Here is a 44,788-nt window from a genome sequence, read left to right as displayed (position 1 = left end):
TACGACATCGGCGGCCTTGGCCATCTTGCTTATTACCTCAGTTATCACGGTTTGAAGCAGGCGAGACGCACCTGCAGGCTATCGACCTCAGCGAGGTGCGCTGACGTCTGTTTGTCCACTGGCCAGTAACGCGCCTCGGACGAAACCCTCGGCAAGTCGTCGCTCGACGAAATCCCGGACATAGGCTGCTCCCGCATCACGGCCGCGTGGCACTGCGACTGCTTGGCGGATAGCGGTGAAGGCTCCCTGCATCACCCGATAATTCGGATTCTTGGCTGCGATTTGTTCCAGCGGTTGTCTGACCCCGGCGGCAGCATCCAGGCCTTGGTCAATGAATAGGTCTACTGCGCCTGCAGACGTGTCAGCTCGGTGTAGCTCTGCATGCTGCAACGTACGTGACAGGTACAGGTCGTAAGCAGCGCCGTTGCCTACCGCAAGCCGAATACCAGGTTGATCCAGGTCCTCGATTTTGGAATAGGGCGACTCGGCCTTTACCAGATAGGTCCCTTCGATAAGTACGTAGGGTTCACTGAAGCTGATCTGGGCGGCGCGGACAGGCTCGATAGCCAGGAAGGCCAACGTCCACGCGTTGTCTTCAAGTGCAGCGAATACCTTCCCGGCCGCGTCGTATGTGCGCAATTCGAGACCTACGCCCAGCTCTTCGGCCAGCGATTTAGCAAGTGCAACAGAAACACCATGCGGTTCTCCGTCAGCGCCTGGCTGAGCCAGCACTGGGTTACCGAAGTTGATCGCCGCACGCAGAATGCCGTTGGGCGCCAGGTCCTTGAGAACCTGCTGGGCAATAGGGCTCATACCTTCTCCTGGGTTAGAAAATTGGGAATGTGTAGGACACGATCAGGCGGTTTTCATCCGCGCCACGTGCAAAGCTCGATCGATAGCTCGCGTTACGCCACCGGACCGATACGTTCTTCAGGGCACCGGATTGCACCACATACTGCAGTTCAGTGTTGCGCTCCCATTCATGGCCCTCACCGGTGATGGTCGCTGCGTCGGCCTGGTCGCCTCGCAGGTAGCGGGTCATGAAGGTCAAGCCAGGAATGCCGAGAGCCGCGAAGTTGTAGTCGTAGCGCAGTTGCCAAGACCGTTCACCGGGCTCGGCGAAGTCGTTGAGCTGGACGAAGTTGACCAGGTAAGGATCAGTTCCATCGAGATAGGGCATGGAGGTAGAACCGTTCATCTTTTGAAGTCCCAGACCAAGCGCATGTCCGCCCAAGCTGTAGGTGAACATGCCGGAAATTGCTCTGCTATCGATACGTCCGCCCAAAGCTCGACCGTCATCGTCGCTATCCATGTAGCGAAAATCAGCTTTGATCTTCCCGGGGCCCACTGGAATCGAATAGTTCGCCCCCACGAAGTGTTGGTGGTAGACCTGTTCCAGCTCTGCATATTGATAGGTCAGTAGCAGGTCTTTTGTGAGCTGGTAATCCAAGCCGCCCAGCCAGAAGGCGTCACCTTCGGCATTGCCTGTGAAACGGCGGTTTTTGTTGTTTAGTGTGATCGGTACGCGGTCTGTCGAGTCGCGATCGGTTTGGCGCTCGAAGCGGGCACCGATGAAGGACAGCGAATCGAATTCTTTGCTGGTGAGCAGGCCGCCCTCAAAGGTCTGGGGAAGGAGGCGGCCAGTGTTGGCCTGAACAGTGGGCAGCTTGGGGATCAGAGTGCCGTATTTAAGCTCTGTCTCGGATAGGCGCATCTTGCCAGTCAGGCCCAGGCGGCTGAACTCGTCGGCTGCGCGACCATCATCATGGGTCGGCAGCAGGCCGGTACCGGTTCGATCGGGACTTGAGTCCAGCTTCAGGCCGAGCATGCCCAGAGCATCGACCCCAAAACCGACTGGCCCTGGTGTGTATCCGGACTTCGCATCGAGAATGAAACCATGGGCCCATTCTTCGCGCTTTGACTGGCCAGCACCGTCACGGAAATCGCGGTTGATGTAGAAGTTCGTCGTTTGCAAGGTGACCTTGCTGTCGTCGATAAAGCCATCCCCATAGGCCGTAGCTGCGGCCAGGCAAGGAGTAACGGCAAGAAGCTTGCAACCAATCTTATTTTTGTTATGCATGTGTTGCTCCATCAATTGGAACGTGGGGTATAGGCGTGCCTCCCGGCACGCCAGGATCAGGAAAAACTGAGGTTCAAGCGGTGCGGAAAATCATGCAGACCGGGCTCCCGGTCTCGATCTGATGCTCCAGCAAGCCCAGTTCGCCTTTCGGGCTAATGGAGAATGTCTTGATGTTGTCGCTGTCTTCGTTAGCGACGAACAAGAAGCGACCGTTAGGGGACGCGGTCATGAACCGAGGCTTCTTGCCCTGGCTAGGTACATTGCCGATCGGGTTGATCTTCCCGGTAGGCTGATCCACCGAATAAATGGTCACGCTGTCATGCCCGCGATTGGAAGAGAACAAATGTACTCCATCCGGTGCCATGACCAGCGCTGCTGCACGGCTGTCCCCTACAAAGTCCTGAGGGAGGGCTGGAACCATCTGGAATGGAACCAGGGAGCCGTCATTCTGGTTGTAGCGGTAGCTGGTGATCGTGCTGTCCAGTTCGTTCACGACGTAAGCAAATGACCCGGTCGGAGAGAACACCACATGTCGAGGTCCGGCCCCCTCGCGTGTCTTGATTTCATGCGCTAGTTCAGGCTTCAGTGCGGTCCCGTTCTGCTTCAAATCGAACACAAAGACTTTATCCAGTCCTTTGTCCGGGACCACCAGGAAGCGGCCCGATGGATCGCGTGGGATCATGTGCGGGTGGGAGCTCGCCTGCTCGATCTTGTGCGGGCCAGGGTTGCCCGGAAGGTCGTATTTGCTGATGACGGGTTGCAGGTGGCCGGTCTTATCGAACGGCAGCATGACAATGCTGCCGGTGGCATAGTTGGCCACAGCGAGGAATTTGTTGCTCTTGTCCACGGTGAGGTGGACGGGGTTGTTCCCTTCGCAACTAACCGAGCTCACCTTCGTGAGCGTTCCGCTGGCTGGCTCAATTTGGAATGAGCTGACAGTGGACTGGTCGCCATGCACGCAGAACAGCAGGCTCTGGGTTTGGTCGAGGCACAGGAAGGATGGATTGGTCAGATCGCCGACGGTTTGAACCAATTCGGAGCGACCTGTCTGCGGATCATGTCGATAAACCGTGATGCCTGCACCGCGGGCGTTACGCTCGCGAGTAGTTCTGGAGCCCACATAGACAATTTGGGTTTTGTTCGAGTTGGCAGGCTGCATAGAGTTCTTCTCAGGTCCTGATTTGGCATCTGCCGCTCCCGCGCCGAGGCCCAGAATGGTTGCCGCAGCGACGATGGAAGTAGAAGAGAGCAGCGTGCGTCGAGTAATGGCGGGTAAGAACGGTGATGGGCACATAGCAAAATCTCATCGTTGTTTTTGTTGTGATGAGTACCGCCGACCTTCGAAGGTCGGCGGTAGCTGAGCAATCAGTACTTCGACGGTACGAGCACCCAGCCTTCCATCAGACGACGGGCGCTTCGGCTCATGACGGCCTTGTCCACAATCCAGTTGCCATCGACTTGGGTGGTCTGCGCGCCTACGGCAACGGTGCCGGCGGTGTGGCCCATGTTGACTTGGCGTTCACCGATATCGCCGACGATACGGTTGACCAGCGTGCCTTCCAGAGCGGCCGCCACGGCAACGGCTACAGCGCCAGTGCCGGTGATTGCGTGGTGCAATTTGCCCATGGAAAGGATGCGGGCGATCACATCGATCTCGCCGGCTTCGACTGTCTTGCCACCGGCAGCGCCGTAGGTTTGCGGCGGAGCTACCAGGCAGAGCTTCGGCGTGTGAGGGCGAAGGCGCGTTGCTTCTTCAGCGGTAGCCGCCAGACCCATGGCCACGGTGCAGTGTGCGCGGATGGTTTCCAGCGACTGCAGCAGTTCGGCGTTGCCGTTGACCTGATCTTGGGTCTCGGTCCCGGTCAGGCCAACGCGCTGGGCATCGACGAAGATCGTCGGGTTGCCTGCGTTGAGCAATGTTGCCGGCAAGCCTGGGAAGCCAGGGATATCCAGTTCATCCACAACATTGCCGGTTGGCAGAATGCTGCCGCCCGAACCGCCAGGCTGAAGGAATTCCACGACGATTTCGGCAGCAGGGAAGGCGACGCCATCCAGCACGAAATCACCTTCTTCAACGACCTCGCCATCCTTCATCGGGACATGGGCGATGATGCGTTTCTGAATATTGGCCTGCCAGATGCGGATGGTGGCGATGCCGTCACGAGGAGCATCGACGAGCCGTTGGCGAATGGCGAATGGGCCAACGGCTGCGCTCAGGTTGCCGCAGTTACCGGACCAGTCGACCACCGGGTTTTCGATTGCCGGGGCGCCGAACAAGTAATCAACATCGCAATCGGTACGACCCGATTTACCGATGATGACGACCTTGCTGGAGCTGGAGGTGGCAGCACCCATGCCGTCGATCTGCTTGCCATAAGGATCTGGGCTGCCGATGACGCGAAGCATCAGTGCATCACGCTCGGGGCCTGCAGCCGGAACATCTTGCTCCAGGAAAAAGACGCCCTTACTGGTGCCACCGCGCATGAATACGGCAGGGATTCGAACTTGAGTCATTACACTGCTCCTTCCAGTTGCTTAGCTTGTGCAGCCTTGTCCATGCTCTCCACCAGCAGCTGCGGCAGCAGGCCGCCGCGGCGGAAGTAGCGCACGTCTTCATGCGTATCCAGGCGGCTGGTGACGGTTACGTTTTCAGTGGTGCCATCTGCACGCTCAATGACGAGTTGCAGCTTGTCGCCAGGCGCGAAGGTGTCGTCGATGCCTTCTACCGAGAACTTCTCGTGACCGGTCAGGCCCAGCGTCTTGCGAGTTACACCTTCTGGGAACTGCAGCGGGAGGATGCCCAGGCCAGCCAGGTTGGTGCGGTGGATGCGCTCGAAGCTCTCGGCCACGACAACGCGTACGCCCAGCAGGCGAGGGCCTTTGGCTGCCCAGTCACGCGACGAACCGCTGCCGTACTCCTTGCCTGCCACTACGATCAGAGGCTGCTTGCGATCGGCATAGGCTTGGGCGGCTTCGAACACGGTGCTCACGCGGTTTTCCGGCAGCAGCAGCGTCCAAGGGCCTTCGCGGCCGTCAGTCATCAGCTCGTTCTTCAGGCGGGGGCTTGCGAAGGTGGCGCGCTGCGCGGCTTCGTGGTTGCCGCGACGAGTGCCGTAGGAGTTGAAGTCATCAACACCAATGCCATGGCCTTTGAGGTACGAACCTGCGTCGCTGTCCGGCAGGATGGCGCCCGACGGCGAGATGTGGTCAGTAGTAATGTTGTCCGACAGCATCACTAGAACGCGCATGTCTTTCAGGTCGCGTTGAGGGTCGGTAGCAGTCAGCTCATCGCTCCAGTACGGCGGCTTGCGGATGTAAGTGCTGCTCTGGTCCCAAGCGTACTGATCGGTAACGCCGGCGCGCAGGTCAGAGGCGATGACGCCCGCTTCGCGAGGTACCGAGCTGTAGGCCTTGTCGAACAGGTCGGCCGACAGTGCTTTCTTCTCGATCTCGTCCAGCTCTTGATCCGAAGGCCACAGCTCGCTGAGGTAAACCGGCTTGCCTTCGGCGTCGGTGCCGAGCGCATCCACTTGCGGGTCGATGCGGTAGGTGCCAGCGATCGCGTACGCCACGATCAGGGGAGGGGACATGATGAACACTTCACGAGCCAGCGGGTGTACGCGACCTTCGAAGTTGCGGTTACCGGAGGTAGCGGCAACGGTCTCCAGCTTACGAGTGCGGATTTCGTCCTCGATCTCTTTGCTCAGCAGAGGGCCGGACATGCCGTTGCAGGTGGTGCAGCCGTAGCCAACAACGTTGAAGCCCATGTTGTCGAGGTCCACGTTCAGACCTGCACGGTCCAGGTAGTCGGCGACCACCTTGGAGCCGGGTGCGAAGGAAGTCTTGACCCATGGAGCACGACGCAGACCGCGCTTGAGTGCATTGCGGGCGACCAGGGCCGCAGCGATCACACCACGAGGGTTGGAGGTGTTGGTGCAGCTGGTGATAGCGGCAATTACGACCGAGCCGTTATCCAGGCCGGTAGGGATGTCTTTTGCTGCTTCGCCTTTACCCAGCAGGATGCGCTGGTGAGGTTGTTTCGGGCCGGCAATCGCACGACCAACGGTGCTCAGGTCGAGGGTGACGACACGGTCGTACTCGACCGACTCCAGGCTGTCATGCCACAGACCTTGATGCTTGGCATAAGCCTCCGTCAGCTCGGCAATCTCACCGCCGCGACCGCTGAGTCGCAGGTAGTGCAGGGTGCGATCGTCGATCGCGAACATTGCTGCGGTAGCGCCGAACTCAGGAGCCATGTTGGACAGGGTGCCACGGTCCGCCAAGGATAGGGCGGCAACGCCTGGGCCATGGAATTCCAACACGCTGCCGATTACGCCGGCTTTGCGCAGGCTTTCGGTCAAGGCAAGTGCGATATCGGTAGCAACGTAGCCAGATGGCGGAACGCCTTCCAGCCGGACGCCGACGATTTCTGGAACCCGCATCATCAGGGCTTTGCCCAGCATTGCGGCTTCTGCCTCGATACCACCAACACCCCAGCCCAGTACACCGATGCCATTGATCATGGTGGTGTGGCTGTCAGTGCCGACTAGCGTGTCAGGGAAGGCCCACAGATCACCTTCGGTTTCGCGTGTACCGATGACGGTGGTCAGGCGCTCCAGGTTTATCTGGTGAAGGATGCCGTTACCGGAAGGCACGATCGACAGATTGTTGAAGGCCTTGTTGCACCAGTCGAGGAATGCAAAGCGTTCGGCATTGCGCTCGCGCTCGATGGCTTCGTTATCGGCCAATGCGCTGGCATCACCCCATCGCTCTACGTTCAGCGAGTGGTCCACGACGAGGTGAGTAGGGGTGACTGGGTTTACCTGGCGTGGATCACCGCCTGCTTTTGCTACTGCGTCACGCAGGCCGGCCAGGTCGACCAGGGCAGGGGTGCCGAGCAGGTCCTGAAGCACCACGCGAGCGGGGCGGAAGGGGATGTCGCTGTTTTTAGAGCGAGTGCAAATTACTTTCAGCGCCTCGTTCGGCTCTGCCTCGGTACGCAGGACGTTCTCAGCGAGGATCCGGAGGCTCATTGGCAGGCGGGCGAAGTCGCCGCCTATCGCTTTTACAGCTTCCGATACGTTGCAGACGCGGTACTCGCGACCGTTTACGGCCAGGGTTTGGCCAATGTGCTTGCTCATGCCGGGGACCTCACAGGCGTGTTTTTTGTGAGGTGATATTGCACTTTGTCTAAACTTGAGTCAATTTATCTCCAGCAGAAAAACATCGCTCGAGCGCCGAATGGTCACCTTGAAGCCTGAAGAACGGCCATTTATCTGCCTGCCAGCCTTTCCCGCACAAAGACAAAAACGAGGAAATTCAAGATGAAATGCAATCAGACCTACCGTAAATCCGCCCGGCACCAGTCCGCTCAGTCCCTTTCGTTCCGCTAAAGCTTGGCTTCGCGGCACTAAAACAATAAGGAGAGAGCCATGCTGCTGACCGTGCTCGGTTTTTCGATGGTCACCTGTTTCATGTACCTGATCATGACCAAGCGGCTTACCGCCCTGGTTGCCTTGATCGTGGTACCGATCGTGTTTGCCCTGATTGGTGGCTTCTATGCCGGCCTGGGCGGAATGATGCTCGACGGCATCAAAACGTTGGCGCCGACTGGTGTCATGCTGACCTTCTCGATTCTTTACTTCGGCATCATGATCGACGCGGGACTGTTCGATTCATTGGTGCGCTGCATCCTGAAGATCGTGAAGGGTGACCCGCTGAAGGTGTTGGTCGGAACCACGATTCTGACCATGCTTGTGTCCCTGGATGGCGACAGTTCCACTACCTACATGATCGTGGTCGCCGCATTCCTGCCGCTTTATCAGCGCCTGGGAATGAGCGTTCTGGGCCTGACCTGCGTGGTCAACATCGCCAACGGCATCATGAACATCTCCCCATGGGGCGGCCCTACTGCCCGCGCTGCGGCTGCGCTGCATGTCGACGCTATGGACATCTTCCTGCCGATGGTGCCGTCGATGCTGCTGGGCTGCGCTTGCTTGCTCTTCATCGCAATTCTGCTGGGTCGACGTGAGCGTGCGCGCCTGGGCGTGATTGCCGTGGATGATTTCCACAACGGCTCTATCGCGTTGGGTAATGGTTCGCACGAAGAGTGCGATCGCAATCGCCGCCCGCACATGTTCTGGCCCAACCTGCTGCTCACTGCAACGATGATTGGCGTGTTGATGGCGGGTATCGTGCCGATTCAGGTGCTGTTCATGGTCTGCTTCGCAATCGCGGTGATGATCAACTACCCGCACCTGGAGCAGCAGAAAGAACGTATCTCAGCTCACGCGGGCAACGTTCTCGCGGTGACTTCGGTCATTTTCGCCGCAGGCATCTTCACCGGCATTCTTTCAGGTACCGGGATGGTCGATGCGATGGCGAAAGGGCTGTTGGCAGTCATTCCTGATGCGTTTGGACCATACATGGCGGTGTTCACTGCCTTGGTCAGCATTCCATTCACCTTCTTCATGTCCAACGACGCCTTCTATTTCGGCATCTTGCCTGTGATCGCTCAGACCGCCGCTACCTATGGAATCTCGCACTTGGAGATCGCTCGGGCATCGGTGGTGGGTCAGCCTGTCCACTTGCTCAGTCCGCTGGTGCCTTCGCTCTACCTGCTGGTGGCGTTGGCGAAAGTCGATCTGGGTGACCACCAGCGCTTTGCGTTGAAGTGGGCGCTCCTGGTGAGCATGGCCATGTTGGTAGGTGGCGTGATGTTCGGAGCATTCCCGCTCTATCACTCAGCTTCGTGAGTCGGTGGCTGGCCGTCGGCTCTGCTGGCGGTCGGCTGCCGGTGCTTGTAGCCGGCGCAACCGCGCCTAGAAAAATAAAGGTGTAACCATGCCGTACCGTAGAGCCTGGATTGCTGTATTTCTGTTCTCTCTGGCGATGATCAATTACATGGACCGAATTGCCCTGTCCATCGCTGCCAAACCCATCGCCGAGGAATTCAATCTCAGTGCAGTCGGCATGGGATACCTCTTTTCCTCATTTATCTGGAGTTATGCGCTCTTCCTGATTCCTGTTGGTCTGCTGATCGACCGCTACGGCGCCAAGCGCATCGGTGGTTTCGGTATTCTCGTGTGGTCGGCAGCTACGGCGCTGACCGGGGCAGCGATGAACTTCGCTTCGCTGCTGGCTGCGCGGCTTGTTATGGGCGCCGGTGAATCGGTCAGCAACCCGGTCGGGGCTAAGGTGATTCGTGAGTGGATCCCGAGCCAGGAACGCGGCACCATCACCGCTGTTTTCAACAGCGGCTCGTACGCTGGGCCAGCGATTTGCTCGATCGTTCTTGCGATGCTGGTCGCCAGTGTAGGATGGCGCTGGTCCTTCGTGATTGCCGGCGGCATCGGTTTCGTCTGGCTGTTGGCTTGGTACCTTTTCTACGGCAAGCCTGAAGATGTGAAGTGGCTGAGCAACCAAGAGCGTAAAACCATCCTGGACTCGCGCTCCGGTGGTGGCAAAGCGGGTGGTGCTGCAGTCGCTCCGTATGGTCTTAAGCGCCTGCTGAAGATTCCGACCCTCTGGGGTCTTGCTCTGACCCAAGGCTGCAACGTTTACACCCAATACCTCTTCCTGACCTGGTTGCCGAGCTACCTTCAGCAAGAGCGTCATTTGACGCTGGAAAAAAGCGGTCTGGTGACTGCTATCCCTTATGCTGCCGCTGTTGTGCTCTGCATCGGCCTGGGCAAACTCAGTGACTGGTACCTGACTCGTGGCGGGGGTGTGAGCTCGGGTAAGCGCCGCAATGTAATTGCGATCTCGATGCTGATTGCGAGTTGCATCCTTTTGGTGCCATTCGCTGACTCTACTGCATCGCTGGTCTTGATTTCGTCGCTGACCTTGGCAGGTATTGCTTCGACCACTTCGCTGAATTTCTCCCTGCTCAATGATCTGCTGCCAAGTGCCGGGGATGTTGGTCGTGCGGTAGCGTTCATTGTTGTTGGCGGTAACCTCTTTGGTGTGGCGGCTCCTATCGTCACTGGCTACGTTGTCCAAGCCACAGGCTCGTATAACTGGGCCTTCATGATCGCAGGCATCCTACTGGTGGCTGGTGCGGTTATTGCACTGACTATGACTCGTAAGCCAATGGTCCCAGCTACAGTTGAGTCCGAACCCCATTTGGAAATGAGCCCGCAAAAGGCATAATGTAGGTGCTGTGGGGCTCGTCTCAATGGAAGAGCCCCACAATCCCATGCCCCAACTCGGAAAAGATATGAATCTGACGCCTCTTCAAGCCCGCGTAGCTCGCGATATCGTTGCCTATGTTCGCCAAGAACAACTGGCTGCGGGGCATCATGTCTCGGAGCTAGGACTGGCCAAGGCTCTGAAGACGTCTCGGACTCCTATCAAGATTGCTCTGAACTACCTCGCTGAGCGAGGAATGCTGAGTCAGGACCGTAATCGCGGTTTTTTCCTGGCCAAGCCCTATGATGATCTGGCTGAGATTGCCCAAGATCTGTCGGTCTCCATCGACGACCCGATCTATCAGCAGATCGCGGTGATGCGACTGAACGGACAGATTCCTGAGCAGTTTGCTGAAACGGACCTGATGCGTTTATTCAACATTTCACGCTATATGCTGCGTGGGGTGTTGAGCCGCATTCAACAAGAAGGCTGGATTGAGCAGCGTGCCGGCCAAGGCTGGCAATTCCTGCCGATGATCGACTCCGTCGAAGCCTATGAAGAAAGCTATTCCTTCCGAGCGATCATTGAGCCGGCAGGACTCCTCGCCCCAACGTTCATGGTCGACACAGAAGCCCTGGCTCGCTGTAAGAAACAGCAGCAGTTCATTGCAGATGGCGGATACCTGACCATGACGCCTCAGGAGCTATTCGAATCGAATGCTCAGTTTCACGAGACGCTTGCCAGTTTTTCCGGCAATAGATTTCACGTCCAGACGGTTCGTCGTCTCGACCAGCTTCGCCGGCTGGTAGAGTACCGTCAGGCTAGCAAGCGCGCACCTCGGCGAGAGCAGGCGGTTGAGCATCTCGCGATCCTTGCTTGCCTTGAAAAAGGTGATCGGCTGGCAGCAGCTGACCATATGCGTAAGCACCTGGAGCAAGCTCGCCGGCATAAAGTCGCAGCTGAGTTGTTTGAGGTAGTTGAGCTGCCTGTTGAGGCTGCTGTTGAGTCGGCCTGAGCTGACAGTCCGAACCGCTCGTTCTGTGCCGTTGTCTTTCCGCTTTAAATCGCGCATCGCTGACCTTTTGCGTCAGCGTGCGCCCATCCGCTCCGCACCTGTCGATATCCGGCAGAGTGACGTCACCAAGGGACCACTATGCGAACCCCCGCACCACTCAGGATTCTTTTTTCCTGCGCGTTGATTGCTTTCTCCTGCATCAGCCATGCAGCCCCCATCGAAGTGAATGATGGTCAGCACACAGTCAAACTGGCGGATGCGCCGAAGCGCGTGGTGGTCCTTGAATTTTCGTTTTTGGATAGCTTGGCTGCCGTAGGGGTTACTCCCGTCGGTGCCGCTGATGACGGCGATGCGCAGCGGGTGCTTCCCAAAGTTCGCGATGTCATTGGAACGTGGACGTCGGTTGGGCTGCGCTCGCAGCCAAGCATCGAGCAGATTGCATCGCTCAAGCCAGATTTGATCGTGGCTGACCTGAATCGACACGAAGCACTATATGACGACCTATCCCGTATCGCTCCGACTCTGATGTTGCCATCTCGGGGAGAGGATTACGAAGGAAGCCTGAAGTCAGCTCAGCTGATTGGTGTAGCGCTGGGCAAAGGCCCTGAGATGGAAAAGCGAATCGCTAAAAACCGTGCCCACCTTGCTGAGGTGGCAAAGCAGATTCCGTCCGGGGTTACCGTCCTGTTTGGTGTCGCTCGTGAAAGCAGCTTCTCTCTGCATGGCCCGGCGTCGTACGCCGGCAGCGTGCTGTCCACTATCGGTCTCACCGTTCCAGCTGTCCGCCAGGGTGCTGCACCTACGGAATTTGTAAGTTTGGAGCAGCTGCTGGCCCTGAACCCATCATGGCTTCTGGTGGGGCACTACCGTCACCCAAGCCTTGTTGATACCTGGAGCAAGCAGCCGCTGTGGAGTGTTCTCTCTGCGGTGCGTGATCAGCATGTGGTCGATGTTGACGGCGATACTTGGGCACGGAACCGCGGTGTGATGGCATCTGAGCAGATCGCGGACGAGGCGTTGGCTGCACTGAAAGGTCCCCAGGTCGCCCGTAGCCAATGAGTTACCGTAGTCTACTTGCCAGTGTGATGACCCTCCTCGTTGGGGCAGGGTTGTTTTGGTTTTCGCTGTTCACCTGGTCACCCTTCACGCTGACAGCCGTTGATGCCTGGAATGGTTTGGTGCATCAGGGGACCGTAGGTGGAAACATGGCCTACGTCGTCTCACAAATCCGTGTGCCTCGCACTCTCTGCGCAGCACTGGTGGGAGGGAGTCTCGGGCTTGCCGGGGCGCTGATGCAGGGCATCACGCGAAACAGTCTCGCCTCACCCTCGCTTTTCGGGGTGACCGCGGGTGCGGCTACCGGTCTGGCTTTGTTCTCTACCGGCTTGATTGCGCCTATGTTCCCGGGTGGTGCTTTGCTGATGACCTGCATTGGTGGCGCATTGGCCTGGGTTACCGTGTTTAGCCTTGGTGGTGCTTGGTCACAAAGCACGTCGCAAGGGCGCCTAGTACTGGCAGGAGTGGCCGTGGCGGCACTGTGCGCTGCGCTCACCCGGCTCACAGTCATTCTGGTCGAAGCCCAGGCGCAGAGCGTACTGAACTGGCTAGCGGGTTCGCTTGCAAACGTCACTGATGCGCAACTGAACATACTCTGGCCGTGCGCATTGGTGGGTACATTGTGGGCACTGATGCTCGCGCCTCGACTGAACATCATCAATCTAGGTGAAGATGCAGCTCGATCACTTGGAGTGAGCATCACTGCGCTGCGATTGCAGGTGTTTGCGATCAGTCTGCTACTGGTTGGGGCTAGTGTCTGCGCTGTGGGGCCGGTTGGGTTTGTGGGGCTGATTGCCCCCAACATTCTTCGCCAGTTCCTGGGCAACGATTATCGTTGGCTGGTACCGCTGAGTGCTGCCCTTGGTGCTGTGATCGTCTTGGCAGCTGATCTGGTGGGGCGCATGGTTGCTTTCCCGGCCGAAACACCCGCCGGAGCTGTCACTGCGATTGTTGGTGCGCCGTTCTTCCTGTTTCTCGCAAGGCGCAGCTTATGAGCGTGGGTCGCATTCGCCTGGCAGTTCTTGTCGGCTTGTTGGTGTTGGCGGCGTTCGCCAGCTTGAGCATCGGAACCACCTGGTTGAAGCCTGAGGCAGTTATTGAGCGGCTGGTCGCTCACGACGGCGCCGACTTTGAGGTGTGGAATCACCGTCTGCCTCGAACAATCCTTGCTGTCCTGGTCGGTGCAGCGTTCGGCTTGGCGGGCGCCATCGTCCAAGGTGTGATCCGTAATCCGCTCGCTTCGCCGGAGATCCTTGGTGTCACGCAGGGGGCTGGCTTGGCGCTTACCGTGGCGATCATTGGCTGGGCGCAAATTTCGCCTATCTGGTTCCCATTGATTGCATGCGCCGGCGGGGCTGCGGGAGCATTGCTGCTGATCGGCTATAACGCGGGCATCAGCTTTTCAGGCGTTCGCTTTGCGCTGTCAGGGGTGGCTATTGCGGTCACGTTGGCAAGCATTACCGAGTTTTTGATTCTGTCCCATCCTCTGGATATCAACACCGCTTTACTCGCGCTCACTGGCAGCATCTGGGGGCGGAACTGGCACCATGTGGCCCTAGCCACGCCGCTGCTGGTGTTGATCCCAGCGGGAATGCTGTTGGCGAAGTCCTTGAACCTCATCGCCTTGGGAGATGAGGCGGCGCATAGCCTGGGCGTGCGGATGGGACCTAATCGGGGGGTGGCAATCGGCTGCGCCGTGCTCCTGACAAGTGTAGGTGTGGGGATCATCGGCCCCGTTGGTTTCATCGGGCTCGTTGCGCCTCACATGGCCCGGCGACTCGTTGGTGGTCATCACCAACATCTGATTCCTGCAGCGATGTTGATCGGTGCAGTGCTGCTGGTTTCGGCCGATACGATCGGGCGAGCGTTGATTGCACCCAGCGAGATTCCCGCCGGCATCTTCACCGCAGTGATAGGTGCGCCTTATTTCCTGTGGCTGCTGTCACGGTTCAAGAGCTAACGACATGAGCATTATTCAGGCACACAGCGTCGACGTAGGGTATGGCACGTCACCGATTGTCAAAGGGCTGTCCTTCTCACCGCCGGCTGGAAAGGTCACTGCGTTGATCGGCCCAAACGGCTGTGGAAAGTCGACATTGCTTAAAGCCCTCGCAGGAATCATCCGGCCCTCGGCTGGGTCGGTGTCGGTCGATGGAAGTCCGTTGCCCCGATTGAAAAACCAAGAGCTCGCACGTCGAGTGTCTTTCCTGCCGCAGGTGTTGCCAATCCCTGAAGGGGTGAGTGTCCGTCAGCTCATTGCCTACGGCAGAAGTCCGCACAATTCTTTTTGGGGGCGGCTGAGTGGAGCGGACAAGGGGCATGTCGATCAAGCGATCAAGCGGATGGAGCTGGAGGCGCTCGCAGTCCGTCCACTTTCCGATCTGTCCGGCGGCCAGCGTCAGCGTGCCTGGTTAGCCATGGTGCTTGCTCAGGACACAGAAGTGGTGTTGCTGGACGAGCCTACGACCTACCTCGATATCTGCCATCAGGTTGAGCTGCTTGACCTCATGCAAGATCTGGCTAGGGAAGGGAAGACCGTCATTACGGTGCTCCACGACATCAATCAAGCGTGTCGGTACGCAGATCACATTGCGGTAATGCGCAAAGGAATCCTCGTGGCTAATGGTAGTCCCACCGAAGTTATGAGTGTCGACTTGGTAAGGGAGGTCTTTGAAGTGCAGGTTCAAATTGTAAGTGAACCTGTTTCAGGTACGCCTATGTGCGTAGTAGAGAGGAGTTCGAGGGGGTAATAAGGAAGTGGTTTGTCTGCATGATTCCTCTCTTGTTTTGCTTGTTGAGGATCATGGATGCAGACATACAGCTTAAATCATCCCGCCATGCAGTTAACATCTGGCGAGTGCGCCAAAGGCTTATCTGAAGCATTATACAATGTGACCTTGTACTCCTGGCCCAGGCTGCTTTCTACCAATGTATAGTGCTTGCCTGCTTTAAAGTCTTGGTAGGTGACGCTAGCGTTACAGGTAGCGCCGTTGCTGTCGCCTTCGCCCTCCACAAAGAGGGTAGCCCCCAGCGTATGCTTGCCTGCCGATACCTCAAAGAATCGACCATCATCGAGCCGCTTGCCATCCACGGTCTCGGCCATTACAGTCGTCGTGGGCTCCTCCTTAAGGCCTATCCAGGCCTCGTCCGCGCTGGCTTTTGGTATCTGGCCGGCGCAGCCGCCCAGTGTGCTCAAGACCCCGAGCAGTGGTACAACTAGCCGCCATTTTGTGCCTATTTTGATCCCCATACGATTTCCCTCAGATGCTGCTGTGATTGATTTTTCTATGATGGTCGGTGCAATCGCTGGCGGCAAGTGAAGACTCGCCATAGATTTCCTAAATTTACTTTAATGGAGGTTTAACAGTAAGTTTTTAAGAAGTCGTGGAAGACTGCGCCGATTCAAGTTTCGGAGACTCGGCATGCTCGGTCTAGTGAAAACTGCACTTCACAAGCCTTACACTTTCTTAGTGTTGGCGATAGTGATTTGCATAGTGGGTCCTTTGGCGGCGGTACGTACGCCAAGCGATGTTTTTCCAGACATTGGGATACCCGTCATTGCGGTTGTTTGGCAGTACGCAGGTCTTGCTCCGGATGCTATGTCGGGCAGGGTTGTCTATACCTATGAGCGTGCACTTAGTACTACCGTCAACGATATCGAACACATCGAATCGCAATCGCTGCCAGGTATGGGCATCGTAAAGATCTTCTTCCAGCCAAGCGTTGACATCCGAACTGCCAACGCCCAGGTCACCGCCGTTTCGCAGACCGTGCTCAAGCAGATGCCAGCTGGCATCACGCCGCCGCTGATCCTCAACTACAGCGCCTCCACCGTGCCGATCCTGCAGATGGCGTTCTCCAGCCCGACGCTGTCCGAGGCGCGCATCCGCGACCTGGTGCAGAACAGCATCCGCCTGCCGCTGACCTCGGTGCCCGGCCTGTCGATGCCGACCCCCATGGGCGGCAAGCAGCGCCAGATCACCCTCGATCTCGACCCCCAGGCCCTGGCCGCCAAAGGCCTGTCGGCCCAGGACGTGGCCAGTGCGCTGGCCGCGCAGAACCAGATCATCCCGGTGGGCACGGCGAAGATCGGCCGCAACGAATTCACCGTGCTGTTGAACAACAGCCCCAGCGCCATCGATGAACTCAACGACCTGCCGGTCAAGGTCGTTGACGGTGCACAAATCACCATCGGTCAAGTGGCCCACGTGCGTGACGGCGCGCCGCCACAGACCAACATCGTGCGGGTCGATGGCCGCCGAGCGGTGCTGATGCCGGCGTTGAAAAACGGCAACAACTCGACCCTGTCGATCGTCGACGGCATCCGCGGCATGCTGCCGCGCATAAACGAAACCCTGCCACCGGAACTGAAGACCTCGCTGCTCGGCGACGCCTCTACTGTGGTCAAGGAATCGGTCGGCAGCGTCGCCCGCGAGGGCGTCATCGCCGCGCTGCTGACCAGCGCCATGATCCTGCTGTTCCTCGGCAGCTGGCGCTCGACGCTGATCATCGCTGCCTCGATCCCGCTGGCGGTGCTGTCGGCGATCGCCTTGCTGGCGGTCAGCGGGCAGACCCTCAACGTGATGACCCTCGGCGGCCTGGCGCTGGCCGTGGGTATCCTGGTCGACGACGCGACGGTGACCATCGAAAACATCAATTGGCACCTCGAACAAGGCAAGACGGTCAGAACGGCGATCCTCGATGGTGCCAAACAGATCGTCGGCCCTGCGTTCGTGGCGCTGTTGTGCATCTGCGTTGTATTTGTTCCGATGTTCATGCTCCAGGGCATCGCCGGATACCTCTTCCGGCCCATGGCATTGGCAGTGATGTTCGCCATGGGGAGCTCTTTTATTCTGTCGCGCACTTTGGTGCCGACCCTGGCCATGTTCCTGCTCAAGCCGCACCGGGTGGAGCAGGGCGAGGGGCGGCACCCGGAGGATGCGTACCTCAACCACCACGAAGGCGATAAGTCGGCCAACCCGTTGGTGCGCCTTCAGGCTGGTTTCGAAGCAGGCTTTTCCCGACTACGCGATGGCTATCAGGGCTTGCTGGAACTGGCTCTGACCAACCGAAAGCGCTTCCTGCTCGGCTTCCTCGGTTGCGTGTTGGCCAGTTTCGCGCTGCTGCCAACATTAGGTCAGGACTTCTTCCCCGAAACCGATGCCGGGGCCATGGCTTTGCATGTGCGCTTGCCTTTGGGCACGCGCATTGAGGAAAGCGCTGCAGCGTTCGATCGCATCGAAAGCCGCATTCGCGAGGTGCTGCCGGCCGACCAGGTGGACTCGATCATCGACAACATCGGCCTGCCCATCAGCGGTATCGACATGGCCTACAACACCAGCGGCACGGTCGGCCCGCAGGATGGCGATATCCAGGTCTCGCTCAAACCCGGCCACGGCCCGACCGCCGACTACGTCAAACGCCTGCGCGAAGTGCTGCCGGACAGCTTCCCGGGCACCACCTTCGCCTTCCTGCCGGCGGACATCAGCAGCCAGATCCTCAACTTCGGCTCGCCGGCGCCGCTGGACGTGAAGGTCTCCGGGCCGAATGATGCCGCCAACCGGGCCTATGCCGCCGAGTTGATGCGCCGCCTGAAGCATATTCCCGGCATCGCCGACCTGCGCCTGCAGCAGTCGGAAAGCTACCCGTCGTTGCAGGTCAACGTCGACCGCAAGCGCGCTGCCGAGCTGGGCATCACCGAACGTGACGTCACCAGCAGCCTCGGCGCCTCGCTGGCCGGCACCTCGCAGACCGCGCCGACCTACTGGCTGAACCCTGCCAACGGCGTGTCCTATTCGGTGGTCGGCTCGACTCCGCAGTACCGCATGAGCAGTATCGCCCAGCTGGAGGCGCTGCCTATCACCGGCAGCAACGGCCACACCGCCGTCCTCGGCGGCATCGCCAGCCTGGCGCGCACCGACACCGCCGACGTGGTCAGCCACTACAACATCACCCCGACCTTGGACCTGTACGCCAACGTCCAGGGCCGTGACCTGGGCGGCATCGCGGCAGACATCCAGCACGTCATCGACGACACTGCGCAGTTACGCCCGAAAGGCGCGACCGTCAGCCTGCACGGCCAGATCACCGCGTTGCACGAAGCCTTTCACGGCCTGGGCCTCGGCCTGCTGGGCGCGGTGGTGCTGATCTACCTGCTGATCGTGGTCAACTTCCAGTCCTGGGTCGACCCGTTCGTGATCATCACCGCGCTGCCCGCCGCGCTGGCCGGCATCGTCTGGATGCTGTTCATCACCGGCACCACGCTGTCGGTGCCGGCGCTCACCGGGGCGATTCTTTGCATGGGCGTGGCCACCGCCAACTCGGTGCTGGTGGTCAGCTTCTGCCGCGAGCGCCTGGCCGAGCATGGCGATGCCATGAAGGCTGCCATGGAGGCCGGCTTTACCCGCTTCCGGCCGGTGCTGATGACGGCCCTGGCGATGATCATCGGCATGCTACCGCTGGCCCTGTCGCAGGAGCAGAACGCACCCCTTGGCCGCGCGGTGATCGGCGGCCTGATCGTCGCCACCTGCGCCACCTTGTTGTTCGTCCCCGTCGTGTTCAGCCTGGCCCACCGCCGCTCAACCCCTCACGCTGTCGTTGGAGAAAACCTGCATGCCTAGTCGCTCCGTAGCTGATCGTCGGCGCCTGAAGCTCATGGGAGGCGCCGGCCTGGGCCTGGCGGCCCTGGTCGTCGCGCTGGGGGTGTATGCCCGTCAGCACCAGGCTGCTGCAGTGCAGGCCTGGACTGAAAGCCGGGCGACACCGGCCGTGGTGACTTTCACCCCATCCATGAATGCTGCCGGCGAAACCCTGAGCCTGCCCGCGCACTTGCAGGCCTGGAACATGGCGCGGGTCAATGCCCGAGTCAGCGGTTACCTGAAAAGCTGGCAGGTGGACATCGGCACCACGGTCAAAGCCGGTCAGCCGCTGGCGGAAATCGACAGCCCCGAACTCGACCAGCAACTGGCTCAGGCAAAAGCGCAACTGGCGCAGCACCAGGCCAGTGCCTCGCTGGCACAGAGCACTGCCGAACGCTGGAAGCACCTGTTCGACAGTCATTCGGTGTCGCGCCAAGAGGTAGACGAGAAGGTCGCTGCCGCCGCCGTGGCAAGTGCCGATGCGGAAGCAGCGCAAGCCGAATATGCGCGCCTCAAGGACCTGGCGGCCTACAAGACCATCCGCGCCCCGTTCACCGGCACCATCACCGCCCGCAACGCGCAGATCGGCCAGCTGATCAAGGCCGACAGCGATAACGCCACTTCGCTGTTCGACATTGCCGACACCCGTCGCCTGCGTTTGTACGTACCGGTACCGCAGAACTACGCCAGCCAAATCTTGCCAGGCATGCAGGTGCATCTCTCGGTACCGGAGCGCCCCGGTCAAACCTACTCAGCCGAGTTGCTCGGGACCTCTACGGCGGTCGATCAAAGCTCTGGCACGCTGCTAGCGCAGTACGCAGTTGAGAACACCATTGGCGCCTTGCTGCCGGGTGACTATGCCAATGCCAACATCACTTTGCGCAGTGATGCCCAGGCCGTGAGTATTCCCGCCAGCGCTCTTATTTTCAGGGCCCAAGGGCCACAGGTAGCGGTACTTGACGCCCAGAGTAGGGCGCATCTGCGGAGTATCCATATCGCTCAGGACCTGGGAAGCAAGCTGATCGTTGATCGTGGGCTGAGCTTGAAAGACGAGGTGGTAGATAATCCGCCCGATGCTCTTCGGGACAATGATGCGGTGCACAGCGTGACCTCCGGAGGTGCACATGAGCCCTCTGTTTAAGTGTTCAGGCTTACTGCTGATCCTGGCCTTGCAGGGCTGTTCGCTGGCCCCTCATTACCAGGTGCCTCAGGCTGAATTGCCGGCTCATTATGGCGAGCGTGTAGGTGCCTGGCAGATGGTGGGCAAAGAACAGATATTGCCCGCGCAGTGGTGGACGTTATTCGAAGACAAGCGGCTGAATGAGCTTCAGGTGCAACTTGAGGCGTCGAATCCAGACCTCGCCGCTGCAGTGGCGCACTACGATGCGGCCGCAGCTTACGCGCAAGGCTTGCATGGCGGCCTTTGGCCGCAAGCGAGCGCGAGTATCGCCCCGCTACGACAGCGGCAGTCGGACCGTCGGCCGTTGCGTGGTGATACCCAGCCATCAATCTACAACAGTGATACCGCTGGGCTGAGCTTGAACTTCGACCTCGATCTCTGGGGGAAGCTTCGTAACCAGGTAGCCGCAGGTGACGCTCAAGCCCAGGCTTCTGGGGATGACTTGGCTGCGGCGCGGTTGAGCCTGCAGAAGCAACTGGCTGTGCTGTATGTTCGATTGCGAGGCTTGGATGTACAGCATCATCTTCTGGGTGATGCGCTGGCACATCGGACTCAGTTGCTCACGCTCATTCAAGATAGGTTCCAAGGAAATATAGCGAGCGAGTTGGATCTCGACCGAGCAACGGCGCGGCTGGCAGAGGCGAACGCGCAGGTGGATGAGGTCGTAGCCCAGCGCCGCCTGGCGGAACATGCGATAGCAGAGCTCGTGGGTAAATTGCCCAGCGAGTTCTCGCTTGCTGACGATCAGGCGCTCTTGGAGCCACCCCAGATACCGCACGATCTGCCGAGCAAGCTGCTGCAGAGTCGACCCGATATCGCAGCCGCCGAGCGACGTGTATATGCGGCCAACGCCAACATCGGTGTTGCCCGAGCGGCGTGGTATCCAGACTTCAGTCTAACGGGACTTGTCGGCGGACAAACCCAGGGCTCTGGAAGCTTGTTGGCTTCGGCTAACCGCTTCTGGGCGGTAGGCCCTGTACTGCAGTTGCCCATTTTTGATGGGGGAAAACGAGTCGCTGATGAGCAAAAAGCCTTGGCTGAGTTCGAGGAGGCTGCAGCGTCCTACCATGGCAAGGTGCTTCATGCTGTGCGGGAGGTTGAAGATAACCTGGCTCAGATCAGCGACCTTGCTCAACAAGCCAGGGACGTGAAAACCGCCGCAAGTGCCGCCGCAGCAGCAGAAAGCATTGCTATGAATAGCTACAAGCAGGGAGCAGTAAGCTTGCTCGACGTTATCACTGCCCAGTTGGATGCACTGCAGACGAAGCAGGATCTTCAACGGCTACAGACTAAGCAGGTAGAAGCATGCATTGGCTTGATGGTATCGCTTGGCGGCGGGTGGGCTCAGCAGCCAAGCTGATACTTAGTAAGTTCATTTGCGACATTGTCAGCGGGAGGAGGATCCACAATCTTTTTTCAGCCGTGGTACTGAACGAACTGGCCAGAAATCGTAATGCAGCGTACCGAAGCTTGATCGGCGAGGAGCCGGACGCTCTTCTGTACTTCCCGCCCTCAGAGCGTAGTTGCTGTTTGTGCCATCAATGCACGGAGCCAGCGATGACCTGCATCGCGCGCAGTTCTCTCGTGCCAAGCCAGCAGTTTGCTGAAGCCTGGGATATCAACGGGTGGATCAACGATCGCGAGCCCAGTCTGCCGAATTGCCAGGCGGTGAGGTACAACAGCGATCAGATCGCTTACCGACAGGATTTCTGGCAGAACCAAAAAGCTCGTGACCGATACCGTGACTCGCCTCGCCCTGCCAATTCTTCGTAAGGCCTCATCGGTCACCCCGCAGAATCCTCCGCCTGATGGGGAAACCAGGACATGGTCCAGTGCGCAGAATCGATCCAGAGAGAGCGTGCTCGATTTGGCATCGGGATGATCGGCGCGCATGACGCATACATAGCGCTCGTTGAAAAGAAACTCGGTGTGAAGACCCGGCACTGCCGCATCGGTGTCGACGAGCGCTATATCAACATCGCCTCGATCCATCTGTACGTGGAGCAATTGGTCATCGATCGGTAAAACCGAAATTTTGATATTTGGCGCTTGCTGACGAAGGGCGCTCAAGAACGGGACTACGATTGCCCGCAACGCGTAATCGGTCGAGGCTACTTTGATGATCATCTCTGCGGTCTGAGGATCGAATGAATCAGGTTGCAGCATGCCTTCGACATCCGCTAGCAACTGCTTAACAGGCCGAGCAAGCGCTTCAGCCCGAATGGTCGGCACGATACCTCGTTGAGCTCGGACAAAGAGGGGGTCATCGAAGCTTTCGCGCAGCCTGTTGAGCATGCCAGTGACGGCCGGCTGCGTGAGGGAGAGGCGCTCAGCTGCTCGCGTCACGCTACGTTCATCCAGAAGAGCATCCAATGCCCTGAGCAGATTGAGGTCCAGTTTCCTGATATCAGCAGCCATGATGGATTGAATAATTTTTCACGATTGGAGTTATTTCACTCTAGCATTCATGCTGATGTAAATCCATTGCATCCAGGAGTACGCATCATGAATGAAATCATCTGGCCTGAAGGTTATCTGCCTGGCTTCACAGAAAACTTCGCCTCCAATGAGATGATTGTCACAGGTCTGTCAGCTGAGGAAATCTGGCCGCTACTCAGCCAGGCTGCCAAGTGGCCGTCCTACTACAGCAACTCAGCGAATGTGGTTTTCCATGACCATGGCGGACCCGATTTGAAGGAGGATATGCGCTTCTACTTCGAGACGTTCGGTTTTCCCGTCGAAGCCCAGTGCAATGAGTACCTGCCTCCTTCGGCTACCAATCCTGGGCGCATCGCATGGCACGGATGGGCAGGTGAGGGCGACACACGGCTTGATGTGCATCACGCCTGGCTGGTTGAGAACCTGCCGCATGGCCGAGTCCGCATCCTCACGCAGGAGACGCAAAAGGGAAAACCTGCAATAGAGTTGGCCAACGCCGAGCCCAATCCTATGATCAACGGCCATCAAGATTGGCTAAAGGGGTTGATTAAAGCGGCGCGAGAGGCCAAGCAGGCCTCTCTCGGTGATGAGTCGGCTTGACGTTCAATCGTCTGCTCGACGCCTTCTGAAATTCACTGTGACTGAAGCATCGTTTCAGGATCGTGAAGGTACTATCAGTCGGTCGAGCTCCTCAAAGATTCGTTCAACGCCTTCAGCGATCACTTTTGCCCGTTCAGTTGCCACCACTCCGCCCGCACTCTGCACCAACAGGGGATCACACAAAGCTAGCCTTAGCCTGGTCAACATTGCATCCATGACAGCTTGCGGTACTCCGATCTGCATAGCTGCCGCTTCAACGTCTTGTTCTCCCAGGAGGGCCCGCAATGCACGGAGCAGGTTCAAGTCAAAATTGCGCATGTGTCATCCCCTCTCATCAAGCTGCAGATCATCAGCTCAATGGTCAATCCGTGCGGAATTTCTTCACCATGGAATGCAGCTCCACTGCTAGCTCTGCTAGAGCTTGTGAGGCTGCGGTGACCTGCTTCGCTCCCTCGGAGGTCTGAACAGAGACATTGCGTATGGTCAGAATATTCTGGTCTACCGCACGTGCAACACGAGCCTGCTCTTCGGTTGCAGTGGTGATCTGAAGGTTCTGACGGCTGATCTCACTGCTGTTTTCGACGATGCTTTCCAGTGCAGCACTTGCCTGCTCTGCTTTGACCAGTACCTCTTGGGAGCGGGCGTTGCTGAGCTGCATAGATTTGACCGCCTTCTCGGTGCCCAATTGGATACTCCCTATCATCTCCTCGATTTCTCTCGTTGATTGTGATGTGCGGTGTGCGAGCGCACGAACTTCGTCAGCGACAACTGCAAAGCCCCTGCCAGCATCACCCGCTCTGGCAGCCTCGATAGCAGCGTTAAGCGCTAGAAGATTGGTTTGCTCGGCAATTGTCCTAATGACCTCTAATACCTTTCCAATTCCCTGCGCTTGATCAGCAAGCCCTTCCACCTCTTGAACACTAGACAGTACCTCATTCGCCAGGTTGCCAAGTGATGCCAACGTTTCTTCCATTGAACGTTGCCCATTGACCGCATTTTGTTGCGAGGTTTGAGTGAGCTCCAAGGTAAAGGCCGCATTACGTGCAACCTGCTCGATGGCGACAGACATCTCGGTTACAGCGGTTGCAGCCTGTTCAATTTCCAGGTGCTGGCGATGAGTCTCGCGGCCGCCTTCTTCGGTGACCGCATTCAACTCTTCAGCCGCAGACGCCAGCTGGGTGGAAGTACCACCTATTTGCCTGAGGGTCGATAGCAGCACTCGCTGCATCGAGCTCAACGCTTCCAGAAGCCGAGTAGCTTCATCGTTACCTGATGGACTGATTGCATTGGTCAGATCACCAGAAGCCACGGTTTGAGCGCACTTGAGTGCTTCGTTTAGCGGCTGGATGATGCTGCGGGTCAGCAGCCATGCGATGACGATCGTCCCAAGCAGCACTAGCCCTATGACGGCTAATACTCCGATTTTGGCGTCTGCGTATGAGGCTGAAGACTTATCTGCTGCGGCTTTCGCCCCTTGATCAGCCTGGGTGATCAAAAGCTCAAAACTTTTGGTCATCTGGTCGTAGGCATCACGGATTGATGCCAGGTGGCTTCTTGCACCTGTTTTGTCGCCGGCTCGGGACACTTGCAGCAGTTCCTGATGCCTTGTGGCATATGCATCCAGGCTCTGGTTGAAGGCCTGGAGCTGCTCCCTCTCGCTGTCAGTACGCAACAGCTTGCTGTACTCGGCCATCTGCTCGCGGATTTGGGATAAGCGTAATGTTGCCTTCGCTTCGTAGCCGTTCATTTCCTCGGAGGAATTGGTGAGAATGTGCTGCATCGAACCCATGCGATAGCGGTTCAAGGAGGTATTGGCAGCGGCGAGGGCTCGTACGCGTTGAAGCCAGTTGTCCTGGATCTCCAGCGCTTGTGTGCGAACCTCACTGATTTGCTGCAGAGCGAAGAACCCCAAGAAGAAACTGAGGGCTGTGATGCATGAAAAACCCAAGGTAGCGCGCAGCGCAATCCCGATTGATCTCGTGCTCATGGCGTCCTTTTCCTAATCGTGACGAACACCTCCCCGATCGCTTGAGCCTGGGCTTAGCGAAGTATCGGGAAGGTGATGGGACTTACGGGGTGATCAGTGGTCGATCACGTCTTTTCGCAGCTTCACAGGATCTTGCTTGCGAGCGTGAGCTGTACGCATACGGATGTTGAGTGCTTCAACAGCCAGGGAGAATGCCATTGCAAAGTAGACGTATCCCTTCGGCACGTGAACATCGAAAGCCTCTGCAATGAGGACGGTACCCACAACGACCAAGAAGGAGAGGGCAAGCATTTTCAAGCTGGGATGACGGTCAATGAAACCGCTGATGGCCCCGGCGCACGCCATCATGACCAACACCGCGACAACAATCGCTGCCACCATCACCGGCACGTTGGAAACCATGCCAACTGCGGTAATTACCGAGTCCAGAGAGAAAACGATGTCGATTATTGCAATCTGGATGATCGTCCCGATGAAGCCGCCGGCCAAGCTTTTAGGGTTGCTTTCAGATTCTTCTTCCCCTTCGAGACTTTGATACATCTCGGTGCTGCTTTTCCAGAGCAGGAACAGCCCGCCAAAGAATAGGATCAGATCGCGCCCGGAAAATCCTTGACCGGCGATTTCGAAAAGGTCGTTGGTCAGCCGCATGATCCACGTGATCGACAGCAAAAGCATGATTCGCGTGACCATCGCCAGTGCAAGGCCGAAGAAGCGCGTGCGTGCTTGCATATGGGGAGGCATTCGACCGACTAGAATGGCGATCATGATGATGTTATCGATGCCGAGGACGATCTCCAGAGCAGTCAACGTGAAAAAGGCGATCCAGATTTCTGGGTTCGTCAGCCATTCCATAATGCACATTCTCTCGGGTGTTTCAGGGCTTGGAAAGGCCGCATAGCGGCCGGTTTATTATTGTCAGGCCAGTGCATGAGCTGGATCTGTGGGCGGCGAATCAGCCTGTCAGCTCTCCACGCGCCACTCTTCATCCGGCCTCGATACCGAAGTGATGCCGATCATCCGTGCGCAGAGGCTTCGATCGGGTACAAGCTGGAGTGATCGGAAGGATTGGGTAAGCAAAGCTATACCGGCATTTCAGATGCCCCGCGGTGGGTGGGGCAGGCCTGCTAATCGTGTGATCGGCTCAAGCAGTCAATACAAAATCAGATTGCATTTTGTTTTAAGTAAAGTCAATATGATTTGGATGATTCAAGGATGGCTGGTGATTCGATCTATGCACATGCTCTTATTGTGCATTTGGTGCAATTTAGGCTGAGCTTTGCCATGCTGCACGTCCTGGCAGGGCTTATCCAGAGGCTGTCGCAAAGATGCGCAACCTGAATCGCCTGTCCTGCTGGTTTGTTCGGCCGTGTCACCGCGTCAAGATTTGCTCCTATGTGTTTCCTCCTCTCCCGCGACAAGGGAATGCGTGACTGCATTCATTGGCCAAAAGCTTCCTTGATCGCGGTTTTTTTCAGTCCCTCCACAGAAACCTTGGTCGCACATAGACTTGGGCTCGAAGGCAATTGTTGAATGCACGATAGGCGGGGAAGGTCGCTAGCTCTCGTCTTCTCGCCCGGGATAACGCGTACTGCCTGATTTGAGCCACAACTTTAGGATGGGCTCGGCACAAGCCATGACGACTACCAGTCGCATGATTTGCATCGCTGTCACCATACCCGCACCCAGATGCAGAGCCTCTGCGGTGAGATACATTTCAGTGCTGCTTCCCGGCATCATGCCCAGCGCCACTGTCGGCTGGGCAAAATCAGAGATCGCGCCAAAAACCCAGGCGAACAAAAATGTGCCAGCGATCATGCTGAGGGTGAATATGAGGACCTTCAGCAGGTACAGAGGTGCTTCTCGGAAAAAACTTCGGTCGATGAAACTGCCAAGTGAGCAGCCAATCATCAGCTGCGCGAAGTGACTAATTTCCGCAGGGAGCGCCATGTGCAAATCGAAGCTGGCAGTTATCAAGCCGCAAAGTGTGAGCGGCCCGAACATCCATGGGTTTGCCCATCCCATCCGTTTCCAGGCCCGAGCTGCCACTACGCCTGCTGCGAGCATGGGAACTAGCCAGTGCCAGTCCGTCGGCATGTGAGCTTGAACTGCATTCGGCGAAACGTCCGCCATGTAAAACATTGCCGCCGGAACGGTCAGGATAATGACGACCATTCGTACGCTGTGGGCGGCGGCGATCTGGCCCACATTCGCCCGGTAGCGAATGCCGATCTGGATCATTTCTGAAAAGTTCGCAGGCATGAAGGCTAGGTATGCAGTAGTTCGATCCATACCAAAACGGCTCATTAGCCCGATGCCTAGCAGCGCAAGGAGTAACGTCAAAAACGCGGCAATCAGCATGAGCGGGAAGTGCCCCACGATCTGCATCACCATGCTTTCGGTCAAGTGCAGGCCGATAGAGGTAGCAATCAGCCACTGGCCGGTTTGGCGTCCATGAGGGACTTCAATCACCAGCCAGCCTGCACATCTCACGAGGATTACAGCCAGCATGGAGCCGATGATCCAGGGCAATGGCCAGTTGGCTAATTGAGCGAGGATCGCACCTGTGATGCCTACAAATGGCGTAGGCCACCATTTTTTCCAGGTCGTGAACATGCGCGAGTAACCCCTGATTTGAGCGTCAGTCTGCATTGTTGCGTTTATGTTATCGCAAAGGCAATATGTAATTGAAAGGGGTCGTGTGGGGCGCTTTCACGCAACGATCGCGCCCGGCTCCAGCTTGTGTTTATTCTTGCTTATCTTGAAATGTAGAATCCTCGGATGACCCTCGATCTCACCTCAAGTCAGCGCAAAGCGTTGCGAGAAATCATCAGCTACGTCAGGCGCGAACGCCTTGCGCCAGGTGCACATTTGCCTGAGTGGACGTTGGCCAAGCTCATCGGGACTTCACGCTCCCCAGTCAAGGTTGCCCTGGAATGTCTAGTAGATGCAGGGTTGATGCGCTTTGATCGCAATCGTGGCTATCGACTCGAAGGTGAGTTCGACCCGTTGCCTGTAACGCTCAAGGCGTACCTGCAAGAGGTAGATGACCCTCTTTATTTGAAGTTGGCGGAAGCGCGCTTCGATGGACTCGTAGCTGACTCGGTTACCGAGGCTGATTTAACCCGTCTGCTTGATGCGTCTCGTGGAGAGGTGGCTAAGGTCCTCAATCGGGTACAGAGCGAGGGCTGGGTGGAGAAGGAAGTCGGCTATGGCTGGCGTTTCCTGCCGATGATCGACTCACTCGACGCGTATGATGATATGTATAGTCTGCGCCTTGCGATTGAGCCCGCGGGTATTTTGAGTCCGAAGTTCAGACCTGACTTGAGCCAGCTGCAGGCGTTAAGGCATGAGCAACAGGCGATTCTCGATGGTGGTTATGAGACCATCAGTGGCATCGAGCGTTTCGAGTCCAATGCCCGTTTCCATCAGACGATCGCTCAGTGGTCAGGTAACCTTTTCGCCCTCCAGACGATTCGTCGTCTCGATCAGCTGCGTCGACTTGCAGAGTACCGTCAGTCGCGCCAAGACCTCCCGCGTCAGGCATTGGCTCGCGAGCACCTGGATATCCTCAGCGCTATTGAAGTTGGTGATAACCTTCTGGCTGCCAGCTTGATGCGCCAACATATCGAGGCCGCGAGGCGGAAAAAAGCGATATCTGCTGTGTTTCAGCACCCGCTTAAGGCCGATTGAGCGCATACCCAATTTTTCTTTCGAACCGCCGCAAGGCGGTTTTTTTTCGCGAAGGGAAAACTATTATTGCGTTTTCGCGTTGACATCTACAATTTTTACAGCCTACTCTGATTGCGCTTTAGGTAGAAAATAAGCAATCGGTTGAGGGCTTGGTGCTGTCGAGGTGGTGGATGTCACTCGGTGCACAGGTCTTAGAACCTGCCAACTGCAATGGGGACCCCGTTGGGCCGAGTCTCCGAATGCACAGCCTGTCGAGATAGAGCATGAATGCAAATCACCCGTTCAGCAGTCTTCGTACCTTTGAAACCCCGGATCGCCGCCAGCACGCTTTCCACGACCTGACGACCCTTGAAGAGGTGGGATTTCAGGGAATCAATCGCCTCCCAGTGGTGATTCGGATTTTGTTGGAGTCGGTGCTGCGCAATCGAGACGACAAGAAAATCTTGATGAGCCACGTCACGGAATTGGCGAGTTGGAAGCCCAATGCGGCGCGTGAGAAGGAAATTCCCTTTGTTGTCGGTCGCGTCCTTCTGCAGGACTTCACCGGTATACCTCTGCTGACCGATTTGGCAGCCATGCGCAGCCAGGCTGCTGCACGTGGCGTTGACCCTAAAGCGATCGAGCCTCTCGTGCCCGTTCACATGGTGGTGGACCACTCAGTTCAGACAGAGCATTCCAATGTGCCAAATGCTCTACGCAAAAACATGGAAGTCGAATTTCATCGCAACCGTGAGCGATACGAGTTGATGAAGTGGGGCATGCAGGCGTTCGATACCTTCAAGGTGATACCGCCGGGGATCGGCATTTGCCACCAGATCAACCTGGAATATCTCGCCCAAGGCGTGATCGAGAAAGACGGACTGATCTACCCAGACACCTTGGTCGGCACCGACAGCCATACCACGATGATCAATGGGATCGGGGTACTTGGCTGGGGCGTTGGGGGAATCGAAGCAGAAGCCGGCATGCTCGGTCAGCCGGTGTACATGCTCATGCCTGATGTCGTAGGGGTTGAGTTGAAAGGTCAGCTACGCCCCGGCGTGACGGCCACAGATGCAGTTCTGCAGATCACGCAGACCCTTCGCGCCGCCAAGGTCGTCGGCAAGCTGGTGGAATTCTTCGGTAATGGCGCCGCCTCCCTCACCGCCACTGACCGCGCCACTATCGCCAATATGGCACCCGAGTATGGGGCAACTACCGGTTTCTTCCCTGTCGATGAGAAGACTCTCGACTACTACGCCCAGACCGGACGTAGCGAAGAGCAAGTGGAGTTGATCCGCGCTTACTTCAAAGCACAGGGACTGTTCGGCTCGCCAGCCAGGGGGGCTATAGACTATTCCGAGGTAATCGAGATCGACCTCGAAAGTATCATCCCCTGCGTTTCGGGTCCCAAACGGCCACAGGATCGCGTCGAGCTTGGTGACCTTAGTCGACGCTTCGACGAAGTGATGCTCCAGGATGCAAAGAGCGGTGGTTATGCCAAGCACGCCGATCAACTCGAAAGACGCTTCCCGGTTGACGAGCATGGCTACGATATCGGGAATGGCGACGTACTGGTCGCTGCAATCACGTCCTGCACCAACACATCAAACCCGGAGCTACTGATTGCCGCTGGCCTTCTCGCGCGCAACGCGATCCGCCGCGGACTAAAAGTGAAACCTTGGGTTAAAACCCTGTTCACACCTGGCTCCCGTGTGGTCACCGCCTATTTGAGAGATGCCGGCCTCATTGAGCCCTTGAGTGAGCTCGGTTTCGATATTGCGGCCTACGGATGTGGTGCCTGCGTGGGCAATATCGGGCCGCTCGACCCGGCCCTGGAAAAAATTGTGGTGGGCCAGGACCTGGTATGCAGCGCTGTGCTTTCGGGCAATCGCAACTTCGAAGCGCGCATCCACGGTAACCTGCGCGCTAACTTCCTCGCCAGTCCCCCGCTGGTGATTGCCTTTGCTTTAGCGGGTAGCAGCCGCTGCGATCTATCCACTGAACCTCTTGGGTACGATGTTGAAGGCCGCCCGGTCATGCTCAGCGACCTCTGGCCAAACAACGATGAGGTCAAAGCGCTTTCGGTCAAGGCTGCGAACCCCAAACTCTACAATGAGTGGTACGCCGATCTGACCCGTGACCATGATCTGTGGAACAGCATCGCTGCCGCTACCGGTGATATCTATGATTGGCCAGCTTCCACTTATGCGGCTGAGCCCGATTTCTTCGACACGCGGGACGTGGGCAAGCCGATCCTTAATGCTCGGGCTTTGGCAATTCTGGGCGATTCCATCACGACTGACCATATCAGCCCTGCAGGCAGTATCGCCAAAGATTCAAGCGCCGGCCGTTGGCTCGCGGAGCAGGGCGTCGACATTCAGGACTTCAATACTTATGGAGCCCGCCGCGGGCATCATGAAGTGATGGTGCGTGGCACCTTCGCCAACGTGCGGCTAAAGAATCTGATGTTGCCGGCCAAACTAAACGGTGCCGCGGATGAGGGGCCTTTCACTCTGCTGCAACCCTGCGGCACACGTACCGACCTGTTCGAGGCATCTCGGATGTACCTCAACGATGGTGTTCCGGCAGTAATCTTTGCCGGCGATGAATACGGTACTGGATCGAGCCGTGATTGGGCGGCCAAGGGTACCCGTCTGCTTGGGGTGCGGGCCGTGATCGCCAAGAGCTTCGAGCGTATTCACCGCAACAATCTTGCAGGCTTAGGCGTATTGCCGCTCCAGTTCCAGCCGGGTGAGGATGCGCGTAGCCTGGGCTTGGATGGCACAGAATCCTTCGATTTTCTAGGAGTCGATGGCGGTGTAGAGCCTGGTCAAAACGTGATTATGCGCATCACTCGCCGAAATGGATCTGTTCTAGATGTGACATTGCGGGCGCGCATTGATACTGCGATTGAGGCGGTTTATTTCCAAAGTGGCGGCATTCTGCCTTTTGTGCTTGAGCAGTTGATTGAGCAAACGCAAGAAAGGCAGCAGTTGGATTCAGTAACCCTGGTCGTGTGAAAGTGCATCTGTAGTGATAGCGCCCGGCGGGCCGACAGGCCTACCTCTAGAGTGCTGTTTAGTAAGTCCGTCTCAATATGAAATATATTGTTACAGATAGATGTGGTTTCATTGAATTTTGGTCCTGCCTCAGCGCAAGCTGAGGCATTCATGATTGTTCTCCAATGGAGAACGGACCCTTGCGCAAAGCTCAATTCTCAATTGCCGTGTAGTCGGTAATATGGGGTGCTATTGACTATTTAATTAGTAGATGGTCGAGCATTTTCACGTTGTTGCTCGAATAAAAATAATTATTTGTAATAAGAGAGAACGATATGAAAAAGCGGATTGCGTTTGTCACTGGCGGCATGGGCGGTATCGGTACCGCGATATGCCAGCGCCTGTTCTCGGATGGGTTTTTGGTAGTTGCGGGGTGCGGTCCCGATTCGGCTATACGTGCCGAGTGGCTGGAGCAACAACAGGGCCTTGGCTTTGAATTTGTCGCTTCCGAAGGCAATGTTGCCGATTGGGCATCTACGGTTGAAGCCTTCGCCAAAGTGAAGCGTGATGTCGGGCAGGTTGATGTGCTGGTCAATAACGCAGGAACAGCGTGCAATGTGCGCTTTAGCGATATGGGGCCCTCGGATTGGCGGACGGTAATAGACACCAATTTGAACTCGCTGTTTAACGTCACCAAACAGGTAGTCGACGGTATGACGTCCCAGGGCTGGGGGCGCATTATCAATATTTCATCAGTCAATGCACAGTTAGGTCATGTAGGCCAAGTAAACTACGCAACAGCTAAGTCATCCATTAGAGGTTTTACCCGAGCCTTGGCTAGGGAAGTAGCCTCTCGTGGTGTGACAGTCAATACGGTATCGCCGGGTTATATTGGAACTCAGCGGCTCAAAGCAATTACACGAAGCGAGCTCATGGATCGCGTAATTCAAGATATCCCTGCCCGACGACTTGGCACGCCGGAAGAAATTGCTTCCATCTGCGCTTGGCTGGCTTCTGAAGAGTCAGCCTATGCGAATGGAGCGGATTTCTCTCTCAATGGCGGTTTGCATATGAGTTAAAGGCTAGTTGTAAATAATGAATGTCGCAAAGCCTTTGAGCCAAGCGGCAACCTTGAGGCGCGATGGCGCTATTGTACAAAAATAAAATCGATTTAAATCAAGGTGTCTCATATGCTTTCATTTCTCGGTTATGCCATGATCGCGACCTTTATGGCCTTGATCATGACCAAGCGCCTTTCGCCTTTGGTTGCGTTGACTACAGTTCCTATTGCGTTTGCATTGATGGGCGGGTTTGGTCCAGAGATGGGTGACATGATTATCGAGGGGCTGCGAAAGGTGGCCCCTACGGCAATCATGGTCATGTTTGCGATCATGTACTTTGGAGTGATGTTTGATACTGGTCTTTTTGATCCGATTATCAGGACTTTTCTGAAGCTTATCAAAGGCGATCCGCTGAAAGCGGTGGTGTATGCCACTTTGCTTGCGGGCCTTGTTTCACTCGACGGTGATGGCTCCACGACCTACATGATCACCGTGACTGCCATGTTGCCCTTATTCAAGCGTCTTCGCCTGGACCCGCTATGCCTGACCTGCATGGTTATCCTCGCAGCCAGTGTTACCAACTTGCTACCTTGGAGTGGTCCACTGGCGCGGGCTGCCTCTTCGCTCCAAGTGGAAACTTCTGAACTATTCCTGCCTTTCGTTCCCGTGCTCATCATCAGCTTCCTCGGCGTCTTGGCCCTGGCCTATTTCGTAGGGCTGAGCGAGCGCAAGAGGCTGGGTACGCTTCGCTTGTCCGTAGGCGCTGCAGCAACGGTATTCGATGAAGATGCAAATGAAGGATGGACCCCTGCAATGTCCGAGGAAGATGCGGAACTGCGTCGACCTAAGATGTTTTGGCTTAATGCGATTCTCACACTGGGGCTGATGGCGGCTTTGGTGATGGAAGTTTTACCTGTTGCCGTGCTTTTCATGGTGGCCTTCTCCATTGCCCTGCTTATCAATTACCCACACATTCATGATCAGCGCAGGCGTATTTCGTCGCATGCGCCGACTGCCCTGAATCAGATCTCGATATTCTTGGCGGCAGGTATTCTTGCGGGAATTTTATCGGGAACAGGTATGGTAGATGCAATGTCTACAAGCTTCCTGTCGCTGTTGCCGGAAACGTGGGGCCCATATATGGCTCCCATAACTGCACTGGCTAGCATTCCAGGCACGTTCTTCATGTCCAATGACGCGTTTTATTACGGCGTACTGCCTGTACTGGCCAAGGCGGCAGAGGTGTATGGCATCACGCATGCAGAGATCGGCCGGGCATCTTTGATCGGTCAGCCCGTTCACTTGTTGAGCCCCTTAGTCGCCTCGACATATTTGCTCTGTGGGCTGGCCGGAGTCGAGTTCAGCGATCATCAAAAGTTTACAATGAAATGGGCATTTGCATTGAGCTTCCTGATCATGGCGCTCTCGTTGATGTTCGGATTGTTTCCAATGAGTTCGACTTGATCGTGGGGAGGGTGGCTGGATGCCACCCTTTAAAATTTAAATCATGGTGAATCGTATGAAAATAGCGTTTATTGGGCTGGGGCAGATGGGCAAGCCGATGGCGGCTAATCTTCTTCGCTACCATTCCCAGTTGACAGTAATCTCTCGAAGCACTCGAGCGTACCCTGATTTAACCAAAAGCGGAGCGACAATCGCTTCCAGTATGGACGACCTGAGTGCCAGCGATATTGTCTTCCTCTCATTGCCAGACGACCATGTGGTGTCGGAGGTATTGTTTGGTTCAAACGGATTGGCGAGCCGACTCAAGCCTGGAAGTCTTGTAGTTGATACAAGCACTATCAGTCCAGAGGCTGCATTGCGAGTGAATGATAGGCTTGCGGTGACGGGGATTAGGTTCCTAGATGCTCCCGTTTCCGGCATGGCAAAGCGAGCTCATGACGGTACGCTAACTATGATGTGTGGGGGTGATCGGGGAGCGTATGACGAAGTGCTGCCCTATTTGCATTCGATGGCAAGTAAAACCTTGTACATGGGTGATGCTGGGATGGGTCAGCTTTCAAAGCTGATCAATCAGCTTCTGTACAATATAAACTGTGCAGCCCTGGCTGAAATTTTACCATTGGCTGTCAAGCTCGGTCTGGATAGCGAAAAAGTAGCCGAGATTGTGAACAGTGGTACTGGTAGAAGTCATGCGTCTGATTACTTCTTGGAGCGTATCCTTAAGGGTGACTTTTCCAGCGCCTATCCATTGCAAGACGCTTACAAGGATTTGGTAAATGCTTCTGCTATAACCTACAGGCATGGTCTTCCGACTCCGTTGCTATCGGCGGCCTCTGGGATCTATCAAGCCGCTTTGCTTCAGGGGTATGGCAATGAGGACAAAGGCGCCATGATCAAAGTTTATGAGCAGTCTCTTGGTGTGAGATTCCGAGCAGCTGCTAATGAAGCGTGAACTGAATTTTACCTAAAGCGCATGTTCTTGAGTTGTTGGAGTCGCGATGAATCTACCGTCAATTGATACCAACGCTACAGCATCCCTGCTTCTTGAGACGTGGCGCTCAAGAAATGTGCTGGCGGAGTTGCCAGCCAGCATTCGGCCCGTTTCTCTATCGCAGGGTTATGACGCCCAGGACCAGCTGTTCAAAGCAGTTGGGTGTGAGCGTGGTGGATGGAAGCTAGGGGTGGGCAGCCGTGCGGCGATGGACACGGCAGGGTTGTCTCGTCCATTGATCGGTCAATTAGACCGGGTTCGCTGCCATGAGAGTGGTGTGCACTTGGCTTGGCCCGGCCCCAGTCCTCTGACCATTGAGTGTGAGATTGCCTTCATAATTGATCGCGATCTGCCCCCGCTCCTTGGCAGAACTATCCAGGCAGAAGATATCCGCAGTACCTTGCTGACCTTCGAGATCGTCCGATCACGCTTCATTAATCGCAAGACAGTGGGATGGCCAAGCTTCGTGGCTGATAATGTTGGATTCGAGGCCTTGGTCTTGGGCCCTTCGGCATGTTCAGGGTTCAGCCAGCAGATCCTGGATAAGCTTGTCGAGACGACGGTGGTGTCGGTTGACGGCGTTGAGAGGTCTAGAGCATTGCGGGGGGATTTGGCAACCGATCCGGTCATGGCGCTTCAATCCCTTTATGCGCATGCAGCCGAGCGGGGGATCACGATACGTGCGGGTGAAGTCATTTCAACAGGGGCGCTGTGCGAGCCATTCGATCTCTTGGAGAAGGGGCATGTGATTCAGGCGCGCTATCTGGACCGAGAGCTATCGTTTTCACTCTAGCCTCACTGTGCTTAGGGCTGTTCGTTTGGTGTGCCAAGGCTCGGGTCCACCCCCCTTAGTCTGCAGTAAGCATTTGGAGAAGCAATGCGCTACGACCTGACCAGCCTCGATGTATTTATCGCGGTGGCTGAAACATTGAATCTCACGCATGCCGCAAGCCTTCGGCACCTTGCTGTCTCGGCAGTGAGCAAGCGAATCAGTGAATTAGAGGAGCTCGCGGGTGCGCCCCTTCTCATACGCCGGGCGCGTGGTGTTGAGTTGACGCCTGCCGGCCAGTCATTGCTATTTTACGCCCGGCAAGTTCGACAGACCTTGCAAAACCTTGATGCGGAGCTCGGTGAGTTCTCTGAAGGGGTGAAGGGGCATATCCGCATACACGCAATTACCTCGGCGCTGTCTCAATTCCTGCCAGCTGACGTCACGGAGTTTGCAGCTCAGTATCCGTTGATTCGGTTCGATATTCAGGAACGGGTTGGGGCCGAAGTCATCAGCGCAGTGGCAGAAGGGCGCGCCGACCTGGGGGTTATTGCCTCGCAGACGGCTGCCAGAGGTTTGCAGACAATCCCTTATCGCTCGGATGAATTGGTCCTGGTGGTGCCCTTGGATCACCAGTTAGCTGATGCCTCCAGTGTGCGATTCGCTCAGGTGCTGGAACACGAGATGGTCGGACCTCATCAGGAAAGCTCAGTGTATGGCTTACTGACTCGGGAGGCTGAAGCGCTCGAAATGCCTCTGAAGCTCAGAATCCGTATCAGCAGTTTTGATTGCATCTGTCGCATGGTTTCGGCCGGCATGGGCATAGCTGTCTTGCCGCGATCAGTGGTAAAGCCTTACCAGCGCAGTCTGAAGCTCAAGATTGTGCGTCTCGATGAAGGCTGGTCCGCTCGACAACTGCTTTTGGTATTGCAAAGCTACGATACAGCGGCGCCGACTTTACGCAGTTTTATCGACAAGATACGGGCGCCTGCAGGGTAGTCGTTGCTGCAATCTCGACCAGACCGTTCCCTATCTCATGCTTGATCTCTCAAAGCTAGCGTTCTCTCTTGGAGAACGCTGCCATGGCGATTTATCAATTTTCAACCTGCGGCGCTGGACCTAGCATTGGTCCATCACCAGTGTCGCTTGCCTGAGCTGACGCTGTCACAACGATAAGACGCAGAGCGATTCGAGCATGACCCAGACTGCCCGCGACCTGATGAGCACCCTTGAGATCGACCGGACGCAATTCGCCTACATCGATCTTAAAAAGCTGCTGAGCACCAGCCAACTGCAGCGCCTGCCTTACTCCATTCGTATTCTCTTGGAGAATGTGGCCCGTTGCTCTCCCGAAGCTCTGGAGTCAGTCCTGGCTAGGGCAATCGGCGATGGCCCGGACTGCGAAGTGCCATTCCAGCCCAACCGCCTCATGTTCCACGACACCACGTGTTTGCCGGCCCTGGCCGACTTTGCGGGCATGCGCGATGTAGTAGCCGAACTCGGCGGTGATCCAAGCGCGATGAACCCGCTGATCCCTGCGGTGCTGACCATTGACCACTCGGTGATCGTCGAAAGCTATGCCGATGCCGATGCGGTCGAGCAGAACCTGGACATCGATTTTCGCCGCAATAGTGAGCGCTATCGTTTCATCAAATGGGCTCAGAAAAGCCTGGACAACTTTGGTGTAATCCCACCAGGTACCGGAATCATCCACCAGATGAACATGGAGGCTCTGGCCAAGGTTGTCTGGGAAAGTCGCACTGATGATGGCCGGCGCTTGCTGCATCCGGACGACATGGTCGCTACCGACAGTCACACACCTATGATCAATGCTATCGGGGTGTTGGGCTGGGGTGTAGGCGGGCTGGAGGGGCAGGCTGCCATGGTCGGTGAGCCGGTACCGATCAGCTTCCCACAGGTCATTGGGATACGAGTGACAAACGCGCTGCGTCCAGGTGTCACTGCAACTGACCTGTCTCTCCATGTTGCCGAGATTCTGCGCAAGCGTTCGGTGGTTGGCAAATTCGTTGAATTCTCCGGCCCAGGCCTCTCTACGCTTGGCTGGGCTGCTCGCGGCACTGTGTCAAACATGGCCCCCGAATATGGCGCAACGGTCGTTTTCTTCCCGTTCGACGATCAGACTCATAGCTACATGCAGCTTAGCGGTCGATCACCAGAACTGTGCCTGCAAGCCGCCACCTACATGCACGCGCAAGACCTGTATCGAAGCAATGAGCTTCCGGAGCCGTCGTTTGACGAGCTCATCGATCTGGATCTGGCCAGTATCGAGCCGAGCGTTGCTGGTCCTTACCAGCCGCATCAGCGGCAAGCATTGTCGAAATCAGGTAGCTCCTTCCGCGATGAGGTTTTGGGTGGTGGTAACCTGATCGCCGGGCCTTCTGTCGAACAATATTTCGAGCCGTCGTTCGGCGAGCCCATCACGCACGGTGCTGTAGTCATCTCCGCGATCACCAGTTGCACAAATACAGCCAATCCAGCACAAATGATCCAGGCTGGCTTGCTGGCTCGCAATGCACGCCGTCTGGGGCTGAATCGTAAACCGTGGGTCAAGACATCCCTGTCCCCAGGCTCGCAAGTTGTTTCTGACTACCTCGCTGAGGCCGGTCTGCTTGAAGACTTTTCAGCACTTGGCTTCGACTTGGCGGGCTTTGGGTGTATGACCTGCATCGGCAACTCCGGCAAGCTTGAAGAGCATGTCGAGGTCTTTGCCGACCAGGGTTTGAAGGGCGTGGTAGTGCTGTCCGGTAACCGCAACTTTGAAGGGCGAGTTAACCCCAAAGTGCCAGCAGGTTATCTTGCCTCTCCAGCCCTATGCGTTGCCTTTGCAATTGCCGGCACCATTGAGGTCGACCTCACAAGTGAACCGCTGGGTCAGGACGGGAAAGGGAATCCGGTGTTCCTGCACGACCTGTTGCCTAGCGACGAGGAAGTTGCAGCGCTGGCCGCTCAGGTAGTCAAACCGGAGTTCTTCCAGCAGCGCTTGGCCACCGTCTGGGATGGCACCCATCATTGGCAAGCACTGTCTGCCGAGGGCAGCGTCCAGTTCCCTTGGGATCCGCGGTCAACCTACCTGCGTCGTCCCCAATATCTGGCCGATATTCAGGCTGAGCCCAAGACCAGCCTGGCAATCAAGGGCGCTCGGCCACTGATGGTCCTTGGCGATAACGTCACCACAGACCACATTTCACCGGCGGGCGCCATTCCAGCCAGTAGCCTCGCTGGACAGTGGCTCTTGGAGCGCGGAGAGGATCCTCAGGATCTCAATCAGTACTCTACCCGACGGAGCAACCACGAAGTCATGCTGCGCGGTGCCTTCACTAATAAAACAGTGAAGAATCAGCTCCTTGGAGAGTCTCAGCCTGGATTAGGTGGCTGGGCGTGGAATGCGGATCACAGCGAGTGCCTGCCGTTGTACGAAGCCGCTCAGACCTATGCCGGCACTCCGATGATCATGTTCGCTGGCATTAACTATGGCGCGGGCTCCAGTCGCGACTGGGCCGCCAAGGCCCAGGCGCTGTTGGGAGTGAAAGCGGTAGTGGCGCGCAGCATCGAACGTATTCACCGCAGCAACCTCATCGGTATGGGAGTGATACCTCTGGTCTTCAAGCAAGGGCAGAGCGTTGCGGATTTGAAACTTGACGGTAGCGAGCACTTCGACTTTGTCGGCCTGGATGAGTTAGTGGTTGGTGAGAATCGAATCGGCCTTGAAGTCGTTCGAGTCGATGGCGCACGCGATCAATTTGAGTTGATTGCTCGATTCGATTCCTTGCAGGAAATTCGCTATCTCACCAACGGTGGGGTGCTGCCCTACGTGATCCGTAAGGTAGTGAAGCGAACCCGCGGATAACCCGCACGGTACTCAAGCCTTGAACTGCGGTGGCAGCGATGCTGCCGCAATGGGTACTGTTGCCTCATCAAAGGCATGTACCCGCTGTCAATTGCATCAGCAATCGGGAGAATGACCCAATGTACGCCTATGTAGGTTCGCGAACGACCCGCGAGCGTAATGCCCGGGGTGACGGTATCACCGTTTACCGGGTAGATCAGGACGCTGGCACTCTGGAGCAGATCCAGGTGCTGGATGATCTGGTCAATCCGTCGTTCCTCACCCTCAATCGGGCAGGTGACCGGCTCTACACCGTACACGGTGATCGCAGCGAAGTCAGTGCCTTCATTGTCGATCGGAACGATGGGACGTTGAGCCTACTCAACACTCAAAGTTGTGAAGGCCGCAACCCCGTTCACCTGGCATTGGATCCTAGTGAGCGTTTCATGGTTGTTTCAAACCACGTCACCGGAACGCTGGCTGTTCTTGACGTGTTAGAAGACGGGCGTATTGGTGAAGTATGTCAACTGGTGCAACTCGAAGGTCCGGTTGGTCCGCATCGTGTCGAGCAACCATTTGCCAAGCCTCACTTCAATCCTTTTGATGCATCTGGCAATTTCGTCCTGGTCCCGGATAAGGGCTTGGACCGGATCTTCAGTTTCCGTTTCGACAACGGCAAATTGTACCCAGCAGAAACCCCATTCGTAGTAACCCGTGAGGGAGCTGGCCCGCGGCATATCGCTCAGCACCCGACCGCACCCTACGCATTTGCCATCAATGAATTGGATTCAACAGTCACCAGCTATCGCCTAGACAGCCAAACTGGTGGCCTTGAACCTCTGCAAGTGCTGTCGACATTACCTTCATCCTACACCGGCAATAGCCGTGCCTCGGAAATCGAAGTCGATCAAAGCGGCAGATTTGTTTATGCGTCCAACCGTGGTTTCGACAGCATCGCGGTGTATGCCTTCAACACCGAAACGGGTGTTTTGAACCTGGTCGAGGTGCAGCCAACTGCTGGAAAAACGCCACGTTTCTTCGCACTGACTCCCAATCAACGCTTCATCTTCGCCCTCAACGAAGACAGCGACAGCATCGTTGCCCTGTCAATCGATGCGCAGCACGGACGCTTGAGCAAGACGGGCTTTTCGGTTTCGACCGGCAGTCCGGTCTGCATGGTTTTTTCTGCCTGAACCGGCTGTTACAGATAACAATTAGAAAAGGCAGATCAAGGTCCGCCTTTCAGTGAGGTCGTCATGAACAACAACAAGACTGTCGATGAACAGGCCACTGTCCGTAAGGTCACCCTGCGCATCATTCCCTTCATGTTCCTGCTCTACATCGTGTCATACCTGGATCGCGCCAACATCGGCTATGCCGCGTTGGAGATGAACAAGGAGCTGGCCCTGACCAGCGAGGCGTTCGGCTTCATATCCGGAATATTCTTCATCGGCTACTTCCTCTTCGAAGTGCCTAGCAACGTCATGCTCAACAAGTACGGTGCGCGGGTCTGGATTGCCCGGATCCTGGTGACCTGGGGTGCGATTGCCGCCGCTACCGCCTTTGCCCAGACCGCCAACCAGCTGTACGTGCTGAGGTTCTTCCTAGGTGTGGCCGAAGCCGGCTTCTTCCCGGGCGTGATCGTCTACCTGACCTACTGGTTCCGCGCCAAGGAACTGGCAACCACCGTGGCGCTGTTCACCGCCGCGATTCCCGTCAGCTACATCATCGGTGCGCCACTTTCTACCTGGATCATGGACAACATCAAGTGGTTCGACTGGAGCGGCTGGCGCTGGATGCTGTTCCTTGAGGGCGTGCCGGCAGTCTTCCTCGGCATTGCTTGTTTCCTCTTCCTGACCGACAAGCCGGAGCAGGCCAAATGGCTGACCCAGCCGGAAAAGGATTGGCTGCTGGCCGAGCTTGAGCGCGATCGCCAGAGTCGCAAGAACGTCAAGCGTTTGGGCGTGTTGCAAACCATGGTCAACAAGAAGGTGCTGTACCTGGCCTTTATCTACTTCGTCTACCAGTGCGGCAGCCTGGGTGTTGGTTACTGGATGCCGCAGATCATCAAGGGCTTCTCCAGCGACCTGAGTCATACCCAGATCGGCCTGATTGCCATGGTGCCGTACATCGTTGCCACCGCAGCGATGATTATCTGGTCGCGCAGCTCCGACCGGCGCAACGAGCGCAAGATGCACTCGGCCATTCCGCTGGCGGTCGCAGCTCTCGGCCTGATTGGTGCGGGCATGCTGCCAAGTGCGGTGGCCTCGATGGCCATGATCTGCGTAGCGCTGTCCGGCCTGTACAGCTTTAAGTCGCCCTTCTGGGCACTGCCGACGTTGTTCCTCGACCGTGCTACCGCAGCGGTTTCGATTGCCGTGATCAACTCGATCGGCAACCTCGGCGGCTTCGTCGGGCCGTCGATGATCGGTGTGGTCAAGGGCAACAGCCAGAGCGCAGCCACGGGTTTGCTGTTCCTCAGCGCCTTGCTGGTCATCGCCTTCCTGATGACGGCATTGATGCGCGTCACTAACAAAGACCCAGATCAGCCAGTGGCCGCCTCCGCACATTGATCCTGAAAGGGGCCGCAACCTGGCCCCTTGCTGACCCGCTCCGTTTCCTTTGACTGCCCAGTGCTATGCCCCGGGCCGGGCAGTCTCATGCCAACCAGATGGAAATCGCCAGATGCACAACAATAAGAACATCCTGCGTACCTTTGTCACCCTTTCTCCTTGCATGATCGTCGGCGCTGTAAGTGCCGAGGGCTTCGTTGACGACAGCAAGCTCAACCTGCAGATGCAGAACTATTACCTGAATCGTGATTTTCGCGATGGTAGTGCGCAGTCGAAGCGTGAAGAGTGGGCCCAAGGCTTTCTGCTGGATTTTCGCTCCGGCTACACGCCGGGCACCGTCGGCTTCGGCCTCGACGCACTGGGCATGCTCGGCATCAAGCTTGACTCAAGCCCCGATCGCGCCGGCACCGGCCTGTTGCCGGTTCACGATGACGGCCGTGCGGCCGACGAATTCAGCCGATTGGGCCTAACTGCCAAGGTCAAGGTGTCGCAGAGCGAGCTTAAGTACGGCACCTTGATCCCCAAGCTGCCGACCGTGCAGGCCAACACCGGACGCATCCTGCCGCAGACCTTTGAGGGTGGTCTGCTGACCAGTAACGAAATCGACGGCCTGACCTTTACCGGCGCGCGCTTCAACCGCATGACCGACCGCGACTCCACTGATGCGCAGAAGATCACCCTCAACAACAAGAACCGGCGCTTTGCTGGGGCTGTGGAAGGGGATGACTACTGGATCGGTGGTGCCGACTATGCGCTGAGCAAGACACTGACCCTGAGCTACCAGTATGCCGAGCTGCAGGACGTCTACCGACAAAGTTTCTTCGGCGTCAATCACAGCTGGAGCATCGGCCCGGGCAAGCTGAAGAGCGACCTGCGCTACATGCTCAGCGACGATACGGGCACCGCCAAAGGTGGTGCTATCGACAGCGGTGCGTTGAGCGGCATGTTCACTTACAGCCTGGGTGGCCACGCCTTTGGTCTGGGGCTGCAGAAAATGAACGGCGATACGTCGATGCCGTTCCTCAACGGTACTGACCCCTACCTAACCAACTACATCCAGCTCAACGACTTCGCCGAGCCGGGCGAACGCTCTTGGCAGTTGCGTTACGACTACAACTTTGCCTCGGTTGGCATCCCCGGCCTTACCTTCATGACCCGCTACGTCAAAGGCGACCATGCCGATCCTGCCACTAGCAGCGAGGAAGGTCGCGAGTGGGAACGCAACACCGATATCGCCTACGTGTTCCAGTCGGGCGCATTGAAGAACGTGGGCATTCGCTGGCGTAATGCGGCGTATCGCTCCAATTTTGCCCGCGGCACCGATGAAAATCGCTTGATCGTGTCGTACACCTTACCCATCTGGTAAGGCCCATTTGCGGCCGAAGTTGCTATAGCAGGAAAAGCACGGTCCTGTATGAGCCTCTTCAGCCGCAAAGAGGTCCTCACAGACAATGGAGAACCGAATGTCTACCACAATCTCCCAGCAAGTCTTGGCCGAACTGGCCCCTAACGGCGTCCTCACTGCCGCTATCAATTTTGGTAATCCGGTTCTAGCTCAGCGCGGTCCCGACGGCGAGCCCCAGGGCGTATCGGTCGCACTGGCCAAGGCGCTGGCCGAAGAGCTCGGTGTAACCTTGAAGATGCGCACCTTCGATGCCGCCGGCAAAGTTTTCGCCGCGCTGGAGGAGGGGGCCTGGAACCTGGCCTTCTTGGCCATCGAACCGGTCCGCGAAGCGCAAATCTTCTTCAGTGAGCCCTACGTGCTGATCGAGGGTACTTACCTGGTGAAGCAGGATGCGCCGTTCGCCAGCGTCGATCAGTTGGACGCTGCAGGCCTTCGCCTGGCCGTCGGCAAAGGCGCGGCTTACGACCTGTACCTGAGCCGCACACTAGAGCATGCCGAGCTGATTCGAGCCGAAACCTCGGCTGGCGCCGTCGACCTGTTTATCGACCAAGGCCTGGACGCGGCTGCCGGTGTTCGCCAGCCCCTGCAGAAAGTGGCGGACGGTGACGCTCGTTATCGGGTGCTGGATGGCGCCTTCACCGCCATTCGCCAGGCCATGGCGGTGCCCAGGGGCAATGATGCGGCGGCTGCCTATGTGCGTGAGTTCGTCGAACGCAGCCTGCGCAGTGGGTTTGTCCGAGGTGCGTTGCTTGCCACCGGTCAGACCGATGTCAGCGCCCCACGCTGACTGAACCTAATCGCCTGCACAGCGGGCGATGTGATCTCCAATCCGAAGCAAAATCTGAGGTACGAAGCAAAATGGCCAAGGCCGCCGATGTCGTT

General features: G+C 57.0%; 34 protein-coding genes. 23 read left to right on the top strand and 11 right to left on the bottom strand.

Translation table 11 applies throughout. From position 1 onward, the window contains the following. Nucleotides 1-87: 87 nt before the first annotated feature. The 5 genes from ACI2KK_RS24470 to acnA (ACI2KK_RS24450) form a co-directional block, all read right to left on the bottom strand. Entirely contained in the window at nucleotides 88-813 is a 726-nt protein-coding gene (locus ACI2KK_RS24470) for an ABC transporter substrate-binding protein (protein WP_404670962.1), read from the bottom strand. 13 nt (nucleotides 814-826) lie between these two features. Continuing rightward, the gene (locus ACI2KK_RS24465) at nucleotides 827-2,080 is read right to left on the bottom strand and encodes an OprD family porin (RefSeq protein ID WP_404670961.1); all 1,254 of its coding nucleotides are present in this window, start codon (nucleotides 2,078-2,080) and stop codon (nucleotides 827-829) included. Nucleotides 2,081-2,153: 73 nt separating this feature from the next. Further along, nucleotides 2,154-3,374, bottom strand: coding sequence for a lactonase family protein (locus ACI2KK_RS24460; protein ID WP_404670960.1), 1,221 nt, complete (start codon nucleotides 3,372-3,374; stop codon nucleotides 2,154-2,156). Between the two features lie 71 nt (nucleotides 3,375-3,445). Then, nucleotides 3,446-4,594 (bottom strand): 2-methylaconitate cis-trans isomerase PrpF, encoded by a 1,149-nt coding sequence (prpF, locus tag ACI2KK_RS24455; protein WP_400620732.1) that lies wholly within the window; start codon nucleotides 4,592-4,594, stop codon nucleotides 3,446-3,448. Continuing rightward, nucleotides 4,594-7,221 carry an aconitate hydratase AcnA gene (gene acnA / locus ACI2KK_RS24450; RefSeq protein WP_400620729.1) on the bottom strand — a complete coding sequence of 876 codons (2,628 nt, stop codon included), beginning with the start codon at nucleotides 7,219-7,221 and terminating at the stop codon, nucleotides 4,594-4,596. Before acnA (ACI2KK_RS24450) ends, prpF begins: the two co-directional genes overlap by 1 nt. Nucleotides 7,222-7,515: 294 nt before the next feature. Between acnA (ACI2KK_RS24450) and ACI2KK_RS24445 the strand changes: the two genes are divergently transcribed. The 7 genes from ACI2KK_RS24445 to fecE all read left to right on the top strand — a co-directional run bounded on the left by ACI2KK_RS24445 (nucleotide 7,516) and on the right by fecE (nucleotide 15,031). Continuing rightward, entirely contained in the window at nucleotides 7,516-8,835 is a 1,320-nt protein-coding gene (locus tag ACI2KK_RS24445) for a CitMHS family transporter (protein WP_400620828.1), read from the top strand. An 88-nt stretch (nucleotides 8,836-8,923) separates the two neighbouring features. Then, nucleotides 8,924-10,231 carry an MFS transporter gene (locus ACI2KK_RS24440; RefSeq protein ID WP_404670959.1) on the top strand — a complete coding sequence of 436 codons (1,308 nt, stop codon included), beginning with the start codon at nucleotides 8,924-8,926 and terminating at the stop codon, nucleotides 10,229-10,231. Between the two features lie 46 nt (nucleotides 10,232-10,277). Then, nucleotides 10,278-11,225 carry an FCD domain-containing protein gene (locus tag ACI2KK_RS24435; RefSeq protein ID WP_404670958.1) on the top strand — a complete coding sequence of 316 codons (948 nt, stop codon included), beginning with the start codon at nucleotides 10,278-10,280 and terminating at the stop codon, nucleotides 11,223-11,225. A gap of 138 nt (nucleotides 11,226-11,363) precedes the next feature. Further along, nucleotides 11,364-12,284, top strand: a complete 921-nt coding sequence (locus ACI2KK_RS24430; protein WP_404670957.1) for a Fe(3+) dicitrate ABC transporter substrate-binding protein — start codon at nucleotides 11,364-11,366, stop codon at nucleotides 12,282-12,284. After that, a complete protein-coding gene (gene fecC, locus ACI2KK_RS24425) occupies nucleotides 12,281-13,276 on the top strand; it encodes an iron-dicitrate ABC transporter permease FecC (protein ID WP_404670956.1) in 996 nt (331 codons plus the stop codon). The genes ACI2KK_RS24430 and fecC overlap by 4 nt, the downstream gene beginning before the upstream one ends. Further along, on the top strand, nucleotides 13,273-14,241 hold the full coding sequence (locus ACI2KK_RS24420) for an iron chelate uptake ABC transporter family permease subunit (protein ID WP_404670955.1): 969 nt from the start codon (nucleotides 13,273-13,275) through the stop codon (nucleotides 14,239-14,241). The genes fecC and ACI2KK_RS24420 overlap by 4 nt, the downstream gene beginning before the upstream one ends. A 4-nt stretch (nucleotides 14,242-14,245) precedes the next feature. Next, entirely contained in the window at nucleotides 14,246-15,031 is a 786-nt protein-coding gene (gene fecE, locus ACI2KK_RS24415) for a Fe(3+) dicitrate ABC transporter ATP-binding protein FecE (protein ID WP_404670954.1), read from the top strand. Nucleotides 15,032-15,108: 77 nt separating this feature from the next. Here the strand turns inward: fecE and ACI2KK_RS24410 are convergent, their stop codons facing one another. After that, entirely contained in the window at nucleotides 15,109-15,519 is a 411-nt protein-coding gene (locus ACI2KK_RS24410; RefSeq protein WP_400620825.1) for a hypothetical protein, read from the bottom strand. 184 nt (nucleotides 15,520-15,703) lie between these two features. Here ACI2KK_RS24410 and ACI2KK_RS24405 point away from each other — a divergent pair, with 184 nt between their 5' ends. From ACI2KK_RS24405 to ACI2KK_RS24395, 3 genes are read left to right on the top strand one after another with little or no spacing between them, the layout of a single operon-like run. Beyond that, the gene (locus tag ACI2KK_RS24405) at nucleotides 15,704-18,901 is read left to right on the top strand and encodes an efflux RND transporter permease subunit (RefSeq protein ID WP_400620708.1); all 3,198 of its coding nucleotides are present in this window, start codon (nucleotides 15,704-15,706) and stop codon (nucleotides 18,899-18,901) included. Continuing rightward, entirely contained in the window at nucleotides 18,894-20,060 is a 1,167-nt protein-coding gene (locus ACI2KK_RS24400; RefSeq protein ID WP_404670963.1) for an efflux RND transporter periplasmic adaptor subunit, read from the top strand. The genes ACI2KK_RS24405 and ACI2KK_RS24400 overlap by 8 nt, the downstream gene beginning before the upstream one ends. Next, nucleotides 20,044-21,459: an efflux transporter outer membrane subunit gene (locus ACI2KK_RS24395; protein WP_400620702.1), complete on the top strand. Its 1,416-nt coding sequence runs from the start codon at nucleotides 20,044-20,046 to the stop codon at nucleotides 21,457-21,459. Before ACI2KK_RS24400 ends, ACI2KK_RS24395 begins: the two co-directional genes overlap by 17 nt. 152 nt (nucleotides 21,460-21,611) lie before the next feature. On the opposite strand, the gene ACI2KK_RS24390 is transcribed toward ACI2KK_RS24395, so the two are convergent. Further along, nucleotides 21,612-22,517, bottom strand: a complete 906-nt coding sequence (locus ACI2KK_RS24390; RefSeq protein WP_400620699.1) for a LysR family transcriptional regulator — start codon at nucleotides 22,515-22,517, stop codon at nucleotides 21,612-21,614. Between the two features lie 87 nt (nucleotides 22,518-22,604). Here ACI2KK_RS24390 and ACI2KK_RS24385 point away from each other — a divergent pair, with 87 nt between their 5' ends. Beyond that, nucleotides 22,605-23,138: an SRPBCC domain-containing protein gene (locus ACI2KK_RS24385; protein WP_404670953.1), complete on the top strand. Its 534-nt coding sequence runs from the start codon at nucleotides 22,605-22,607 to the stop codon at nucleotides 23,136-23,138. A 54-nt stretch (nucleotides 23,139-23,192) separates the two neighbouring features. Here ACI2KK_RS24385 and ACI2KK_RS24380 read toward each other — a convergent pair whose 3' ends face one another. The 4 genes from ACI2KK_RS24380 to ACI2KK_RS24365 all read right to left on the bottom strand — a co-directional run bounded on the left by ACI2KK_RS24380 (nucleotide 23,193) and on the right by ACI2KK_RS24365 (nucleotide 27,738). Further along, entirely contained in the window at nucleotides 23,193-23,456 is a 264-nt protein-coding gene (locus ACI2KK_RS24380) for a LysR family transcriptional regulator (protein WP_400620695.1), read from the bottom strand. Nucleotides 23,457-23,499: 43 nt separating this feature from the next. Next, nucleotides 23,500-25,125: a methyl-accepting chemotaxis protein gene (locus ACI2KK_RS24375; RefSeq protein ID WP_400620692.1), complete on the bottom strand. Its 1,626-nt coding sequence runs from the start codon at nucleotides 25,123-25,125 to the stop codon at nucleotides 23,500-23,502. 93 nt (nucleotides 25,126-25,218) lie between these two features. Beyond that, complete coding sequence (locus ACI2KK_RS24370) at nucleotides 25,219-25,977, bottom strand: TerC family protein (protein ID WP_400620689.1); 759 nt, start codon at nucleotides 25,975-25,977, stop codon at nucleotides 25,219-25,221. 702 nt (nucleotides 25,978-26,679) lie between these two features. Next, complete coding sequence (locus ACI2KK_RS24365; protein ID WP_400620686.1) at nucleotides 26,680-27,738, bottom strand: AbrB family transcriptional regulator; 1,059 nt, start codon at nucleotides 27,736-27,738, stop codon at nucleotides 26,680-26,682. A gap of 165 nt (nucleotides 27,739-27,903) precedes the next feature. On the opposite strand from ACI2KK_RS24365, the gene ACI2KK_RS24360 reads away from it, so the two are divergent. From ACI2KK_RS24360 to ACI2KK_RS24305, 12 genes are all read left to right on the top strand, one after another. Further along, nucleotides 27,904-28,815, top strand: coding sequence for an FCD domain-containing protein (locus tag ACI2KK_RS24360; RefSeq protein WP_400620683.1), 912 nt, complete (start codon nucleotides 27,904-27,906; stop codon nucleotides 28,813-28,815). Nucleotides 28,816-29,078: 263 nt separating this feature from the next. Further along, complete coding sequence (gene acnA / locus ACI2KK_RS24355; RefSeq protein ID WP_404670952.1) at nucleotides 29,079-31,817, top strand: aconitate hydratase AcnA; 2,739 nt, start codon at nucleotides 29,079-29,081, stop codon at nucleotides 31,815-31,817. Nucleotides 31,818-32,131: 314 nt separating this feature from the next. Continuing rightward, the gene (gene phbB, locus ACI2KK_RS24350) at nucleotides 32,132-32,875 is read left to right on the top strand and encodes an acetoacetyl-CoA reductase (RefSeq protein WP_400620677.1); all 744 of its coding nucleotides are present in this window, start codon (nucleotides 32,132-32,134) and stop codon (nucleotides 32,873-32,875) included. A 111-nt stretch (nucleotides 32,876-32,986) separates the two neighbouring features. Then, nucleotides 32,987-34,321, top strand: a complete 1,335-nt coding sequence (locus ACI2KK_RS24345; RefSeq protein ID WP_404670951.1) for a CitMHS family transporter — start codon at nucleotides 32,987-32,989, stop codon at nucleotides 34,319-34,321. A gap of 55 nt (nucleotides 34,322-34,376) precedes the next feature. Then, nucleotides 34,377-35,273, top strand: a complete 897-nt coding sequence (locus ACI2KK_RS24340) for an NAD(P)-dependent oxidoreductase (RefSeq protein ID WP_400620671.1) — start codon at nucleotides 34,377-34,379, stop codon at nucleotides 35,271-35,273. Nucleotides 35,274-35,319: 46 nt separating this feature from the next. Further along, a complete protein-coding gene (locus ACI2KK_RS24335; RefSeq protein WP_404670950.1) occupies nucleotides 35,320-36,105 on the top strand; it encodes a 2-keto-4-pentenoate hydratase in 786 nt (261 codons plus the stop codon). An 84-nt stretch (nucleotides 36,106-36,189) separates the two neighbouring features. Then, nucleotides 36,190-37,080 carry a LysR substrate-binding domain-containing protein gene (locus tag ACI2KK_RS24330; RefSeq protein ID WP_400620665.1) on the top strand — a complete coding sequence of 297 codons (891 nt, stop codon included), beginning with the start codon at nucleotides 36,190-36,192 and terminating at the stop codon, nucleotides 37,078-37,080. A gap of 196 nt (nucleotides 37,081-37,276) precedes the next feature. Then, on the top strand, nucleotides 37,277-39,949 hold the full coding sequence (acnA, locus tag ACI2KK_RS24325; protein ID WP_400620662.1) for an aconitate hydratase AcnA: 2,673 nt from the start codon (nucleotides 37,277-37,279) through the stop codon (nucleotides 39,947-39,949). A gap of 119 nt (nucleotides 39,950-40,068) precedes the next feature. Then, nucleotides 40,069-41,121 (top strand): lactonase family protein, encoded by a 1,053-nt coding sequence (locus tag ACI2KK_RS24320; protein ID WP_400620659.1) that lies wholly within the window; start codon nucleotides 40,069-40,071, stop codon nucleotides 41,119-41,121. Between the two features lie 63 nt (nucleotides 41,122-41,184). Continuing rightward, nucleotides 41,185-42,501 carry an MFS transporter gene (locus ACI2KK_RS24315; protein WP_400620656.1) on the top strand — a complete coding sequence of 439 codons (1,317 nt, stop codon included), beginning with the start codon at nucleotides 41,185-41,187 and terminating at the stop codon, nucleotides 42,499-42,501. A gap of 112 nt (nucleotides 42,502-42,613) precedes the next feature. After that, nucleotides 42,614-43,867, top strand: a complete 1,254-nt coding sequence (locus ACI2KK_RS24310) for an OprD family porin (protein WP_400620653.1) — start codon at nucleotides 42,614-42,616, stop codon at nucleotides 43,865-43,867. Between the two features lie 97 nt (nucleotides 43,868-43,964). After that, the gene (locus tag ACI2KK_RS24305; RefSeq protein WP_400620650.1) at nucleotides 43,965-44,693 is read left to right on the top strand and encodes a transporter substrate-binding domain-containing protein; all 729 of its coding nucleotides are present in this window, start codon (nucleotides 43,965-43,967) and stop codon (nucleotides 44,691-44,693) included. Nucleotides 44,694-44,788 lie beyond the last annotated feature (95 nt).

The sequence above is a fragment of the Pseudomonas sp. NPDC089406 genome (assembly GCF_044900265.1).
GTDB classification, from domain to species: domain Bacteria; phylum Pseudomonadota; class Gammaproteobacteria; order Pseudomonadales; family Pseudomonadaceae; genus Aquipseudomonas; species Aquipseudomonas fakonensis.
This window is presented reverse-complemented; position numbering and strand designations above follow the sequence as displayed.

Bases quoted from the DNA above. Each gene is read 5' to 3' on its own strand.
- ACI2KK_RS24470 (WP_404670962.1), bottom strand. From the start codon at position 813: ATGAGCCCTATTGCCCAGCAGGTTCTCAAGGACCTGGCGCCCAACGGC.
- ACI2KK_RS24465 (WP_404670961.1), bottom strand. From the start codon at position 2,080: ATGCATAACAAAAATAAGATTGGTTGCAAGCTTCTTGCCGTTACTCCT.
- ACI2KK_RS24460 (WP_404670960.1), bottom strand. From the start codon at position 3,374: ATGTGCCCATCACCGTTCTTACCCGCCATTACTCGACGCACGCTGCTC.
- prpF (WP_400620732.1), bottom strand. From the start codon at position 4,594: ATGACTCAAGTTCGAATCCCTGCCGTATTCATGCGCGGTGGCACCAGT.
- acnA (WP_400620729.1), bottom strand. From the start codon at position 7,221: ATGAGCAAGCACATTGGCCAAACCCTGGCCGTAAACGGTCGCGAGTAC.
- ACI2KK_RS24440 (WP_404670959.1), top strand. From the start codon at position 8,924: ATGCCGTACCGTAGAGCCTGGATTGCTGTATTTCTGTTCTCTCTGGCG.
- ACI2KK_RS24435 (WP_404670958.1), top strand. From the start codon at position 10,278: ATGCCCCAACTCGGAAAAGATATGAATCTGACGCCTCTTCAAGCCCGC.
- ACI2KK_RS24430 (WP_404670957.1), top strand. From the start codon at position 11,364: ATGCGAACCCCCGCACCACTCAGGATTCTTTTTTCCTGCGCGTTGATT.
- fecC (WP_404670956.1), top strand. From the start codon at position 12,281: ATGAGTTACCGTAGTCTACTTGCCAGTGTGATGACCCTCCTCGTTGGG.
- ACI2KK_RS24420 (WP_404670955.1), top strand. From the start codon at position 13,273: ATGAGCGTGGGTCGCATTCGCCTGGCAGTTCTTGTCGGCTTGTTGGTG.
- fecE (WP_404670954.1), top strand. From the start codon at position 14,246: ATGAGCATTATTCAGGCACACAGCGTCGACGTAGGGTATGGCACGTCA.
- ACI2KK_RS24405 (WP_400620708.1), top strand. From the start codon at position 15,704: ATGCTCGGTCTAGTGAAAACTGCACTTCACAAGCCTTACACTTTCTTA.
- ACI2KK_RS24400 (WP_404670963.1), top strand. From the start codon at position 18,894: ATGCCTAGTCGCTCCGTAGCTGATCGTCGGCGCCTGAAGCTCATGGGA.
- ACI2KK_RS24395 (WP_400620702.1), top strand. From the start codon at position 20,044: ATGAGCCCTCTGTTTAAGTGTTCAGGCTTACTGCTGATCCTGGCCTTG.
- ACI2KK_RS24390 (WP_400620699.1), bottom strand. From the start codon at position 22,517: ATGGCTGCTGATATCAGGAAACTGGACCTCAATCTGCTCAGGGCATTG.
- ACI2KK_RS24385 (WP_404670953.1), top strand. From the start codon at position 22,605: ATGAATGAAATCATCTGGCCTGAAGGTTATCTGCCTGGCTTCACAGAA.
- ACI2KK_RS24380 (WP_400620695.1), bottom strand. From the start codon at position 23,456: ATGCGCAATTTTGACTTGAACCTGCTCCGTGCATTGCGGGCCCTCCTG.
- ACI2KK_RS24375 (WP_400620692.1), bottom strand. From the start codon at position 25,125: ATGAGCACGAGATCAATCGGGATTGCGCTGCGCGCTACCTTGGGTTTT.
- ACI2KK_RS24370 (WP_400620689.1), bottom strand. From the start codon at position 25,977: ATGGAATGGCTGACGAACCCAGAAATCTGGATCGCCTTTTTCACGTTG.
- ACI2KK_RS24365 (WP_400620686.1), bottom strand. From the start codon at position 27,738: ATGTTCACGACCTGGAAAAAATGGTGGCCTACGCCATTTGTAGGCATC.
- ACI2KK_RS24360 (WP_400620683.1), top strand. From the start codon at position 27,904: ATGACCCTCGATCTCACCTCAAGTCAGCGCAAAGCGTTGCGAGAAATC.
- acnA (WP_404670952.1), top strand. From the start codon at position 29,079: ATGAATGCAAATCACCCGTTCAGCAGTCTTCGTACCTTTGAAACCCCG.
- phbB (WP_400620677.1), top strand. From the start codon at position 32,132: ATGAAAAAGCGGATTGCGTTTGTCACTGGCGGCATGGGCGGTATCGGT.
- ACI2KK_RS24345 (WP_404670951.1), top strand. From the start codon at position 32,987: ATGCTTTCATTTCTCGGTTATGCCATGATCGCGACCTTTATGGCCTTG.
- ACI2KK_RS24340 (WP_400620671.1), top strand. From the start codon at position 34,377: ATGAAAATAGCGTTTATTGGGCTGGGGCAGATGGGCAAGCCGATGGCG.
- ACI2KK_RS24335 (WP_404670950.1), top strand. From the start codon at position 35,320: ATGAATCTACCGTCAATTGATACCAACGCTACAGCATCCCTGCTTCTT.
- ACI2KK_RS24330 (WP_400620665.1), top strand. From the start codon at position 36,190: ATGCGCTACGACCTGACCAGCCTCGATGTATTTATCGCGGTGGCTGAA.
- acnA (WP_400620662.1), top strand. From the start codon at position 37,277: ATGACCCAGACTGCCCGCGACCTGATGAGCACCCTTGAGATCGACCGG.
- ACI2KK_RS24320 (WP_400620659.1), top strand. From the start codon at position 40,069: ATGTACGCCTATGTAGGTTCGCGAACGACCCGCGAGCGTAATGCCCGG.
- ACI2KK_RS24315 (WP_400620656.1), top strand. From the start codon at position 41,185: ATGAACAACAACAAGACTGTCGATGAACAGGCCACTGTCCGTAAGGTC.
- ACI2KK_RS24310 (WP_400620653.1), top strand. From the start codon at position 42,614: ATGCACAACAATAAGAACATCCTGCGTACCTTTGTCACCCTTTCTCCT.
- ACI2KK_RS24305 (WP_400620650.1), top strand. From the start codon at position 43,965: ATGTCTACCACAATCTCCCAGCAAGTCTTGGCCGAACTGGCCCCTAAC.